This is a genomic window from Geodermatophilus sp. SYSU D00742 (genome assembly GCF_054049935.1).
The window spans coordinates 229,547-270,912 of record NZ_JBJGYJ010000002.1 but is presented as its reverse complement, the minus strand read 5'-3'; the positions used below and the strand labels follow the sequence as shown (position 1 = coordinate 270,912).

General features: G+C 69.9%; 35 protein-coding genes (1 of these 35 cut by a window edge). 19 read left to right on the top strand and 16 right to left on the bottom strand.

The genetic code is table 11. From position 1 onward, the window contains the following. Nucleotides 1-1,439 precede the first annotated feature (1,439 nt). Both ACI78V_RS02595 and ACI78V_RS02590 read left to right on the top strand, forming a co-directional pair. Complete coding sequence (locus tag ACI78V_RS02595; protein ID WP_456848619.1) at nucleotides 1,440-1,610, top strand: hypothetical protein; 171 nt, start codon at nucleotides 1,440-1,442, stop codon at nucleotides 1,608-1,610. A gap of 368 nt (nucleotides 1,611-1,978) precedes the next feature. Next, nucleotides 1,979-3,580 (top strand): sugar transferase, encoded by a 1,602-nt coding sequence (locus tag ACI78V_RS02590; protein ID WP_456848617.1) that lies wholly within the window; start codon nucleotides 1,979-1,981, stop codon nucleotides 3,578-3,580. A 47-nt stretch (nucleotides 3,581-3,627) separates the two neighbouring features. Here the strand turns inward: ACI78V_RS02590 and ACI78V_RS02585 are convergent, their stop codons facing one another. The 5 genes from ACI78V_RS02585 to ACI78V_RS02565 form a co-directional block, all read right to left on the bottom strand. Continuing rightward, nucleotides 3,628-5,109 carry a galactokinase gene (locus ACI78V_RS02585; protein ID WP_456848615.1) on the bottom strand — a complete coding sequence of 494 codons (1,482 nt, stop codon included), beginning with the start codon at nucleotides 5,107-5,109 and terminating at the stop codon, nucleotides 3,628-3,630. After that, on the bottom strand, nucleotides 5,106-6,164 hold the full coding sequence (gene galT / locus ACI78V_RS02580; protein WP_456848613.1) for a galactose-1-phosphate uridylyltransferase: 1,059 nt from the start codon (nucleotides 6,162-6,164) through the stop codon (nucleotides 5,106-5,108). Before galT ends, ACI78V_RS02585 begins: the two co-directional genes overlap by 4 nt. Before the next feature lie 239 nt (nucleotides 6,165-6,403). Continuing rightward, nucleotides 6,404-7,204 carry a hypothetical protein gene (locus tag ACI78V_RS02575; protein ID WP_456848611.1) on the bottom strand — a complete coding sequence of 267 codons (801 nt, stop codon included), beginning with the start codon at nucleotides 7,202-7,204 and terminating at the stop codon, nucleotides 6,404-6,406. Then, nucleotides 7,191-7,967, bottom strand: coding sequence for a hypothetical protein (locus ACI78V_RS02570; RefSeq protein ID WP_456848609.1), 777 nt, complete (start codon nucleotides 7,965-7,967; stop codon nucleotides 7,191-7,193). The genes ACI78V_RS02575 and ACI78V_RS02570 overlap by 14 nt, the downstream gene beginning before the upstream one ends. Continuing rightward, the gene (locus tag ACI78V_RS02565) at nucleotides 7,964-8,506 is read right to left on the bottom strand and encodes an NUDIX hydrolase (protein WP_456848607.1); all 543 of its coding nucleotides are present in this window, start codon (nucleotides 8,504-8,506) and stop codon (nucleotides 7,964-7,966) included. The genes ACI78V_RS02570 and ACI78V_RS02565 overlap by 4 nt, the downstream gene beginning before the upstream one ends. A gap of 88 nt (nucleotides 8,507-8,594) precedes the next feature. Between ACI78V_RS02565 and galE the strand changes: the two genes are divergently transcribed. The 3 genes from galE to ACI78V_RS02550 all read left to right on the top strand — a co-directional run bounded on the left by galE (nucleotide 8,595) and on the right by ACI78V_RS02550 (nucleotide 11,158). After that, nucleotides 8,595-9,587: a UDP-glucose 4-epimerase GalE gene (gene galE / locus ACI78V_RS02560; protein ID WP_456848605.1), complete on the top strand. Its 993-nt coding sequence runs from the start codon at nucleotides 8,595-8,597 to the stop codon at nucleotides 9,585-9,587. 177 nt (nucleotides 9,588-9,764) lie between these two features. Continuing rightward, nucleotides 9,765-9,959 (top strand): hypothetical protein, encoded by a 195-nt coding sequence (locus tag ACI78V_RS02555; protein ID WP_456848603.1) that lies wholly within the window; start codon nucleotides 9,765-9,767, stop codon nucleotides 9,957-9,959. Between the two features lie 125 nt (nucleotides 9,960-10,084). Then, nucleotides 10,085-11,158, top strand: a complete 1,074-nt coding sequence (locus tag ACI78V_RS02550) for an LCP family protein (RefSeq protein WP_456848601.1) — start codon at nucleotides 10,085-10,087, stop codon at nucleotides 11,156-11,158. A gap of 76 nt (nucleotides 11,159-11,234) precedes the next feature. On the opposite strand, the gene ACI78V_RS02545 is transcribed toward ACI78V_RS02550, so the two are convergent. After that, complete coding sequence (locus tag ACI78V_RS02545; protein WP_456848599.1) at nucleotides 11,235-11,963, bottom strand: PP2C family protein-serine/threonine phosphatase; 729 nt, start codon at nucleotides 11,961-11,963, stop codon at nucleotides 11,235-11,237. A 150-nt stretch (nucleotides 11,964-12,113) separates the two neighbouring features. Between ACI78V_RS02545 and ACI78V_RS02540 the strand changes: the two genes are divergently transcribed. From ACI78V_RS02540 to ACI78V_RS02530, 3 genes are all read left to right on the top strand, one after another. Next, entirely contained in the window at nucleotides 12,114-13,313 is a 1,200-nt protein-coding gene (locus ACI78V_RS02540) for a glycoside hydrolase family 3 N-terminal domain-containing protein (protein ID WP_456848597.1), read from the top strand. A 339-nt stretch (nucleotides 13,314-13,652) separates the two neighbouring features. Then, complete coding sequence (locus tag ACI78V_RS02535) at nucleotides 13,653-13,907, top strand: hypothetical protein (RefSeq protein WP_456848595.1); 255 nt, start codon at nucleotides 13,653-13,655, stop codon at nucleotides 13,905-13,907. A gap of 345 nt (nucleotides 13,908-14,252) precedes the next feature. Continuing rightward, nucleotides 14,253-14,858 carry an arsenate reductase/protein-tyrosine-phosphatase family protein gene (locus ACI78V_RS02530; protein WP_456848593.1) on the top strand — a complete coding sequence of 202 codons (606 nt, stop codon included), beginning with the start codon at nucleotides 14,253-14,255 and terminating at the stop codon, nucleotides 14,856-14,858. A gap of 66 nt (nucleotides 14,859-14,924) precedes the next feature. Here ACI78V_RS02530 and rfbG read toward each other — a convergent pair whose 3' ends face one another. Next, nucleotides 14,925-16,061, bottom strand: coding sequence for a CDP-glucose 4,6-dehydratase (rfbG, locus tag ACI78V_RS02525; RefSeq protein WP_456848591.1), 1,137 nt, complete (start codon nucleotides 16,059-16,061; stop codon nucleotides 14,925-14,927). Nucleotides 16,062-16,085: 24 nt separating this feature from the next. On the opposite strand from rfbG, the gene ACI78V_RS02520 reads away from it, so the two are divergent. Continuing rightward, nucleotides 16,086-17,318, top strand: coding sequence for a methyltransferase domain-containing protein (locus ACI78V_RS02520; RefSeq protein WP_456848589.1), 1,233 nt, complete (start codon nucleotides 16,086-16,088; stop codon nucleotides 17,316-17,318). Continuing rightward, nucleotides 17,315-18,271 (top strand): TIGR03621 family F420-dependent LLM class oxidoreductase, encoded by a 957-nt coding sequence (locus ACI78V_RS02515; RefSeq protein WP_456848587.1) that lies wholly within the window; start codon nucleotides 17,315-17,317, stop codon nucleotides 18,269-18,271. Before ACI78V_RS02520 ends, ACI78V_RS02515 begins: the two co-directional genes overlap by 4 nt. Nucleotides 18,272-18,274: 3 nt before the next feature. Here ACI78V_RS02515 and ACI78V_RS02510 read toward each other — a convergent pair whose 3' ends face one another. From ACI78V_RS02510 to ACI78V_RS02480, 7 genes are all read right to left on the bottom strand, one after another. Next, nucleotides 18,275-19,609 carry a protoporphyrinogen/coproporphyrinogen oxidase gene (locus ACI78V_RS02510; RefSeq protein WP_456848585.1) on the bottom strand — a complete coding sequence of 445 codons (1,335 nt, stop codon included), beginning with the start codon at nucleotides 19,607-19,609 and terminating at the stop codon, nucleotides 18,275-18,277. A 23-nt stretch (nucleotides 19,610-19,632) separates the two neighbouring features. Then, a complete protein-coding gene (locus ACI78V_RS02505) occupies nucleotides 19,633-20,655 on the bottom strand; it encodes a hypothetical protein (RefSeq protein ID WP_456848583.1) in 1,023 nt (340 codons plus the stop codon). After that, nucleotides 20,652-21,320: a PIG-L deacetylase family protein gene (locus ACI78V_RS02500; protein WP_456848581.1), complete on the bottom strand. Its 669-nt coding sequence runs from the start codon at nucleotides 21,318-21,320 to the stop codon at nucleotides 20,652-20,654. Before ACI78V_RS02500 ends, ACI78V_RS02505 begins: the two co-directional genes overlap by 4 nt. Before the next feature lie 3 nt (nucleotides 21,321-21,323). Then, entirely contained in the window at nucleotides 21,324-22,205 is an 882-nt protein-coding gene (locus tag ACI78V_RS02495; RefSeq protein WP_456848579.1) for a sugar phosphate nucleotidyltransferase, read from the bottom strand. 9 nt (nucleotides 22,206-22,214) lie between these two features. After that, a complete protein-coding gene (locus ACI78V_RS02490; protein WP_456848577.1) occupies nucleotides 22,215-23,519 on the bottom strand; it encodes a methyltransferase domain-containing protein in 1,305 nt (434 codons plus the stop codon). Next, the gene (locus ACI78V_RS02485) at nucleotides 23,516-24,532 is read right to left on the bottom strand and encodes a glycosyltransferase family 2 protein (protein WP_456848575.1); all 1,017 of its coding nucleotides are present in this window, start codon (nucleotides 24,530-24,532) and stop codon (nucleotides 23,516-23,518) included. Before ACI78V_RS02485 ends, ACI78V_RS02490 begins: the two co-directional genes overlap by 4 nt. Before the next feature lie 862 nt (nucleotides 24,533-25,394). Beyond that, nucleotides 25,395-26,807, bottom strand: coding sequence for a polysaccharide biosynthesis tyrosine autokinase (locus ACI78V_RS02480; protein ID WP_456848573.1), 1,413 nt, complete (start codon nucleotides 26,805-26,807; stop codon nucleotides 25,395-25,397). Between the two features lie 293 nt (nucleotides 26,808-27,100). Between ACI78V_RS02480 and ACI78V_RS02475 the strand changes: the two genes are divergently transcribed. Continuing rightward, nucleotides 27,101-28,240: a glycosyltransferase family 4 protein gene (locus ACI78V_RS02475; protein ID WP_456848571.1), complete on the top strand. Its 1,140-nt coding sequence runs from the start codon at nucleotides 27,101-27,103 to the stop codon at nucleotides 28,238-28,240. A 10-nt stretch (nucleotides 28,241-28,250) separates the two neighbouring features. After that, nucleotides 28,251-29,534, top strand: a complete 1,284-nt coding sequence (locus tag ACI78V_RS02470; protein WP_456848569.1) for a lipopolysaccharide biosynthesis protein — start codon at nucleotides 28,251-28,253, stop codon at nucleotides 29,532-29,534. Between the two features lie 80 nt (nucleotides 29,535-29,614). Here the strand turns inward: ACI78V_RS02470 and ACI78V_RS02465 are convergent, their stop codons facing one another. Then, a complete protein-coding gene (locus tag ACI78V_RS02465) occupies nucleotides 29,615-30,676 on the bottom strand; it encodes a glycosyltransferase (RefSeq protein WP_456848567.1) in 1,062 nt (353 codons plus the stop codon). A 318-nt stretch (nucleotides 30,677-30,994) separates the two neighbouring features. On the opposite strand from ACI78V_RS02465, the gene ACI78V_RS02460 reads away from it, so the two are divergent. After that, entirely contained in the window at nucleotides 30,995-32,410 is a 1,416-nt protein-coding gene (locus tag ACI78V_RS02460; protein ID WP_456848565.1) for an O-antigen ligase family protein, read from the top strand. 7 nt (nucleotides 32,411-32,417) lie between these two features. Here ACI78V_RS02460 and ACI78V_RS02455 read toward each other — a convergent pair whose 3' ends face one another. Beyond that, nucleotides 32,418-33,524 (bottom strand): glycosyltransferase family 4 protein, encoded by a 1,107-nt coding sequence (locus tag ACI78V_RS02455; RefSeq protein ID WP_456848563.1) that lies wholly within the window; start codon nucleotides 33,522-33,524, stop codon nucleotides 32,418-32,420. Nucleotides 33,525-34,478: 954 nt separating this feature from the next. Between ACI78V_RS02455 and ACI78V_RS02450 the strand changes: the two genes are divergently transcribed. The 6 genes from ACI78V_RS02450 to ACI78V_RS02425 all read left to right on the top strand — a co-directional run. Continuing rightward, complete coding sequence (locus tag ACI78V_RS02450) at nucleotides 34,479-35,702, top strand: hypothetical protein (protein ID WP_456848561.1); 1,224 nt, start codon at nucleotides 34,479-34,481, stop codon at nucleotides 35,700-35,702. Between the two features lie 517 nt (nucleotides 35,703-36,219). Further along, nucleotides 36,220-37,395, top strand: a complete 1,176-nt coding sequence (locus ACI78V_RS02445) for a CDP-glycerol glycerophosphotransferase family protein (RefSeq protein WP_456848559.1) — start codon at nucleotides 36,220-36,222, stop codon at nucleotides 37,393-37,395. A gap of 106 nt (nucleotides 37,396-37,501) precedes the next feature. After that, nucleotides 37,502-38,251 carry an IspD/TarI family cytidylyltransferase gene (locus tag ACI78V_RS02440; protein WP_456848558.1) on the top strand — a complete coding sequence of 250 codons (750 nt, stop codon included), beginning with the start codon at nucleotides 37,502-37,504 and terminating at the stop codon, nucleotides 38,249-38,251. Continuing rightward, a complete protein-coding gene (locus ACI78V_RS02435; RefSeq protein ID WP_456848556.1) occupies nucleotides 38,248-39,321 on the top strand; it encodes an NAD-dependent epimerase/dehydratase family protein in 1,074 nt (357 codons plus the stop codon). The genes ACI78V_RS02440 and ACI78V_RS02435 overlap by 4 nt, the downstream gene beginning before the upstream one ends. Before the next feature lie 919 nt (nucleotides 39,322-40,240). Further along, nucleotides 40,241-40,627, top strand: a complete 387-nt coding sequence (locus tag ACI78V_RS02430) for a hypothetical protein (protein ID WP_456848554.1) — start codon at nucleotides 40,241-40,243, stop codon at nucleotides 40,625-40,627. Beyond that, nucleotides 40,624-41,366 carry the 5' portion of an aminoglycoside phosphotransferase family protein gene (locus ACI78V_RS02425; RefSeq protein ID WP_456848552.1) on the top strand. The gene runs 322 nt beyond the window's last position, so only the first 743 of its 1,065 coding nucleotides appear in the window; the start codon lies at nucleotides 40,624-40,626; the stop codon falls past the right edge of the window. Before ACI78V_RS02430 ends, ACI78V_RS02425 begins: the two co-directional genes overlap by 4 nt.

The following is a 41,366-nucleotide window of genomic DNA, read 5'->3' as shown; positions in this document are numbered from 1 at the left end:
ACCCCGCCCCCGCCGAGGACGACACCCGCGACCGCGGCGACAGCGGCGACCGCGGGCAGTCGCGCAACACAGACCCCGCCCCCGCCGAGGACGACACCCGCGACCGCGGCGACAGCGGCGACCGCGGGCAGTCGCGCAACACAGACCCCGCCCCCGCCGAGGACGACACCCGCGACCGCGGCGACAGCGGCGACCGCGGACAGCCACGCACCCCCGAGCCGCAGCCCGCGCCCGCGCCCGCCGAGGACGACACCCCCGCCGACACCGGCGACCGCGGACAGCCACGCCCCCCCGACCCCGTCCGGAGCGAGATCCCGGTCGAGGAGGTCCCGAACCGCCCCTCACCACCGACGCCCCCCCGAGTCCCCGTGGTGTCAGGGGAGGGTGGTCCGTCCGATGGGACCGCAGCCGTCACTCCCGGGGCCGACTCCGACGGCGCCACGGGTCCTGTTCCAGGGGCGCCGATCCCAGAGAGCACCGCTCTCCCGCCCGGCGATCAGGCGGACGTCCCCGGTTCGGCAGAGCAGAGCACCCCGCCGGGTCGAGGCACCTCCCCGGAACCCAGCACCGGCGACGGCAACGAACCGGCCGGCACCCCGCCCGTCCCCGAGCCGTCGACTCCCCCTCCCCTGACGGCTCCCCGGACACCGGTGCCCTCGCCGGAGGAGGCCGGCGACTCGTCGGCCACGCCGGCGCAGCCGACGGAACGAGAGGCGCCCAGCACCGAGCCCGAGGACAGCGAGCAGACGGCGCCGGACGACACGGCGGCACCCACCGGCGAGTCCTCCGGGCAAGCCACCGCCGGGTCCGACCGGGCCCCGGTGGCCTCCCCCGCCGCTGCAGACGACTCGGGGAGCCGCTCGACGGACGAACCTGCCACGGACAGCTGGACGACCGACTCCGGCCGCCCCAACGACCCCGCACGTACGGGCGCTGATGACACGGGGCAGCACTACGGACCGGCCACTCCGCTCCCGGGCTCCGGGAGCAGCGATGAGGCAGCGACGCCCCCGGCGTCCGTGATCCCGGAACAGTCATCTGCCGCAGGTGGCCCCTGGAGGCCGGAGGCGGAGGACACCCCCAGCCCTGCGGGACCGTCGCAGGCGCCCGCCCTCCGCCCGGAGTCGGCGACCGCCACAGTGCGCGTCGTGTCCGAGGTGCCGTCCACGACGGCCTGGACGTCAGGAACGGCAGCCCTGCAGGCCAAGCACATCCCGACCCGCGCCGTCGTCCTCCCGTGCGCCACCGAGAGCCGGGAGAGACCGGCCCAGGTGGCGTCGACCGGTGCCCCCACCGGCAGGCGGACGACCTCGAACAGCACGGCCGGCGCCGTCGTGCCTCCCGGCAATGACGTGCCGCCTGCTGCTCCCGTGCCCCCGCTGCCGCATCCGCCCCTTGCTCCCCCGCCTGCTCCCGTGACGCACACCGGAGGCGCGTCCGTGAGCGGTGGCACAGGCGGAGGCGGACAGGACGACGAGGCCGACAACGACCTCACGATCGTCGACGCCGATCTGGCCACCACCCGCGCCCACGCGGCTGCCCGTGTCGCCTTCGACACCGCCAACCGAGTGCTCGGGTGCGCCGGCGATCCCAGTAGCCGCCCCGGCTGAGGTCACGGAGCGCCGTCGGGTGCGTCGCTCGCACCCGCTCCCGTCCGCACCACGCCCGGCACGGCTACGTCCCGCAGCCCCGCCGGGGATCCCTCCCAGACCACCCTTGTTCGTCACCCCGCGCTCCACAGCAGAGCCGCGGTCTCAGGCCGAGGACATGGCCCGATGAGACACGACACACGCACCGACCCCACACACGTCGCCAGCCCCTCCCTCACCGAGCACGTACCCGTGCGCGTACAGCCGACCGGCCACGTCACACGCGGCCAGTCGCCCCCCTGCGGACCGCCCCGCGGCCGCACCCCCTCTCGGGCGCCGTCCCCCCGCTGGGGTGGCTCCTGGTCGTGCGCTGCGCGGGGAGGGACGAGATGAGCGACGCCTTCAAGGAACGGCTGGACAGCGTCCTCATCACGAACGGCGACTGCGCCCCCTCGCAGATCCCGGTCGGCGATCCCGACGTACGCCCCCTTGTCGAACGACGCCCCGTCCCGCCGATGGCGAGGACGCACCGGGTCGGCGCCACGCCGGCCCCTGTCCCGGCACGCCCTGTGTACGACCCCTTCCGGGCGCGGCGCCGACCATCCCCGGAGTGGCTGGTCAGCTACACCGCCGCTCTGGTCACGGCTGACGTCGTCGCCGCCGTCGCGGCGGCCTGTGTGGCGGTCGCCCTCACCGGGCCCGTCTCGGCACGGGGACTGGGGCTGGCCACTGCGGGGGCACTCGCCTGGCCCGTGCTGCTGATGCTGCTCGGGACCTACGCGGAGAGGCGGCACGGGAGCGGCGCCGCCGAGTACAAGCGGGTGGCGACCGGAGGTGTCATCGCCATCTCGGTGGCCGGCTACGCCGCTCATGTCCCCGCTCTGGGGAGTCTGAACGGGCTGCTGCTCATCGGTGTCCCTCTGGCCACCGTGCTCACCCTCGTGAGCCGTGCGCTCTGCCGGTGGCACCTGCACGCGGCCAGGCGGCGCGGGTTGATGACGAAGCAGGTCGTCCTGGTCGGTCGCGACATCGCCGTCCTCGACCTCGCCCGGCGCCTGCGTCGGGACCCGACGGCGGGCCTGCGGGTGGTCGGCGTCTGTGTGCCCAGCACGGCCCAATGCAAGAGCCTCGAGCAGCGTGGCATCGCGGTCCTCGGCCATCTCGACGACGTCGTGCGCGTTGTCGACGAGGTCGGTGCCGACGCGGTCGTCGTCGCCTCGGCCAGCGAGACCGCCGCGCAGTACCTGCGGGAGTTGTCCTGGCGTCTCGAGGGCACCAACATCGACGTGCTCGCGAGCCCCGGGCTCGTCGAGGTGGCACCTCATCGGCTGCAGATCCGGCCGACGACGAGCGTTCCCCTGATCCAGGTCCGCGAGCCGGAGTTCCGCGGCCACCGGCGGGTGATCAAGGCGGTCCTCGACCGGACCGCTGCCGCCGTCCTGCTGGTCCTGGGCGGACCTGTCCTCCTGGTGATCACGATCGCGATCCGTCTCACCAGCCCAGGTCCCGCCCTCTACCGCCAGCGCCGCGTCGGCAAGCGCGGACAGCGGTTCGACATGCTCAAGTTCCGGAGCATGGTCGTCGACGCCGACCAGGCACTGAGCTCACTCCTCGACCGCAACGAGGGCAACGGCGTGCTGTTCAAGTTGCGGCGCGATCCTCGCGTCACTCGAGTGGGGCGCTTCCTGCGCCGGTACTCGCTGGACGAACTGCCCCAGTTGGTCAACGTCCTGAAGGGCGAGATGTCCTTCGTCGGCCCCCGGCCGGCCCTCGAGCGCGAGGTCGCGCAGTACGGACCGGACATGCACCGACGCCTGCTGGTGAAGCCGGGCATCACCGGCCTCTGGCAGGTCAGTGGCCGATCGGACCTCAGCTGGGACGAGGCAGTCGAGCTGGACATCCGCTACGTCGAGAACTGGTCGCTGGGACTCGACCTGGCCATCCTCCTGCGGACGGTCCGTGCCGTCCTGAAGACCTGCGGCGCCTACTGACGGTCGGAGCGGGCCACGAGGAGCATGTCCGCGGCCGAGGGGAGGGGTCAGGGGGCGCCCGGGTCCAGCCGCACCACGCCGAACGACATCGCACCGGACGACGACCCGCCGAGGACCCGGGCCGCCCGGCCGGTCTCCGCCGCGTAGGCCCGGGCGATCTCGTCGACGCTGTCGCGGGCACCGGCGCGCGCCAGCACGGCCACCACCCCGCCGCTGCCACCGCCGGTGATCTTCGCCCCGTACAGGCCCGCCGCGGGTCCCGCGGAGCGCACGAGGTCCACCAGCCGGTCGGTGCCGCTCGAGCCGAGCCCGCAGGCGGAGTAGCTCGCGTGCGACTGGTACATCAGCTCGCCGAGCAGCGCGCGCACCTCCTCCGTCAGGTGCGGGGCGTCGAGCAGGGCGCGGAACAGCCGCACCCGCGCGTGCTCGTGGACCGGGTGCGCGGTCGGCTGGCGGACCGCGTAGCTGGCACCGGGGTCGACCCGGGTGACCGCGTCCGTGGTGCCGCCGTACCGGGCCAGGAACGTCGCACCGTCCATCTTCTCCGGCACCCGGTCGCGCAGCTCGGACTCCCACACCGACGGCGGCACGTTGGCGAGGTACCCGTGCCACTCCGGGTCCTCCACGGCGACCCTGCCCTCGGACACCTCCCGGACGTCGAAGCCCATGAGGTCGGCCACGACGCGGTACCCCATGAACGCCCCGACCCGGACGGCGCCGTAGTCGGACCCGCCCACCTCGTGCCGCACCCCGGAGTCGATCCCCCAGACCTCGACCCCCTCGGGCAGGGGCGCGTGGCCCCGCAGCTCCGCCGGCTGGCAGAGCAGGGCGAGCAGCTCGTCCTCCCGGCCGCAGGCGGCGGTCATCTGGTCCATGACGCCGCACGGGGCGCCGACCACGAGGTTCTCGACCCGCTGGCACAGCAGGGCCAGCTCGCGCCCCTCCAACGGCGTGTCCAGCACGTCGGCCACGGCGCGCATCGTGGCCACCTCCAGCGCCGCCGAGGAGCTGACGCCCTTCCCCGTCGGGACGCTGGACTCCACGAGCACCCGCAGTCCCCGGTCGAGGGGCACGCCCTTCTCGCGGGCGAGGACGATGAGGGTCCCGACGACGTAGGCGCCCCAGCGCCGCCGCTCGGACCCCGCGAGCAGCGCGCGTGCCGTGTCGTAGTCGGGAACCGCACCGCCGGGGGCGAGCACGTCCAGGGGCACCGTGACCTCGGCGTCCCCGCCGAACTCGGCGGCCGCCGGACTGCGCACGGTGATCGCGGCGTCGTCGGCCTCCTGCACGGCGACCAGCGTCGCCGCGGCCAGCGGCAGCTCGAGGACCATCGCTCCCGAGTAGTCCGCGATCCCGCCCATGACGTCGAGCCGGCCCGGCGCCCGGCCGACGTGGACCGGTCGCGCGCGGGCGAAGAAGTCCCCGCTCGCGGCGACGGCCTCGGCGCAGCGTCGCAGGTCGGCGCCGTGGACGTCACCGTCGTCCCGCCCGGGCACCGGGGCCGCGCCGACGGGGTGGGTTCGGCTCATGTGTCCTCCGCATCGAGGTAGTGCACGGTCGGCTGCGCGCGGAGCTCCGCCGCCTTCTCCTCGGGCGCCGTGTCGCTGAGGAAGTTGCCACCGCCGCTCTCCGGGCCCCCGAGGAACTTCAGCAAGTTGGGCTGCCGCAGCGGCGGCAGGAAGCCGACGTGGAAGTGGTGGTCGCGGTGGTCGCCACCGTCCGTGGGCGCCTGGTGCAGCGGCATCACGTAGGGGAACGGCTGCCGCCAGAGGTTGTCGAAGCGCACCGTGAGGTCCTTGAGGCCACGGGCGAGCGACTCGGCCTCGTCGTCGGTGAGCGCGGACACGTGCGGCACGCTGCGCTTGGGGGCCACGTAGACCTCGTAGGCGTAGCGGGCGAAGTAGGGCACGAACGAGATGACGTGCTCGTCCTCCCAGAGCACCCGCCGCCCGTCGGCCTGCTCGGCGGCGATGACGTCGGCGATCAGGCCGCGCCCGGTCTCCCGAGCGTGCCGGCGCTGGGCCTCCAGCTCGCCGTCGAAGGTCTTCCAGGTGAAGTTGGTGGCGTAGACCTGCCCGTGCGGGTGCGGGTTGGAGACACCGACGGCCTCCCCCCGGTTCTCGAACACCAGGACCTGCCGCACCTCGGGGCGGGCGCCCAGGTCGCGGGTCTCCCGCCGCCACGCGTCGACGACGGTGGCGATCGCCGGCAGCTGCATCCGGGCGAGCGTCAGGTCGTGCCGGGGGTCGTAGCAGATGACCCGCGACACCCCGGTCGCCGGCCGCACCCGGTAGGGCGCCGGGGGGACCTCGAGGTCGGTGGGTGCGTCCGGGCCGATGGCGGGGTGGTCGTTGTCGAAGACGTGCACGCCCCGGTAGTCGGGGTTGCCGGCGCCCGAGACGCGGGTGTTGCCCGGGCACAGGTAGCAGTCGGCGACGTACTCCGGCACGCGGTCGTGCTGGGCGGCGGTCGTCTGCCCTCGCCACGGCCGGCCCTGGCGGTGCGCGGCGACGATGACCCACTCCTCCCGGAGAGGGTGCCACCGCTGCTCCCAGACGGGACGACGGCCTGCCGACGAGTTCATGCGGACCGCTCCCGCGGGCTCGCCGGGCCCCTCGTCGTCCTCGTCACGCCCGCGCTCACCCTCCTCCGCACACCGTCCGGTCACCGCCCACCGCGGCGACGGGACCGGGCGGGTGCGGGCTCCACGGGGTGCTCGCACCGGGAAGCGGGGTCGACGGCGCCTCGGCGGCCAGACGATCATGGCCGAAGTCGCCGTCCGCCGCGCGTCGTCGCCTGATCAGGTGGACGACGTCGGAGGCACTACCGCACGATCTCCAGCCACGTCCGGTCGTCGAAGCTGATCTGCCCGGGCCCGGTCCCCTTGGTCGCGGGCGGGTCGGCGATCATGAGCGGGTCCTCCCGCAGCCGCCGGGCGAGCAGCTCCTCGGACTCCTCCAGCGTGCCGCCGAGCGTGGGGTAGCCGTCGCTGGCGAGCACCACGCGTCGCCAGTCGCCGGGCAGGGGGAGCACCGTGATGAGCCGGTCGGGCACGGGCCGGCCGTCGAGCCGGCCGAAGACCAGGGGGTCGTCCCGGTCGAGGTTGGTCAGCAGGTGCTCGCGGGACAGCAGGGGCAGGATCATGGCCCGACCGGGGTCGGTCTCCAGCAGCTCCGCGAGGGTCGCGCGCTCCAGCTCCGCCCGGAGCAGCGCGGCGCGGGCGCGGGCTCCGCGGCGCTCCACCTCGTGCCCGAAGCGGGTGGCCGAGCCGTCGCACGCCGCCCAGCCGTCGCCGACGACCCAGACCTCCTGCCGGTGGACCGAGAGCAGCTGCACGCTCGCCGAGGGCAGCTCGGCGAGGTGGGACGGCGTGCCGAGGGCGGCCAGCGCCCGGGTGAGGACGTCCACGGCCTCGCGGGCGCCGGCTGTCGGCGCCAGGCCCCGGATCGCCCCGGCGACCGCCTGCGACGCCCGCCGTCCCGGCGACTCCCCTCCGGTGTGCGGGTGCTTCGCCGTCGCGCCGTCGACCACGGCGAAGAAGTGCTCGGTGACGACGTGGGTGTCCTCGTTGCGCGCCGGGTCGTCGAACTTCCCGCGCGTGAACGCGACCTCAGCCCTGGGCATGGTCGAGGGACCGGTGGACCACGGGCGTGCGGATGCCGTACGCAGGGCTCCCCATCAGGCGGGCCTTGATGACGTACGCGGCGGGCCGGTCCTTGGGCGCCTTCGCGAGCAGCTTCTGGTTCGCCGCGACCCACTCGGCAGCCGCCTGGGTGCCGTAGGTGGAGGTGCCGGCGATCATCCACAGCCGCCCGGGCTGCTCGTCGACGAGCAGGTTCCTGTGCCGGAGGACCATCCCGTAGGCCCACTCCCCCTCGTCGGCCGTGTCCAGGACCTCCGGCTGCCGGCCGGGGGGCGCCCAGTGGATGCGACTGTCCACCGGTCCGCTGCCGTCGGCCCGGGGCGCGTCGCACATGTACACCGGCAACCCCGGCACGGCGCACAGCTTGGCCGCGACGCTGTTGGTGCGCGGACCGCCGAGGAGGACGAGGTCGCCCTGTTCGTCCTCGGGCCGGGCGTTCGCGGACAGCATCACCATGTCAGGACGCAGGGCCGACCGGTACCCGCGCATCAGGGACGGCGTGAGGAGCGACACCGCCCGGAGCTGACCGACCCCGGTGCCCAACCTCGTCGTCCCGCTGACCTGTCGTGGGACCTCACTGGTGGACACGATGATCGCCAGGTGCGACGGGTCCTCCAACCGCCACATCCGGCACGCCCGGCTCCGCTCCTGGGCCCGCAGTCTGCCCACGGTGATCGCGCTCCCGGCGTAGCCGGCCACCAGCCCGGTGACGACGTCGAGGCTGAAGTCGCCGAGGAAGCTCACGCCCGGAGCCCCGACTGCCGGGCCGCGAGCAGCAGCCCGATGATCGACTTCGCGTCCTGCACGTCCCCGCGGGCGATCAGGCCGTCGACGTCGGCGAGGTCCACGTACTCCACGCGCGAGGTCGACTCCTCGTCGGCGTCGAGTCCGCGCTCACCGTCGGTGAGGTCCTCGGCGAGGAACAGCAAGGTGCGCTGGCTGCAGTGGCCGGGCGAGTTCAGGAAGCTGCCGAGTGGCCGGACGAGGGCCGCCCGCACCCCGACCTCCTCCTCCAGCTCCCGGGCCGCCGCGACGTCGGGGGAGGGATCGGTGGCGTCGATGCGCCCACCCGGCAGCTCCAGGTTCTCCCCGTCGATGGAGACGCGGTACTGGCGGATCAGCGGCACGCGCCGGTCCGCGGTCACCGCCACCGTCGCCACGGTCGGTTCGTGCCGGGCCCAGGACCGGGAGAAGGTCACGTCGCCCGGCCCGGCGACCGCCGAGTCGACCACGTCGAAGGCGAACCGCTCACAGACCACCCGGGTGGAGACGCGCTCGTACACCCTGCCGGACTCTAGGGCGGCCGGACGGTGACGACGGGTCGCCCCTCCGTGAGGGCCGCACACCCGCCCCACCGTTAACCTCCGGCACATGGCGGGAACGACCTGGTTGGTCACCGGCGGTGCCGGCTACATCGGTGCACACGTCGTCCGCGCGCTCCTGGCCTCGGGCCGGGACGCCGTGGTCGTCGACGACCTCTCCACCGGGCTGACCTGCCGAGTCCCCGACGGGGTGGAGCTGGCCGAGGGGTCGGTGCTCGACGGGGCCTTCCTCCGCGACGTCATCGGCCGGACCGCGCCCGCGGGGGTGATCCACGCGGCGGGCAAGAAGTTCCCCACGGAGTCCGTCGCCGACCCCCTGCTGTACGCCCGGGTCAACTCCGGCGGGGTGATCAGCCTGCTGGAGGCGATGCGCGACACCGGCCTCGACCGCGTGGTCTTCTCCTCGAGCTGCTCGGTGTACGGGACGCCGTCGGTCGAGGACGTCGACGAGGACGCGCCCGTGCAGCCGGAGAGCCCCTACGGGGAGTCGAAGCTCTACGGGGAGCGCGTGCTGGACGCCGCCGGTGCCGCGTACGGGATGGGCGTGGTGAACCTGCGCTACTTCAACGTCGTCGGCGCGGCCGCACCGGAGCTGCAGGACACCGGTGCCTACAACCTGGTGCCGCTGGTCCTCCAGGCGCTGCGCCGGGGGACGCCGGTCAAGGTCTACGGAGGGGACTACCCGACGCCCGACGGCACCTGCATCCGTGACTACACCGACGTCCAGGACGTGGCCGAGGCGCACGTCCGCGCCGCGGAGGCGCTGGAGGAGCGGCCGCGGGTGGCGACCTACAACGTGGGCCGCGGGGTGGGCAGCAGCGTGCTCGAGGTGCTGGAGGCGGTCTCGACCGTCATCGGCCGTCCGGTGCCGCACGAGGTGGTGACGCGCCGACCGGGCGACCCCGGCCACGTCGTCAGCCGCGTCGACCGCATCGCCGCCGAGCTCGGCTGGACCGCCGAGCGGGACCTCATGGACATGGTGCGCAGCGCCTGGGCCGCCGAGCAGGGTGCACCGGGGCTGATGGACGCGTCGCCGGCCTGAGCGGTCGCCGCATCCGGACGGCGGGCCACGAGCAGGAGCAGCTCCAGCACGTCGCCCTCCCCGACGTTGGGGGCGGACAAGTGACCACTCCTCCGCTCTACTCAGAGCCAGAGGACGATCCCCCCTCGCACGGGGGCGCGCCTCCACGAGGCAGGTACAGCGTCGTCAGGGGGACACATGCACTGGGTGGTGATCGTCGGGGTCGGGTGGCTGCTCCTGGCCGTCACCGGAGCCGTGGTGGTCGGTCGGTCGATCCGCATCGCCGAGCACCACGAGGCCGGGTCCGCTGTGGCCGGCGCCCGCCGCCGGCCCAGGGCCTGCCTCGCGCCGGTCGACCGGGCACCGGCCTCGTGGGAGAGCGAGACCACCTGACCCGGGCAGCCTCCACGCCCGGTACGACTGCACCGACGCCTCACCCCCAGGGGTGATGGGGCATCCCCTCCAGCTCCGGCCGCTCATAGCGTCGCCCGCGTTGCCTGTCTGACGGGGGTCCATGCATGAGCGCTGACACGACGGCGGCGCCGGAACAGCGCAGCGACGAGCACGCCGAGCCGGCAGCCCCGCGGCGTCGCACGCTGCGCCGGGCACTGATCAGCCTCGGCGTCCTCGGCCTCGTGCTCGCCCTGGTCGTCGGCGGCGGCCTGTGGTACCTGACCGAGCGCTACGCGGGCAACGTCGACCGGGTCGCCGACGTCTTCGCCGGCCTCGACGAGGAGGCACGCCCGGCGCCGGCGACGCCGGCCCGGAAGGCCTCAGCCGAGCCGGTGACCTTCCTGCTGGTGGGTTCCGACACCCGCGCAACGGCCGAGCAGGGTGTCGCGGCCGGGGGGCGATCGGACGCGATCATGATCGCCCGCTTCGCGGCCGACCGGCAGCACGCGCAGCTGATCTCGATCCCCCGCGACTCGTGGGTCGACATCCCCGGCCACGGCAAGAACAAGATCAACGCCGCGTACGCGTTCGGCGGCCCGTCGCTGCTCATCCGGACCGTCGAGCAGCTGACCGAGGTCCGGATCGACCACTACGTGGCCATCGACTTCCAGGGCCTCATCCAGGTGACCGACGACCTGGGCGGGGTGGACGTCGTCGTCGCGGAGACGACGAGCAACGGGCCGTACACCTTCCCCGCCGGCGTGAACCACCTGAACGGCGACCAGGCCCGCTGGTACCTCGGCCAGCGCTACGGCCTCCCCGGTGGCGACTTCGACCGGGTGCGGCGCCAGCAGCAGTACCTGCAGTCGATGTTCGGCAAGCTGTTCAGCTCCGACTCGTTCACCGACCCCGGCCGGCTGGACGGCGCGCTGCTGGCCGTGACCAGCGCCGTGGCGGTGGACGACGAACTCGGCAACGCCGACGTGCTGGCGCTGGCCTACTCGCTGCGTGGGTTGTCGCCGGACGACGTCGAGTTCTTCACCGCGCCGGTGCTGGGCACGGGCACGGAGGGTCCGGCGAGCGTCGTGTACCTCGACGCCGTGGCCGGTGACCGGATGTGGACCTACCTGCGAACCGACTCGCTGGGCGCCAACGCCGCCGAGTTCGGCGACGAGGCGCTGCCCGACGTCCCCCGCTGACCCGCCCCCGGGCGGACGGCGCGGTCGGGTCCGGCAGCCCCCTCGCCCCCGGTGAGCGCCCGGCGTGGCGGGGCGCTCAGGGACGCCGCGGCTCCACCGCCATCAGGACGACCGTCGAGTTGTCGCGGGCTCCGGCCTCGTCCGCTGCAGCGACGAGGACCTCGGCCAGGTCAGCCGGTCCCCCTCCCCCGGCCATCAGCTGCGCGATGCGCTCGTCGCCGAGTTCCCCCGTCAGCCCGTCGGAGCAGGCCAGGAAGCGGTCACCGGGCACGATCGGCAGCAGGGTGATGTCCGGCTCGTTGCGGGCGCTGACCCCGAGGGCGCGGGTGATGATGTGCCGTTGCGGGTGGTTCACCGCCCCCTCGTCGGAGATGTAGCCCGCGTCGATGAGCTCCTGCACCACCGAGTGGTCGGTCGTGAGCAGCTCCAGCCGCCCTGCATGCCAGCGGTACACCCGGGAGTCACCCACGTGGAACACCGCCCACTGCGGCCCGGCTCCCTCGTCGACGAGGGCGAGGCCGGCGACGGTCGTCCCGGCGCCCTCCTTGTCCGGCCCGCTGAACGCGCGGATCTCGCCGTCCGCGCGCTGCAGCGCCAGCCGGATCCGCCCCACGGTCGTCGTCTCGCCACCGGTCAGGGAGCGGAGAGCCCCGATGACCGCCTCGGCGGCTGCCGCGCCGCCGGCGTGACCCCCCATGCCGTCGGCGACCGCGAAGACCGGCGGCTCGGCGAGGTACCTGTCCTGGTTGTCCTCGCGCTGCCCCACGGCGGTCGCCGCGCCCCACGTCAGCTCGACCGGCGGCATCCGCACTCCACAACACGCATCGACGACAGGACGACCCGCGGGGAAGGCAGGTGCGCCGAGCGTAGAAGGTCGTGAGCGGACCGGCAGTTCGCCGTGCGGGACGCGCACCGCGTCCGGCGACCGCCGGGCCCCGGACGGAGAATGGCCGGGATGCGGTCGCCGGCTTCCCCCCTGCACCTGCTCGCCAGCCTCGGCACCCTGCTGTGCGTGGCGCTCACCGCCTGCTCCGGGTCGGTCCCGGGCGACGGCCCGGCCAGCAGTCCGCCGATCGGACGCACCACGAGCACAGCTCCGACGACCGCGGTGGACCCCGTGCAGCAGCAGGTGGACGCCGCACTCGCCGGCCTCGACGACCGCCGGCAGGTCGCCCAGCTCATCGTCGTCGGCGTCCCGTTGTCCGATCTCTCCCCCGCCGGGACGCTCGTGCGCGACACCGGCGTGGGTGGCGTCTTCCTCCAGGGCCGGAGCACCGCCTCGGCCGACGAGCTCGCCGCCACGACGGCCCAGTGGACCGGGGCCGTGACCGGTCCGGAGCCATGGGTCGCTGCCGACCAGGAGGGCGGCGCGGTGCAGACCCTCTCCGGCCCCGGCTTCGCCGACCTGCCGCCCGCCGTCGACCAGGGTCGGCTCCCGGCGAGCGAGCTCGCTGCGCTGGCGGACGGGATGGGATCGTCCCTGGCCGCCGCGGGCGTGACGCTCAACCTGGCCCCGGTCGTGGACGTCGTGCCCGAGGGCACCGCGGCCGGCAACGCCCCCATCGGCGCCTTCGGCCGCCAGTACGGCACCACCGCGTCCGCCGTCACCGCCGCAGCCGGCCTGGTCGTCGACGGTCTCGCCGCCCACGGCGTCACCGCCACCCTCAAGCACTTCCCGGGCCTGGGGAAGGTGCAGGAGAACACCGACGTGAGCGCCGGCGTCACCGACACCGTCACCACGCGGGACGACGAGCAGGTGTCCGCGTTCGCCGAGCTGGCCACCGACGAGGCCGCGCCGTTCGTCATGACGTCGTCGGCCACCTACACCCGCATCGACCCCACCGCGCCGGCCGCCTTCTCCCCCGTCGTCGTCGACGGCCTGCTCCGGGAGCAGCTCGGCTTCGACGGGGTCGTCATCTCCGACGACCTGGGCGCCGCGGAGGCGGTGCGGGACGTGCCCGTCGGGGAGCGCGCCGTCCGCTTCCTCGCCGCCGGCGGCACCCTCGTCCTCACTGTGGACGCCACCACCGTGCCCGAGATGATCGACGCCGTCCTGGCCCGCGCCGAGACCGATCCGGCCTTCGCCGAGCAGGTCGACACCGCGGTCCGCACCGCGCTGACCGCCAAGGCTCGTGCCGGCCTCCTGCCCTCGTGACCAGGCACCGTGGTCGACCGACGCCTGATGGACGGCTGGCGTTCCCGCGCAGGTCATCCACCGGAGTGCCGCGCCGTCCACGATCAGCGGCGTGATCGTGTTGACAGCGGTGACGTGGGCGGCGCTGGCCCTCCTGACCACCATCTTCTTCGCAGCCACGCTCCGCGGCGGCCTGCTCGAGGACAGGGCCCTCGGCTACCTGGTCGACGCGACCGGGGTGCCGCCGACCGCCGACCCCACCGGGGGAGTCGCCCCGGGCAGCCGGGACGCCCGTCCCCGACCCCGGTCCGACGACCTCGGCTGCGTACCGGCACCCCGACGGACGGCTACCGTCACACCGTGCTCCGCTGGCTGTTCGCCCTCGTCGTGGCCGGCACCCTGTCGGTGTTCGCCTTCCTCCTGGTCACCGGCGAGTACATGAACGACGGCGCCGTGCTGCTCCGGCTCAGCGAGCACCACGGCATCCACCGGGGCGACGTCTTCGTGGTGACGGGGTGGGCAGCCGCTCTGCTCTCCGAGGCGGGGCTCCTCCTCGGCGGTCCACGCAGACGTACTGAGAACAGTCACTCGTCGGCACCGAGTTCCGGTCGGTGAGCGGAATCCGCTCTCCGCCGAGGCCCGCGGGAGCCCGCGCTCCGTCGCCAGCAGCGCCCGCCCGGTCAGCCAGCCGGCCACCTCCGGATCGTCCCGCCGCCCGATCGGCCGTGAGTTGGCGACGACGACGGGCCCAGTGGTCGGAACTTCGGCCCCCGAACTCCGGCTCACGCTGCTGGACGTGCACAGCGGTGTCGGGCGCCGGGTGAGCAGCATGACCTCGACGCCAGTGACCCTCGTCGTCCAGGTCTCCGTACTCCGCGGCGGGCGCCAGTGAGTCCCCCCACGGAGTGACTGACAGGGGAGGAAACTACGTTCTGTATGGGAGGTCCGTACCTTGTGTGCGTGCACCTCCTCTTCGTATGCACCGGCAATGTCTGCCGCTCGCCGATGGCGGAGCGGCTGGCCACCACGTGGCTGAGCGAGGCCACCGGGTGTCTCCCTCACGGTGACGAGGTGCGCATCACCAGCGCGGGCCTGAGGGCGGCAGATGGTGACCCGATGGACCCCCGGTCAGCCGCCGCTCTGGCCGAACTCGGCGTTGATCCGCGTGACTTTCGTTCACAGCGTTTGACCCCTGAGCTGGCGGCCTCGGCCGACATGGTCCTCACCATGACCCGGCAACACCGCCGGTCGACACTGGAGCTGACGCCGCGCGGCCTTCGGCGGACATTCACCGTGAGAGAGGCGGCCGATCTCCTGAGGAGCGCCGACCTGAGCGGACTGGACCGGATGCCTCTTGAGGCGCGGACTCGCGAGCTGGGGATCCGCCTCGATGCCCAGCGCAGGTGGCGTGTCTCGTCCGGCAACGACGACATCGAGGACCCGATCGGTCGCCGCCTACCGGTGCACCAGCAGGTGGCGAACACGATCGCCGCGGCCCTGCGCCCGCTGACCGACGCCCTCTTGGACTGCGCTCACCCCAGACCGAACGTGCTGGCAAGGGACTGACCGGGAGAGCACCGCCTGTCCGCACAGCGCACGGGCACGCCACTACCCCCCATCCCGCCGGCTCCCTCAGCGGTCGCCGTGTTGCCGGCTGTACGACCGGATGTCCGTCAGGCAGCTGGCACGGGCGCTGTCCGGGTCGGATTCGTAGGCGCTGTACCATCGGGCTGTCCGCGCGACCGCCTCGTCGAGGCGCCACCGCGGCCGCCAGCCCAGGTCCGTGGCTGCTCTGCCGATGCCGAGCCTGAGCACACCGGCCTCCGGCGCATGCTCTGTGCTGACCTCACTGCGCCAGCGCCACTGACGCGGGGACTCGGGATCCCAGGCACTCAGGAGTCTGTCGACGAGCTGTCCCACCGTGGCGTCGTCGGCCGGGTCGGGGCCGAAGTTGTACGCCGAGCCGACATCGTCGCCGGCCGGACCAGCGAGGTGAGCGGCCAACGTGAGATAGCCCGACAGCGGCTCGAGCACGTGCTGCCATGGGCGAACAGCAGAGGGATGACGCAGCACGGTCGGCTCACGCCGAGCTCGTGCCCTCGCCAGATCGGCGACCAAGCCGTCAGCGGTCCAGTCCCCACCTCCGATGACGTTGCCCGCGCGTCCAGTCGCCAAGCGACGTACCGGCCCCCCTTCATCCCGAGCGGCGCGGTCGAAGAACGAGAACCGGTAGGACTGGGCGACCAGTTCCTGCGCCGCCTTGCTGGCACTGTAGGGATCGCATCCTCCGAGCCGATCGTCCTCGATGAACGGGCGACCTGACTCATCGTTCGCATAGCACTTGTCGCTCGTCACTACGACGACTGCGCAGTCCCGGTCCAGGGTCCTGACGGCGTCCAACAGCGCCGTCGTGCCATCGACGTTCACCCCGAACGTCTCAGCGGGACGCACGTACCCCTCGCGAACGACCGTCCTGGCGGCGAGGTGCAGCACGACGTCCGGGGCAGCCTGGTGAAGGGCGTCAGCGACCGCTTCACGGTCTCGGATGTCGCCCACCACGTGTCGCTCGAGGTCCCTGATCACGTCAGCCACCTCGAACAGGGAGGGCTCGGTCTCCGGGGACAGCGCATAGCCGGTGACGCGGGCGCCCATGTCTGCCAACCACAGCGACAGCCACGACCCCTTGAAGCCGGTGTGGCCAGTGACGAACACCGATCGGCCGGCGAACGCGGCAGCCAGGTCCTCCGTCCTGGTCCCTGCCTGCCCCATGCTGCCACGATAGAGCCGCAGGGGATGAGGTGGCTGATGAGGAACTCGCGGTCGAGCGGTTGCCGGGCTTGTGGGACCGCCTCCGTGGTCACGGTGCTCGACCTCGGGACCCAACCCGTCGCCGACACCCTGTTCGACGACGCCGGTCAGGCTGCAGAGGCGCCGCGACACCGGTTGGCTCTCGGGTGTTGCCAGGAGTGCGGCCTCGTCCAACTGGATGCCTCGACACCCGTGCTCGCCAACGCCGCGCACGGACACGGGAGCGTGTACTCAGGAACCGTCCTGGAGCACGAGCGGGCGTGGGGCGCAGAGCTACTGGAGGTGTCATCCCTACGTGACGGAGGATCCGTCCTCGATGTGAGCAGCGGAGCCGGAGGTCTGTTGCGTGTGTTCGCGGACGCCGGCCACGTGGTGAGGGGGTGGGAGCGGGACGCCGGACTCGCCGGACAGGCCTCAGCGGCGGGCCTGCCGACCGACCACGACGACGACATGATCCTGGAGCCGGGTGAGACGTTCGACCTCGTGGTGGTCAACCACAGCCTCAGTCACGCCGACGACCTGGATACGGCGGTGGAGCGATGTGTGGGCGCCGTCGCGCCCTCGGGCACCTTGGCCGTCGAGTTCCACTCGGTGTCGGGCGTCCTCGGCGGCGGACAGTTCGACGTCATCTGTCACGCCCACCGCAGCTATCTGTCACTGAGTGTGCTGGCCGGCGTGCTCGCCCGCCATGGCATGACCATCACCGACGCCCGGTCCCTACCCCTGCACGGCGGGGTGGTGCGCCTGCAGGCGCGTCACACGACACCCGGTCTCACCCCCGGTCCTGGCGCAGTCGAGATCATGGCCGCTGAAGCCACCGAGGGGAGCCACCGACCGGAAGCCTGGGCTCCGACCGCGATACACGCCGATCGGGTGCGGAGCCGACTCCGCACCTTCATCACTGCGTGCCGTTCGGCCGGTCACACCGTGGCTGCCTACGGCGCGCCGAGCCGGGGAGTCACCCTGCTCAACTTCTGTGGTCTGCGGGCCGACCAGATACCTTGGACGGCTGACCGCGCACCGGCCAAACAGGGCCGTTTCCTGCCAGGGGTCGCAACTGCGGTGATCGAACCAGAGGAGCTCCTGACGCGACAGCCGGACGTCGTCGTCGTGCTGGTGTGGCCGCTGCGCTCCGAGGTGCTCGCTCAGCTCGACGAGCTCCGCCGAGCCGGGACACGGTTCGTGTTCCCGCTGCCGGAGCCAGAGGTGGTGGCGTGACCCGGCCCTTCCGCTTCATCGCCCCTGCACCTCGGCTCACCGGTGACCCGGCTCGCTGGAGAGCCGAGGTGCGCCGCATCGAGGATCTCGGCTTCTCCACGATGTCGATCGGGGACCACGTGAGCCAGGGCTGGACCCTCGAACCGGTCACCGCGATGACCGTGGCCGCCGAGGCCACGAGCCGGCTCCGGGTGCTGTCGCTGGCCCTGGCGAACGACTACCGCCACCCGGTGATCCTCCACAAGGCCCTCGCCACCCTGGATGTGTTCAGCAGCGGGCGAGTCGAATTGGGCATCGGCGCTGGATGGATGCAGTCCGACTACGACTCTGCGGGCATCCCGATGGACCCGGCTGGGACGAGGATCGAGCGGCTCGAGGAGTCCCTGGGCATCCTGACCGGGCTGTTCGGCCCCGCACCAGTGAACGTCACCGGCCGGTACTACCGGATCCGTGACCTCGACGGACTCCCGAAACCGGTGCAACGACCTCGGCCTCCCCTGCTGGTCGGCGGAGGTGGCCAACGGATGCTGTCGCTGGCGGCCCGGGTGGCTGACATCGTCGGTGTCCACTGCAGCCTGCCCTCTGGCGTGCAGGACGCAGCGGCCGTGGCCGACCTGGCTGCCGATCGCATCGCCGAGAAGGTGCGGTGGGTACAGGAGGCGGCGGAGGCGGTAGGACGCCGCGTCTCCGATCTCGAGTTGCAGTTCAGCGTCTACCACTGTCTCGTCACGCGGCCCGGATACATCAGTGCGCCCAACCGCTCGAGCTTCGCCGCCTTGATCGCCGCCGTGCCGGAGTTGCTCGCGGACTCACCGGCGGTTCTCGTTGGTGACGTGGAGAGGTGCGTCGACACGCTCATCGAGCGACGGGAGCGTTACGGCTTCAGCTACCTCAACCTGGGAGGCGACGTGGAGTCCGTGGCGCCGATCGTCGCACGCCTCGCCGGCACGTGATCATCACACTCCCGCGACCAGTGCCTCCGCCGCCGTCCCCAGACGGGTTCCGGCCAGGACGTGTCGTCCGGCGCGCTCGCCACTGAGGAAGGCCTCGTCCGTCCACGCGTGGTCCCAGTCGCCGTAGCGGCCGCACCAGACCACACCCACACTCGCCAGGAAACTGTGCACCATGTCGACGGCATCAGCTCGCTGATGGTCCCAGATCACGTTGGCGTAGCGGATCGGACGCGCCTCCGCGACGAGTAACCGATCGTCGGTCCGCAGCACACCGCACCGGCGGAGGTCGGTGAGTACTCGCTCGACGAGCTCTGTCGAGGTCATCCCCAGCGGTCGGTAGCGATCCGAATGGTAGACCTCGGCCTGGATGGACCCCGCACCGGCCGGTGTCACGTGCGGGGTGAACATGTGCGGGAAGTTCAAGCGGGCGAAGATGACGTCCGGATCGTAGTAGTAGGTGATGTGTGCCGGCGACAGGTCATCCCGCTCGACGCCGATGTTCACCACCGTGGCGGAGCTGTAGGACAACGCTCGTGCCGCGGCCAACACGTCGGGGGGCGCTCCCTCGATGATGGGTACGAGGTCCGGGAGCGGTATCGAGGAGATGACAGCTTCCGCCTGCGTCTCTCTGCCATCGGCGAAGCGCAGGAGCCGGCGCTGCGGGTCCAACCGCACCACCCGGCGACCCACCTGCACGTCGAGACCACGTCTCAGACCGACCAGATAGGCACCGAAGCCACCTCGCTCGGGGTAGCGGAACTCCGTCACGTAGTGCTTGTGCTGGCGAGTGGCATCCAGCGCCCCTCTCAACACCTCCTCGAGGTCCGGGCGGTACATGCGAGGGCCGAGCCATTCGGTCGTCAGGTTCTCCGGCTCGGTGGTGTGGTACTTCCGGCCATACACCATGGGGAAGGCCTCAGCGAACGTGCGGCCGTAGGCAGCGACGAGCCAGTCGGCGTAGTTGTTCACCGCTCGTGGCGGTGCAGACGTCTCCGCAACGAAATCGGCGATAACCGACACCGCCAGGTCCTTCGGGAGACCGTGCAGGTTCAACTGCACCGGGTGCCGGACACGGTGGCCCTGCCACACGTTGTCGATGACCGCCTCCACCGTCCGGTAATGGCCGTCGACGGCGTCGGCGAGGAGAGCCGCGATGCGCTCGTCCTTGGTGAACGAGACATGCGGTCCGTCGTCGAACAGGAAGCCGCTGCCGACCTCGAACGTCGTCGTGTGGCCACCAGCCTGGTCCTGCGCCTCGAAGCACACGGCTGGCACGCCGGCGTCACGCAGCACGTGGGCCGCGCCCATCGCCGCCATACCGGACCCCAGAACAGCCACCGGCAGTGGCCCTCCTGTCACCGTCATCCGTCGGCCTCCGCCTCGTCGACCCGAGCCCCGTCACGGGAGAGCCACGCCTCACGCCAGTAGGTCTCGGTCTGGCGAGTGCAGAGGCCGTGATACAGGCCACGGCACACCGCTCCCTCGAGCACGAGACAATCAGCGCCCATCGTCAGCATGCGACCGGTCACGTCATCGATGATCTTGTGGATCCGCCGGTCAACCCGCCGACTCGTCCCGCAGTAGGGCAGCATCTCCGGGTCGAAGGACAGGCCACGGTTGTAGCCGCGGCGATCCAGAGTGGCTCGGATCTCCCTCCGGGTGCGTACCCGGACCCGCTCCCCCGGCTGGAGGTCCAGGGTGACCTTGGGCGTCCGATCCAGCTTGCCGTGGACCCAGGGGAAGGGCGCCCCCCCGTGGATCCGGAGCCGCGAAGGCAGGCGACGACTGTGCCCCTGGTACGTGTTGAAGAGGTAAGGGAGGATGTGGCGCAACACGGTTCGCCAGCCGAGGTTTCCGTTGCGGACGTCTCGAGCGAAGTGCCGCAGGTCCCAGTGATGGACCTTGCTCGTTGCGGCGACGACCTCCGTGGCCTGACACGACCAGCGCTCCTCGCCGTCCTCGGCCGCCGGCGCGTGCGTAGCACGCAGGAGATCCTCAGAGGAGGCCCCTTCCCGCTGTCTCGGTGGAGTCGTCCGGACGACCGCTCCATCGCTCGACTCATCGACTGGCCTCAGCCACTCCTCCTTCCAGAAGATCAGACAGCCGGCCTGACAACCCCCATGAGCAGAGCCGTCACAGCGAACCCCGTCCAGGTGGACGCTGTCCTCGAGCTTGCGCAGGCCCCCCCAGAAACAGGTGGTGTCGGCGCGACTGGCCACGGTGAACCGGGAGCCGCAGGACGCCAGCATCTCTGGCATGAATGGCATCCGGTCGAGCGTGCCGTCTCTCTCGAGAGTGGCGAGCACTTCCGCCTCGCTGCGCACCTCGACGACGTCCCCGGCACGGAGGCGTCGCAGCGGCGGAGCGGCGTTCGATCGGGTCATGTCGAACCTCCAGCCGTGAACGTCATGACGGACTTCGAGCAAGTGAACGCTTCGGCGTATCGGGCCCCACACTCGGCGCCGCGCAACCGGGCCAGTCCCAGGAAGACCTCGCGATCGAACCAGTGCCGTCCTCGCTGGGACGGGAAGTGGCGCATCAGCAGTTCGACCTTGCGGTCGGCCACCTCGTCGCTCATCGGGACGTAGAGGGTCCGCCGGATCAGATCCCCGTCCCACTTCGGGACCTCGTAGCAGAGGGTGAGGACGTCGCGGAACACGGTCGGCAGGATCTGAGCGACAACCCGGTGGTCCTGGTGCGACTCGTCCCGGCTAGGGCCGATCAGCAGATCCGGTACCGGGCTGGTCCGGGCGCGGCTCTCCAACAACTCCTTCACCTCAGCCCATGCGGCCGGGAGGCGTCCATCCGGGAGTCCATGGACGGAGACGGTGTGCTCGGCGCCAGACAGAAAGCCATCCGCGCTCGCCTGCGCCTCGTCCGCCCGCGTGGGTGTCCCGGTGAGCACCACGACGTCGACGCACAGGTCGGGTACCGACCGGACCAGTTCCAGCAATGCGCCCCCGGCCCCGATCTCCACGTCGTCCGGATGCGCACCGACGGCGAGCACGCGCAGCTGACGCGACGGAGCTCGGGGCACGAGGGGCAGCACGCCTCATCTCCGCCCGTGGCCAGCAGCCGCCGCCTCCAATCGGGGATTGGGAAGAGGACCCATCAGATCCTCCGCCGGTGCGAGCGCGGGGGCCGGTCCGAGGGCAGTGCTCGTCTCCCAGACCGCCCACGGACGGACACCGGATTGGTAGAGCTCCTCGAGTCGTACCCGTTCCTTGATGGTGTCGGCCGGCACCCAGAAACCGTCGTGCCGGTATGCGGCCAGCTTGCCCTTCTCCGCCAGCCGGACCAGAGCACCGTCGACCAGGTCCTCCCCTGGCAGCAGCACGTCGAAGATGTCCCAGCGGAAGACGAAGAACCCGCCGTTCTCCCAGATGGGGAACTGGCTGACCGGACGGATGCCGGAAACCCTCTCGCACTCGTCGATCTCGAGGACGTGGAAGGACGACTGAGGCGGGACGGCCGTCAGCGACGCGACAGCCCCACTGGCACGAAAGCGATCGATCACCTCGGGAAGTGGGATGTCGCTCAGCACGTCGGCATAGTTGGCCAAGAAGTAGTCCTCGCCCTCCAGATGCGGACGGACGCGACGGAGCCGTTCGCCGATGCTGCTGTGCAACCCGGTGTCGAGGAAGGTGATACGCCAGTCCGCGAGGTCGCTTCTCAGGAGGTCCACCTGCTGGCCTCCGCCGGTCAGCACAAAGTCGTTCGTGGCGGTCTCGTCGTAGTGCAGGAAGTAGTCCTTGATGTCCCTGGCGCCGTATCCCAGACAGAGGATGAAGTCGGTGTGGCCGTAGTGTGCGTAGTAACGCATGACGTGCCAGAGCAGAGGACGATCACCGATCATGACCATCGGCTTCGGCGCGGCGGACGAGCCATCCCGCATACGCATGCCGTGGCCTCCGCAGAAGAGGACGACCTTCATCTCTGCTCCTCAGTCGATGTCCAGTGAGGGGATGGGGACGACCAGACGGCAGCCCCACTCGCGGACGTAGTCCAGCTGGGTGGCGATCTCGCGCCTCAGGTTCCACGGCAGGAGGAGGACGTAATCCGGCCGGTCCCTGGCTATCGCCTCGGGCGCGAGAATCGGGATGTGCGTGCCAGGGAGGTACTTCCCCTGTTTGAACGGATTCCTGTCGACGGTGTAGGGCAGCAGGTCCGCGCGTATCCCGCAGTGGTTGAGCAGCGTGTTGCCCTTGCCCGGGGCTCCGTAGCCGACCACACGCTTGCCGTCGTTGGCTGCTGCGGCGAGAAAGGTGATCAGGTCACGCTTGACCCTCGAGACGGCCTCGGCGAAGCCGCGGTGTCCCGCGAGTGTGTGCAGCCCTCGGCGCGCTTCCTCTGCGAGAAGGTCGTCCACCGCCCTGGTCCGTGTCGTCGCGTGCCGGCCATGACGTGCCCAGATGCGCAGGGACCCGCCGTGCGAGGCCAACTCCTCGACGTCCACCACGTCCAGACCCGCAGTCGCCAGCACTCGCTGCGCGGTCAGCAACGTGTAGTACGAGAAGTGCTCGTGGTAGATCGTGTCGTACTGCGACCTCTCGATCAGGCGCATGAGGTGCGGGACCTCGATGCTCAACCAGCCGTCATCGGCGAGGAGCGCGGCGAGTCCACGGCTGAAGTCCTGGACGTCGGGTACGTGGGCGAAGACGTTGTTGGCGACGACGAGGCGAGCCGGCCCGTACCGTGAACGAAGGCGGCGCCCCTCATCCTCACCGAGGAAGGCGACGTGCGTCGGCACGCCTCTCTCCCGAGCGACGGTGGCGATGTTCGCTGCCGGTTCCACCCCGAGGACGGGGATCCCTCGCGCCACGAGGTGTTGGAGCAGGTAGCCGTCGTTGCTGGCGACCTCCACCACGAGGCTCGAGGCATCCAGGGCCAGCCGCTCGACCGCGTCATCGGTGAACACCCGCGCGTGTTCGACCCAGGACGACGAGTACGAGGAGAAGTAGGCGTAGTCGGAGAAGATGTCCTCGGCGGGGATGTGCGCAGGTAGCTGCACGAGGAGACAGTCGGCGCAGATCCAGACACGCAGGGGGTAGAAGATCTCGGGCGCTTCGAGTCGTTCCTGTGGGACGTAGCTCTCGCAGGGCGGAGACATCCCCAGGTCCACGAAGACATCCCTGAGCGAGCTCCCGCAGAGGCGGCACGGACCACCGCCCTGAGGTGCCAGCGCCAGACCGGCGCCGGATGGGAGCTGTCGCTCGCGGCCCTGTTGATCAGCCGCCCCGGTGCTCACGCGCCACCCCGGCACGACGAGCTCTTGAGTGAGCGCCGCCGCGCACGAGCTGCTCTGAGCCGGTTGATGCCCGAAGCGCGAGCCCGCGGGGGCAGCAGGGAGAGCGCCAGCCCGACGGAGGCGTTCAGGCGGGCGCCGTGCGTCAGCGCCCTCAACAGGTGACGCCGCGCCTCATCGGCACCCCCGTCAGCGAGGAGGCTCAGTCCGAGGCTTGCCCTGAACGGAGCGCTGGAGCGGAGGAGCTCCTCCCTGAGACCGCTCAGCCGGGGATCGGCGAGAATGCGGTCATAGGTGTAGACGTGCGCCCTCTCGAGTCGGCTGGACCGCGTGGCCGTCTCGTCGTGCAGCCGGTAGCGCATGAGGCGCTGTGGCACGTAGTAGGCGGCCCCCCCGTCACGACAGGCCAGATACGCCATCCACACCTCGTATGGTGGCGCCACTTCCGGGGGCACCTCGTCCCAGTCGATGAGCCCGTTGCGGAAGACCGTCGCGGCCACGAAGAACACGGCACGGTGCACCAGAGCGAGGCGGGTGAAGGGCTGGTATCGGCCTTCTGGAAGACCGGCTCTCCCCCGCTCCCGTGTGTTGGACTCGGTCCACTCGGGGAGGACGGCGCCGCCGACGTCCATGACCCAGTGATCGGCGAACGTGAGCACGATGCTCGGGTCAGCCATGAGCGGTTCGACCATCACCTCGAGGAATCGAGGTTCCCACTCGTCGTCGTCGTGCAGGGTCGCCACGAGATCGCCGCGTGCCTGTCGGTACATCGCGAGGGCGTTCTCGAGGCCGCTCGTCTCCCTCTCGTTGCGCCTGTACCGCAGCCGACGGTCGCCGTAGCCCTCCACCAAGGCCGCGACCTCGTCGGATCCCTCACTGTCGGATACGAGGATCTCCACATTCGTGTACGTCTGGGCGAGCGCGCTCTCGATGGCTGAGCGCAACATCTCCGGCCGGCGGTACGTGGGTATGGCGACCGTGACCAGCGGATGAGTCACCTCGTCGGGGAACTCCATTCCTCGACCACTCGTCACGAGAGCGCCGTCATCTCACCGAGGCATCCGGAGTGCGGCCGCCGACTGGGGCGGTCGGCGACCTGCGACTCGGCGGCCGACCACCTAACAGCCATCCCGCCACCTTCCCGCATGGGGTGCCTGGGCTAGGCACGGAGCCCGACGCACTTCTGAACTCCTGTCGGAGCAGACATTCAGCCGTGCTCGTTCCGGAGTAGTCAAGGCCTTCCCCGCGCGTTCGGACGGCTTGAGACTCAACAATGCGGAGTGTCGCCGGAATTGAGCGGACCGTACCCAACCGAAACGCCGAACCCCCGCTGTCCTCAAACACCCGCGGCCATCCGAGTTCCGACCTGGGGTGCCAGGCGTCGTCGAGGCCGCGCGTCAGGAGCTCATCACTCCGGGATTCCTCACTCACCTGCGATCTGTCCTCGTCCCGGTGGAGCGCTACGACAGCCACGACCACCGTGAGGGGGCATGCGCGATGGTGTCGCCGACCTACTGGCGGACCTCGAGGGGGCGCCCGATCGGGTCGGTGACGTCATCGCTCCCGCTCGCACGCCGGCGCCCACGCGACTCGACCAACTGCCTGACGAGTGCGCGGGTCCAGCGGACGAGCGTGTCCTCCGGGACGTCCAGCCCCGCCCCCCACCGTACGGACGACGCCCGCGGCCTTGCGCAGCGTGACAGTGCGCGACGAAGTGCGCGGCGCCGCCTGCAGCACGGCGCGCCGACGGGCACGGGCCATGCCGAACACCAGGTCCCCACGACGGGCCACGGCACGGTGGGCCACGGCCTGGAGAACGGCCCCGCGCGGAAGTCACCGCACGTGGCTTGCCCCGAGTGGAGCTCGAAGGCGAGCAGGTCACTCGGGGGCAGAGCCTGCTCTCACACGGCGCCAGCGATGTCTCGGGGCGCGCGGGGCGGAACTGAGGTCGTAGCGGTAGCCGTAGCCCAGGCTGACCTCGGCTCGGGGCGGCACGACGTTCAGGACCACGCCAAGGGTCCGTGCTCCGACCTGCTCGAGCGCAGCGGCGGTGCGCCGCACCAGGTCCTTCCGCGTGAAGCCGTAGCGCACGGACAGAAGGACCCCGTCGGTGAGCACCGCCAGACTCGTGGCGTCCGCGACGGGCAGGACCGGCGGGGCGTCGACGAGCACGAAGTCGTTCTTGGTGGCCAACTCCTCCATCAACGACTTCATCTGTGCCGACGAGAGCAGCTGGCTGGGGTTGGGCGGCAACGGGCCGGCAGCCAGGACGCTGAGAGACTCGTCGCCGTAACCCTGGAGCACCTCATTGAGCTCGGCCGTCCCGGCCAGGACGTTGGTGAGCCCGACGCCGCCCACCATGCCGAGGTATCGCGTGACTCGGGGACGGCGCAGGTCCGCCTCCACCACTGCCACCTGCCGGCCGGCCTCGGCGAGGGCGATGGCGAGGTTGAGGGTGAGCGTCGTCTTGCCCTCCCCCGGAATCGCACTGGAGATCATGATCGTCCGTGGTGGCTCGTCCACGTCGATGAACTGCAAGTTGGTCGTCAGGCGCCGGTAGCCCTCAGCAGCGGGACTGGTGGAGGTGCGGTCGAACACGTGCTGTTTGTCGAGGACCGGATCCTGCATGATCATGCCGATGACCGGAGCCCGTGCGAGGTCTCCCACGGTTTCCGGGTCTCGAACGGAGCGGTCGAGGCGAGTGCGTGCTACGACGAGGCCGAGCCCCAAGGGCAGACCCAGCGCCAGTCCGAGGGCGGTGTTGCGTCGCGTGTTGGGGAAGCTCGGCGCCGTGTGGAAGCTGGGCCCCTCCACGACCGTCACTCTGACAGGAGCCGACGCCCCCGGTGTGGTCTCGAGGACCCTGACCATCTCGATGAAATCGGAGCCGAGTTGGCCGGCGATGTCCCTGGCTCTGGACCCCGAGGTGTCCCTCACTTCCACGTCGATGAGCACCGTGCTGGGGACCGGGGTAGCCGTTATCTTGCCCGCCAGCACCGCCGGTTCCATGTCGAGGCCCAGGTTCGCACTGACTCGGCTGGCCAGTTCCTCGCCCATGAGGAGCTGGGCATAGGAGGCAACCCGCTCCTGGGAGAACTGCGATCCCTGGACGAAGTCCGTTGCCGTCCTGGCTTCGGTCGTGGAGACGAACAGCTGCATGTTCGACGTGTACAACGGCGTCGATGCGGCACTGAACGCATAGCCCGACAGGCCACCGAGGAAGGTGGTGAGGATGGGGAGCCACCACAGCCTTCTCAGCGCGGCGAGGATGTCCCTGTACGGCACCGACACCATCCATCCGTAGCATCGCACCCAGTCCGGTAGGGCCAGGGGGATGCTAGCCCACGGCACGGCAGTACTGGCCGCAGTGAAGACGGCCCAGGCGCTCCCTTACCGGAGCGACCTCAGCGCCGCCTCGACATCGTCACGACGGGCTGCACGCGCGCAACACCCACCGCCCAGCCAGGCGCTGCGCAGGACCGCGAGGATGACAAGGTCGCCCGAGACCTCTCGCGGTCGACGGGACGCGGCTACGCTCGCGCGCCGACCCTGCACCATTCTGGAGATGTGAGGCCACCCCGAGCATGGCTACTCGGATCACCGCCGTCATCCCGGCCAACACGTTCGGCGGCGCCCACAACCAGATCATGCAATTGCAGGAGCACCTCCATGCACTGGGGTACGAGACCACCGTGGTCCTGCCCCGGGAACCGGGAAACGCAGAGCGTCGGCTCTCGTCGGCCGGCGTGCGGACGGTTCTGCTCCCTCTTCGCCGACCGCGAGCAGGTGCGCCGGCATCGTGGTTCAGGTACCTGTGGGGCTTCCCCCACCAGGTCCGGCGACTGGCCCGTCTCTTCCGCGCCCAGGCGAGCGACTTGGTCCAAGCTCACGGACTACTGCAACTCGATGTCGCTCTGGCCGCGCGCATCACAGGCAAGCCTCTGGTCTGGCAACTGCTCGACACGCGCCCTCCTGTGGCCCTCCGCGCCGCCCTGGTCCCTCTGATGTATCTGCTCTCATCCGTCGTGATGACGACCGGGACAACAACCGCACGGTCCTACGGGCTGTCACAGAAGCCGCGCTCCATGCGGCCGGTGATCCCCTTCTTCCCTCCTGTTCCCACCTCCGCGCTCGACCAGTTGCCACAGCCCCCGGTAGGCCGTGTGACCTTTGGATGCCTGGCGAACATGAACCCACAGAAGGGGCTACCGCTGCTGATCCAGGCGTTCGAGAAGTCCGGCGTGACGCATGACGCGCGCCTTCTGTTGCAGGGACCTGTGCCCCCGGGGCACGAGAGCATCCCCGGACAACTCGAGGAACTGCGCTCCGGCCTCGCCGTAGAGAACGTCGAGATTCGCACGCACCAGGCAGACGTCGTGGAGTTCCTGTCGGAGACGCACGTCCTCGTCATGGGGTCAGAGCCGCGATCCGAAGGAACGCCGACGGTGATCCTCGAGGCGATGTGGGCAGGAAGACCGGTGATCGCGACGCGGGTCGGCGGGATCCCCGAACTGGTGCAGCACGGCACGACGGGCTTCCTGGTCGACCCGGGCGATGCCGCTTCGATGGGCCGTTACATGGCGCAACTGGTTGACCAGCACACGCGCCGCGAGGGCATGGGCGCGGCAGCCCGTCGGGAGGCGCGGCTTCGCTTCTCTACAGAAGCCACCTTGGCGGCCTACGCAGATGCGTACCAGGCGGCCCTCCGGAGAGCGCACACCTGACGTGCGACGCATGAACCTGCCGCAGTCATTGAGGCATCTCGCGGCAGGCGCAGCCGCTAGCGCCGCATATCCGCTCGTGTCCCTTGCCACAGGCCCCATCCTCGCTCGCGGTCTGGGACCGGAAGGCCGCGGTGAGCTCGCGGCGTTGCTCACCCCCCTGACTGTGGCGGATGCGTTCGCGGCAGTCGGCACCCCCCTGGCTGCGGCCTTCTACGTCCGCGCGGGGGCAGACTTGCGTAAGGTTCGGCGAATCGGCCTCTTGATAGTAGGCGTGTCCGGCACGCTCACAGCCGCGACACTCATCATCCTGGCCGACTTCATCCTCAGTTCCTACGCCGACCTCGTCCCACTGTTTCGATGGCTGTGCATCGGCGTCGCCCTGGGTGCGGTCATCGAGTTCTACAGGGGAGTCCGAGCCGGTCAAGAAGCCTACGGACGCTTGAACCTCAATTTGTGGCTCGGAGCACTTGGTCGACTCGTCGGGGTGGTGACACTGGCCTACATGGGTGAGTTGACCCCTGGGCGCGTCGCTTTCCTGTCCATAGCAACTGGCTTGCTTGCTGCACTCGCACTGTTCAAACGCAAGCCGCCGGGGGCCGCCCCGCCCAACCGGTCCGTCAACCTCGGCGAGATGACGAAATTCTCGCTACGGACATGGTTCGGCGTCCTCGCCAGCAGCTTCGCCGCACGATTGGACCAATTCCTACTCATAACCATCGTGACCCGGGACGAGTTGGGGTATTACGCGGTCGCGGTGACTGCGGCCCAGGTCCCCATGGCGGTGTTCCCGGTACTGCAGAGACAACTGCTCAACCGAGCAGTCACGGTGTCAGACCCCCGCGAGTTGGCGTTGAGCAGTCGCCTCGCCGTCGCACTAGCCCTCGGCCTGTGCATCCCGTGTGCCCTGCTCATGCCGATACTCGTCCCCCTTCTGTTCGGTGATGCGTTCACACAGTCAGTCCGCTTGGCACAGATTCTGATCATCGCCGCGGCGCTGTGGGGAGTCGGCCAGTCCTTGACGGGTCTACTGGTCGGCTCGGAGCGGCCTGGTCGCGCGTCATGGGGAGATGGACTGGGTGTCACTGCACTCCTCGTCCTGATCCTCCCCTTGGCACATCGGTTCGGGCCGGTCGGAGCCGCTTGGGCCGTCGTTGCGAGCAATGCTCTCTCCGTGATGTTCAAAGCGTCCCAGTTGCGCCGGGGGATACCGGGAGGGAGGCTCCTCGACATCGTCATCCCCCGGATGAGAGACATGGGAGAAGTCCGGCGGCGCATACGGCCCGGCCGGCCATAACGTGCGTCTACGGCTTCGAGATGCCAGCCGACCCAGAACTCGCCAAGTCATCTCGTAGCCGCGCCCACGCCGACAGCAGCTCAGAGATAGGGACTCAGCCGGCGCAGGAAGACGTCCGGCTGGTGACGTGCTGAAGATGCTGCCACGCAGTCCCGCGGGAGCCGCTCAGCTCGGTCTAAGGACGCGAGCAGGCTACGGGGTTGCAAGTCGTCGAAGTAGACGCCGTTGACGCCTTCCCGGACGGTCTCGAGGAACCCACCGGCTCGGATCGTCACCGCGGGGGTGCCGAATTGGTTCGCCTCTATCGGCGTGAGTCCGAAGTCCTCCTTGGAGGCGCTGACCAGAGCACTGGCGTGGGTGTAGAGCCAACGGAGTTGGGCGTCCGAGACCCGGCCGAGGAACGTGACGTTCGGCGGCGCAGCGGGCTGCCCCGGAGACTCGTCACCGATCACCATCAACCTGCGGGATGGCGCGTGGCGGAAGGCCTCGACGACAGCGCTGACACGCTTGTACCCCCGGTTCCGGGCGATCGTGAGCACGAAGCCCGGCTCGGCCCCCTCGATCGGATGGACGTCGCCGTCGATCGTCAACCCGACCGGAGGAGGGACGACGGGTGCGTCGATGCCGTACACGTCTCGTATCCGATCGCGGACGACCCCTGAGTTGGCGATGTACTGGTCAGCAGTCTGGGCCTGGCGAAGGTCCCAGGACTTGAGGGACCGGGACATGAGCCGCAGTGCGGTTCGACCGGCCCGGCCCAGCCCCCGCTTGTAGTCATCCGGTTGCCACAGCCACCGTGGGGGGTTGTGGCAGTAGACGACCTTTCGGGTCGCTGCGCGACGACTGAGCCCGTGACTCCACCCTGAACTGCTGCAGAGGAGGACATCTGCCGAAGGGGGCTCGAGAGTGGACCAGACCGGCGCAAGGAGGGGGAAGGCGCGGCGGGGGTCGCGCCGGAAGGCTGCGACGCACTGTAGTACTGACGTCTGCACCTCGTGGTGTGCGAAGCCCGGGAATGTCGTATCGGCGTTGTACACGCTGGTGACCAGACGATCGGGTCGCAGGCCATCCAGCATCTGGAGCGCCACCCTCTCCGCTCCACCCCTCTGTGTGACGTAATCGTGCGCCACCACCAGAGACATCTGCCCACCCCTTCCGGGCAACCCCTCGGGTCACTGCACGAGTACTCACCCGCGCGCCGGCCGAAACCCTCACACCACCCTGGGGGCGCCTGCCGATGCCACCGCCCGCGTGGTAGCCAACCGACCGGCCGAGTGAGCAGGAGGTGGACCCCGATCACCTCCGGGGACCGCAGTCTCCACGTCGGCCGCCACGGTCACCGTCGCGTCGCACGCAGCGACGTTCTGGATCGCCCGCCATCCGAGCGAGTGTCCGCGGTCCTCGCAATCGGTGCATGGAGGTCCTTAGGATCTGCTACCAGCCCCGCTCGAGGAGTCACCTTGACGCTCAGCACCGAAGCGCTCCCCGGCGTCCGGCGTCTCCGTGGCCTGGTGGGGGATGCGCCGCTCCTGACGCTGACTGTGGCCTTTCTTCCGTTCGCCTTCATCCCTCACGAGATCATGCCCTCGGGACCACAGACCCCGAAACTCCTGCTGTGCTTGATATTCGCCTGTGGATGGCTGTACAGAGCACGATCGCATCACGCCCGGCTGACATCCGTGGAATGGTGGACATTAGGCCTTGCCGCATGGGTGGCGTGCCGCCTGATATGGGTGGAGTACTTCGAGGCTGGGCTCTCGGTGTCCCTAGCGCAAGCGGAGCTGGCCCCGCTCGTGGGCGGACTGGTGCTCCTCAGGCTCGCAACCCAACACCGCCTCCGGGCCAGTATCCGCCTCGGGTTGACGTACTCACTGATACTCATGTGCACAGTAGAAGCCTGGCAATTGGTTGCAGGATTACCGGAACTGCTCGCGCTGGGTTACACAACTCCGCCGTTCTCTTACAACACTGCAACGGGTGAGTACAGGCCCTTCGGCACTGCGTACAGCCCCGTCACGTTCGGAATCCACCTGTCACTGGTCCTCCTGGCGGTCGTCCTGACGAACAGACGCCGCACGGCTGCGGCAATGGCGTGCCTGGGTGGGACCTTCCTCCTGCTGACCTACACGCGTAGCGCCTGGCTCGGCGTCATCGTGAGCGCCGGCGTGATCCTCCTGAACAGCCCGCTGTGGCGTCGGCGCTTCCTCCACGGGTTGGTGTTCGCGACACTCCTCGCACCGACGCTCGTGCTGATCCTGCCGGGGGGACTCGGCGTCTGGGAACGTCTCACCACGTTGACCGACCGCAATTACTCGAGCAATACGATCCGCATCGACCTCTGGGCGGGGACACTTCGTACCGTCTCTGACAACTGGCTCATCGGATTCGGGGGCGAGCCCTTCAGTCAAGCCACAGCCCGCCACCTCGGCGCTCTGGGCGACTTCGCGCACCCCCACAACAACTACCTCCAGATGCTCTTCCAGTACGGCCTCATCGGACTTTTCTTGTTCGGCGGCCTCCTGTGGGCCGCTGGTGCGGCCATGTGGCGGCGTCGCGCCACTGACGAGGCCTGGCGGCTGGCCGGACTCGCCGGCCTCGTGGCGTTCGCGTGGACTTCGCTCTTCGAGACCACCTGGGGCAGCTTCAACCTGCTGGTGACGTTGTTCCTCATCTTCGGCCTCGGCATGCCGCCTGGACAACAGAGGACGACCGCGGGCCCGGGCGTGCTACGAGCACTCGGCGGCCATCCGCCTTCTGCGGCTCCTACTCGGCACCACGCCCAAGGGGTGATGTCCGGGCGGACACGAACACAACGGTCGGGAACAGACCCCGGTGTCGAGGCGACTCCGAGTGATCACGGCGCCGCCTCGGCCTGAGGTAGGACTACGAGTCGGTCACGACACGCCTGAATTGCTGCAACTGGTGCCGCCAACTCAGTTCTCGGGCCCGCTTGAGGGCCATGCCCGCGTAACGGCGACGCTCTTGGTCATCACTGATCAGGTGTTCGAGGTGATCGGCCAGCTCTCGTTCGTTCCCTGGCTCGTGCAACAGGGCCGACCCCGAGGCCACCTCCGGCAGGCCTCCCGCTCGGGAGGCCAGACATGCGAGACCGCTCGCCGCGCCCTCGGCGAGGGTGAGCGAGCACGGCTCGGGCCAGACGGATGGGACGACGATGACGTGATGACGCCGGAGCATCGCCGGTACGCGTGAACGCTCGACTCTGCCGTGGAAGGAGACTCGGTCCTCCATACCGTTACAGGCCACCAATCGCCTGAGCTGGCGCTCGTATCGCGTGAGTTCTCGACCAGGCTTCGAGCCACCCATGATGACCACCTGGAAATCGAGGTGGCCGAGGAGGGCTGCTGCACGAATCAAGACGTGGACGCCCTTCTCACGTATGACTCGACCGACATACACGATGCTCGGTCGATCGACCTGCCGGCCCGGGGTGAACTCGTCAGTGTCCACGCCATTGAGCAAGGGGAACACCCTCGTCTGCGACTCGGACCGGGGAATCCGGTCCGCCAGGTACTCACTGACTGCGATGACCGCTTCGCAGCGTCTGAGGATGCGTTCCGTTTCCCGCCGTCCATACGTCCCGAATACGTCGTTGTGGCAGTACAGGAACCGACGTTCAGCAGGCAAGGGGGCCAGGAGCGCGCCAGGCCGGTTGTGGACGATCAGTCGGTCGATCGGCGGTACGGGCGCAAGGGACTCATAGACGTGCGCGGTGACCAAGCGCCGACCCAGTACTCGTCCCGTGGCCACATCCGCGCTTCGGGCAGGCAGGCTCACAATTCGACCGCCACGGAGGCAAGGGACCACGGTGAGCGGGAGATCGTGACGCGTGCCCACGCCAGTGAGGATGGCCTGTGAGCCGTCGGCGTCGCCGGCGGCCGTCATGAGACCCCGGATGACGGTCATCACGGCGCTGCCGTTGTCGATGGCCGGCGGGTCTTCGGGATACGGCAGGTGAGCCAACCTGAACATGCGTCCCCTCTGGGCATCCGGCCGACACGACGAACAAGATGATGCTTGCTGGCAAGAGGCCACTGTGCAGGACGGGACGCCTGCTCCTTGACGACGCCGGAGATCGAGGGCGCTCCTGACGCCGACGCAGGACTCCAGCCTGCTCGTTCTCGGGTATCGACTGCCGGACGTCGAACAACCCGGCTTCACCGTCGGCAGGGGCACACTCCGCCGGCGAGGGGTGGCCGGATCAGCGCGCTGCCCCCGACCGGGGCGCTGTGATTCGAACCGCTCAAGACGATCCATGCCTACGTTGTCGCGGTAACAGCGACGTCGAGACTCGCCAACCACCACCCGGCCACCTCGCGGCGCCTCCATAGGAAACGGAGACGTGCCCGTGCCCCTGGCTCACCAGCCGCCGCCATGGGGAACCGCCATGACCTCGGGGCTGTCCGCCGGTCTGGACCTCCGGGATCACCTGGCCGCCGACGTCCTCGGCGACACCACAGAGGCGGTCGGTCCGTGGCCGCCTCTCGACAGGCAGCACCCGTCGGCGCCTGTGACACCTGGGACCGGCCCGGCCACCTCGGCCCGCCGGTCTGCCATGCCGCTCCACGCGACGACCTCCACCCCCGCTCGTCCGATCGCGGGGGGCCTGTCCTCGACCAATGTCGCGCCGAAGGCCCACCGCATGCATGGGACCGGGTCCAGCACCGGTGCCTGGTCGGTGGAGGCGTGACCATCACCCGGCGCCGGTTCCTCACCGCCACCGGGGTGGTACTCGTGGGACTGGTCTGCTGCAGTCCTCCGGTGAGACACACAGCGACACCGCCACGCGAATGGCTGCCTGCCGGCCGCTGGACCCCCACCGACCCGTGGGGACCCCACGACTGAGGAGACCACGACATGGCCTGGCCTCCTGCCACCCATCAAGACGTAGAGGACGCAGTCACCGCACTCCGCGCAGGGTTGACGGTGGCACCAGCGCCGAGCGGCAGCGATGACTACGCCACCATCCGGGCGGCTTACGATGCGGCGCCGAACGGCGGCACCCTCGTGTTGCGGTCGGGGACGTACCAGTTGTCGCGGACCCTTGATCTCGACCGCAACATCCACCTCCAAGGCTCCTGGAGTCGCGACAAGGACGCCAACGCGAAGTACGGGACCGTCATCCGACCAATGACGTCTGCCACCCAGGAGTCGATGACCGCCCTCATCAAGGTGTCCGCGAGTTACGTCGGCGTTCGAGGGCTGGCCCTGTACGGACACAGCACCGCAAGCGGCATCGGCGTGTTGTTCGGAGCCGCCCCCGGTGCTTCAGGCGGTCCGAACACACATCAGTCGTTCGCCGAGGACCTCTACGCGGAGGGGTTCGCCAGCGGGTCCTGCTTCGGTGTCGACGCTGACCACGTCTCGTTCACACGCTGCACCTTCAGCGGGAACTATGACGGATTGGTCATCGCCAGGGGAAACAAGAACGACCTGTCTCTGTTGGACTGCGCGCTGGACGGAAACGCCCGCTCCTCCGTCTTCCTGGAGGCAGATGGGGGAACGACGAACTGCAGCATGATCCGCACGCATCTCGGCTTTTCCCGGTACGGCATCCTCCAGGACCCCGCCACGAGCCTGAACGTCGGGTTCAACCAGTTGACGATGATCGCTTCACCCATCGAGTACGTCACGGAGCAGATGCTCGCGCTGAAGTCCTGCGGCGGCATACGGATCCTCGGCGGGTACTGGGCGTGGGCCACCTGGGCGCAGGGTCCGGACCTGGGACCGGTCGCCGCGTTGCCGGCCGCGACGATCGGCCCTGTGACCCTGGGCCCTGTGGAGATCTCGAGCGAGTTCGTTGCCGTGGCACCGAATCCGAACAGCCCGGCCCTCGTTCAGGTCACCGGCTTCACGAACCACCCCATCAAGGTCACCCAACCCCTGAACGGTTTTTGTCAGACGTGCTTCTCCGGCAACTGGGTCCAAGACATCCCGGCTCCAGCCGTTCCCGCCTCGGCGACCGCCCTGACCAACGCGTTCAGTTCTCCGGTGCAGGTCTTCGTCAATGGCGGCATCGTGAGCGCCATCCACTTGAACGGCATAGCGACAGGGATCACGGGTGGCACCTTTCGTGTCCCACCCGGGGGGACGATCAGCATCACGTACACCGCGGCTCCCTCCTGGGTGTGGGTCGCTGATGTCTCGTAGGTGAGCCACGCCGTGGCGGCCGCTATCCGTCGTCGCGCCTACCCGTGCGACCCCACGGTGTCCAGGTCCGTGGGGTCGAGGGGCGCTCGTCGGCCCGTGGTGGTGCGGACAACCGGTGCGTCCGGGTCGCCCGCGTCACGTGGATCCCACCACTCGACCGCCTTGCCGGGCACCTCGCTCCGCCGCCTGGCTGAACCGCCCGACGCCCCTCTGTGCCGAATGGCGGTCAGTTCCCCGGTCGGGCGTGATGAGACTTCGAGTCGCCGGGGGCGGCCTGTTCCCACAGCGGTAACCAGCAACAACAGCGCCCTGTCGTCATATCCTCCGGAACCGACAAACCCCGCTCGAGTCATCACAGGCCCGCTGACCGGAAGGCTCGTGAGGTGACCGGACGGGTCTCGCCCCGAGCAAGGCAGGTTCCCAGGATGGGCGCGTGCGCGGTAGTGCATCCCAAGTGTCCCCACCCCGCCAGTCATCAACACTTTCTCACCGTGGGACAGCGCCTGTGAGGACGCAGGTGGTGCGCTGGCTGTTGAGAGAACTGCATCGCCTCCTCGGCTCCTGCCTGGCGCCGAGCGAGACTGCTTGTGTCTATGGCTGGCCGGACCACGAGGAGAACAGCCTCTTCGCCGCGGTCGAACTGGCAGACAGGACGCCGCTGCGCGTGACACTTCTGGCCGGGAACCCCCGGGCGGCGGCGAGGTACCTGGCCGTCGCCGACCCCCGCGGAGCCCCGGTTGAGATCGTCGGCAAGAACTCTGCCCGCGGGATCTTGCGAGCCAGCAGAGCGGGCGTGTTGCTGTTCACCCACGGGCTCTACGGTTCGCCGGACTTGACACGGCGCAAGCTCGTCGTCAACCTGTGGCACGGTTTTGGTCCGAAGGCGAACGACAACGTCGCCTTCTCCGCCAGCATCCCCTTCAGCTTGATGACCTGCGATACGCCCCTGTGGGCCCACGCAGCGGCGATCTCCCTCGGCGTCCCCCACGCCCGCCTCGTACAGACCGGCAATCCCCGGCAGGTCGCTCTGCGGACGCCCCCTCCTCCAGCCACCCTGGGGCGCCTTGGGCTGACCTCGCCCTTCGTCCTGTGGATGCCGACGTATCGGTCCTCCAACGGCAGGTCAGGGCCGGTCTGGCAGGACGCTCCGGCACTGTCCGACCAGGCTCAGAACGGCCGTGACGCCGTGTCCACCCTCGCAGAACTCGCCGCGGCCGCCGGGGTACATCTGGTGGTGAAGCCACACCCGCTGGATGCGGACCGATACGAGGCCCGTGGCCTCCGAGTCATCACCACCGACGACGTCTTCGCCGCCGGAATGACGCTCTACCAGTTCATCGGCGCGAGCAGTGCCATGATCAGCGACTACTCCAGCGTCTGGGTGGAGTACCTCGAGCTCGATCGACCTCTGCTGTTGTTCTGCCCCGACATCGCCGACTACGTCGACGGGCGGGGGCTGAGCGAGCCGTACATGACGGACATCGCCGCCGATCTGATCGTGGAGCAGCCAGACGACATCCTGCCCTTCCTGGAGGCCGTCCGACGAGGCTCCGACTGGCGCCCGGAGAGTCGAGCCGGCGTCCGCAAAGCCCTGCAACTGGAGTCGGGGGGCGAGCACCATCGCGCGCTCGCTGAAGTTGTCATGGACGAGCTTCGGGAGGTTCGCGCGAGCAGGGGAGGGTGGACCCGTTAGGACGGCGGTAGCACTCCCTGTCGAATCAGGGTGGTAGATCACTTCCTCGGATACCCTGCGCGGACCACTGCAGCGGACCGCCGGCTGTGACGAGGAGGTACCTCACGTGGGAGCCAAGGACGCCGTTGCCGTCATCTTCGCGGGCGGACTGGGGTCGAGGATGGTCAAGGCGGAGTTGCCCAAACAGTTCATCCCCATTCGGGACAAGCCTGTTCTGGTGCACACGCTGGAGCACTTCCAGTCCCATCCCGAGGTCGGCGCGATCTACCTGTCCTGCCTCACCGGCTACATCGAGCACGCGTGGGACCTGGTGAGGGATTTCGGTGTCACGAAGGTGCGTGCGATCGTTGCTGGCGGCGTCACCGCACAGAACTCGATCCTCAACGCCCTGCAAGCCGCCCTGGCCGACAACGTGCCCGAGGACGCCGTAGCCCTCGTGCACGACGGCGTGCGCCCGGTGATCAACGCCGATCTCATCTCTCGCAACATCGCCACCGCACGGGAGCACGGCAGCGCGATCACGGCGATCCCCTGCTTCGAGACCATCGCCATGTCTCTCGACGAGGCGCAGACGGTGGAGTCAGTCACCCAGCGCGACCTCATGTACGTCCTCCAAGCACCGCAGACGTTCCCGCTCGGCGAGGCGTTCCAGGTCAACACCCGCTCGCTTGATGATGGGCTGCTGGGCAAGTTCGTCGACCAGGCACACCTCATGCGGCATTACGGTGCCGAGCTGCACCTCGTCCCGGGTCTGCGGGGCAACGTGAAGCTGACGACCGACTTCGACCTGCTCCAATTCCGGCTGCTCGTCGAGGCGGGAGCGCTCTCGAGCGTCGTGGGAACAGAGCTGTCGTGACCACGGGGGTGATGCGGGAGGACATCGCGGCCGTCCTGTCCTCGCCCGTGGACTGGTCCCGGCTTGCGGGTGCAACGGTCCTCGTGACCGGGGCGACCGGGATGATCGGGCAGTACGTCGTGCACACGCTCGCCGAGCTGGGGAGAAGGGACGGGTCTACTCGAGTCCTGGCGCTCAGCCGACGGGCAGAACGTGGTCGAACACTGTTCGGCAGGTCGATCGACGCCGGTGTCGTCGACCTCCTCGTCGAAGACGTGACAACACCGATCGAGGTCTCCGTCCCCGTCGACATCGTCGTCCACGCGGCGAGCCCGGCTGACCCGGTGGCCTACCGGACCGATCCTGTGGGCGTCATCCGGGCGAACGTGACCGGCAGCGACAACGTCCTCTCCCTCGCGGCCGAGCACGGCGCCACGGTCTGCCTCCTGTCGACCATGGAGGTGTACGGCCAGCTGCCGCAGACAGGGATCGGCTCCCCCATCCGGCTCACCGAGGACGCACTCGGCGCCATGGACAGCCTCGATCTGCGGAGCGCCTACCCGCTGAGCAAGCGCATGGCCGAGAACCTGTGCGTCGCGTACCGAGCGCAGCACGGCGTGCCCTATCGCGTCGCCCGCCTGTCGCACACGTACGGCCCCGGCATGGAACTCGATGACCCGCGGGTGCAGGCCTACTTCCTGCGGCAGGCGCTGGACGGGGCCGACATCGTCCTCAACTCTGACGGCACCCTCCGACGTACGTACACCTACGTCAGTGACGCGGTGAGTGCGCTGTTCCACCTGCTGTGTGCGGATGACGACCTCACCTGCAACGTCGCCGACGAGTCGGCGCAGGTGTCGATCCGGGAGCTGGCCGAGCTCGTGCTGCGGCACGGTGACTCCTCCGGGCGTGCCACGGTCCGGGTTGCTCGGGGTGACGCAGCACCGCCGTCCCCAGCCAGCGGTGTCGTCCTCGACTGTGCTCGTCTGCGAGCCCTGGGCTGGACGGCCTGCGTGGATCTGTCAACCGGCATCGCCCGCACGGTGGCTCATCATCGATCGGCGAGGAAAGCGCCGACGGCGGGAGCGTGACGTGCGCGAGCTGAGCTCTGTGTCGCAGGTGGCGCACGCGATCGACGACGTGTTGGACGCCCCTGTCCTCGTCACCGGGTCGCCGCCGCCACACGGCCGTGACCTCGACCTCCTGGCCCGGCGCGCGCAGTCGGAGCTCGTGCGCTCGTTCCTGGAGCAGCATGCGTTCCTCGCATGGCACACGACCTGGGCGAGGTTCGACGGGCACGGCGCCCTCACGGTGGAACTCGTGCTGGGCGACGACTGGGCGTCGGCCCGGGGCCACGACGGCGCGGAGTTGATGGTTGGAGCCGTTCCACTGCCCGGCTTCCGCCACCTGTCCCGACCGGCTCCGCATGTACAGCTGGTGCTGGCGGCGCAGAGTCTGCTGCTCCGCCGAGGCAGGCTCACGCCGGGTGGGCGGCGCCGGGCAACCGACGCCGCCGCGTCCGGTTCCCGCGTGTGGGACGACGCTGCCGACCTGGCGCGGCGGCTGGGCCTCACGGCTCCCGTGGAGATGCTCAGGCGGAGTCTGGCGACACCTGAGGCCTGGGGGCCCCCGCGGCGGATGGCCGAACTACTGCTCGCGGTGGGCTCCGGTCCGCGCGGGGTGCGAAGCGCCAGGGCCCGCAACCTGGTCCCGCGTCGATGGCTCCCGACGCTCGTGTCCCTGTCCGGTCCTGACGGTAGTGGGAAGTCGACGCAGCATGCCCGGCTGCGGAAGTCGCTCGAGGAGGCCGGCGTCCCCACGGCAGGAGCCTGGGTGCGGACCACGGAGCGCCCTCCTCTGCCGGGGCCTCTCCGGGCGTTCGCCGACCGGTGGCGACGTCCGGTCATGACGGATGGAGCCACGCCGGAGCCGGCCTCGGCTCTTCCCAGTGGCTCGCGTCGTCCAGTTCCCGTCCACGTCCGGCTGGCCGAGCGCGTGTGGATCACGTCTGTGGTCTTGAGCAACGCGACGCTCGTCTGGCGCGGGGTCTGGCAGGGACGGACGGCGCGCGTACTCGTGCTGGATCGTTTCGTCCTCGACGCCGAGGTGAAGCTCGTCTACTGGTACGCACTCCGCCGGGGTGCGGACATCACGCTCGAGCGACGCCTGTTCCGGGCCATCTGCCCCGAGCCCGACGTCGCCGTCCTGCTCGCGGTCGCCCCGGAGACCAACAGCGCCCGTCGTGCCGACGAATGGCAGCTGCACGATTTCCGCCACTTCCGCCGGCTGTACACCGCTGCCGCGGACGAACTCGGTGCCGTGGTCGTCGACGGTGAGCGGCCGCCGGAGGTCGTGGCGCGCGAGGTCGCCGAGGTCGTGTGGAGCCGGCTGCCGTGACCGCTGCACACCCCGACCCGTTGCTGGAGAAGGTCCTCGAGTCCTTGACCCGGGAGCTGCACGGGACAGAACGCACAGGCCCACGGTTGACCCTCCTGTCGGAGCCGATGCGCACTGCTCGGTCCACGCTCTACACCGTGCAGGCGTCCCCTTCGGGGACGACCTATGTCATCAAGGTGCCCGCTCCCGGCGACGACGCCGTCGACACCGAGCCCCCGCTGGACGCGGAGACCCAGTTCGCGGCGCTCCGACGAGCGCACGCCTGGTACCGCGACGATGGCGCCGCACCCGTCTCGCGTCCGGTGGCACTGCTCGAGGACGTCGGTGCCGTTGTGATGGAGCACGTGCCCGGCCCCACCGTGGGACAGGCCGTCCACCGGGCCCCGCTGCACCCGTGGGCTGCGGCCCGGGCGGTCGCAGCCGCCGGCCGGTTCTTACGGGAGTTCCACCGGCACGCTCAGCCCGGGGCGACGGTGTCCTTGAGCAGCCTCGCGCAGGACGTGGTGACAGCGGACCGCGCGCTCCTGAGTCCGGTAGGCGTACGGCTACCGGCGGCGGTCCGCAGAACACTGCTGGAGATGCCGGACGTCGCCGTACCAGCGGGGCGGGTGCTCCTGCACGGCGACTACGTACCGAACAACCTCATCATCACAGGTCGGGACAGTGTCACCATGCTGGATCCCCTCCTGGTGCGCCTGGGACTGCCGGAGGACGACGCCGCGCGCTTCCTCGCAATCGT

Excerpts from the sequence above, each read along its gene's own strand:
- ACI78V_RS02550 (WP_456848601.1), top strand. The coding sequence starts at position 10,085 with ATGAGCGCTGACACGACGGCGGCGCCGGAACAGCGCAGCGACGAGCAC.
- ACI78V_RS02540 (WP_456848597.1), top strand. The coding sequence starts at position 12,114 with ATGCGGTCGCCGGCTTCCCCCCTGCACCTGCTCGCCAGCCTCGGCACC.
- ACI78V_RS02590 (WP_456848617.1), top strand. The coding sequence starts at position 1,979 with ATGAGCGACGCCTTCAAGGAACGGCTGGACAGCGTCCTCATCACGAAC.
- galE (WP_456848605.1), top strand. The coding sequence starts at position 8,595 with ATGGCGGGAACGACCTGGTTGGTCACCGGCGGTGCCGGCTACATCGGT.
- ACI78V_RS02545 (WP_456848599.1), bottom strand. The coding sequence starts at position 11,963 with ATGCCGCCGGTCGAGCTGACGTGGGGCGCGGCGACCGCCGTGGGGCAG.
- ACI78V_RS02575 (WP_456848611.1), bottom strand. The coding sequence starts at position 7,204 with ATGCCCAGGGCTGAGGTCGCGTTCACGCGCGGGAAGTTCGACGACCCG.
- ACI78V_RS02520 (WP_456848589.1), top strand. The coding sequence starts at position 16,086 with ATGAGGTGGCTGATGAGGAACTCGCGGTCGAGCGGTTGCCGGGCTTGT.
- ACI78V_RS02470 (WP_456848569.1), top strand. The coding sequence starts at position 28,251 with ATGAACCTGCCGCAGTCATTGAGGCATCTCGCGGCAGGCGCAGCCGCT.
- ACI78V_RS02485 (WP_456848575.1), bottom strand. The coding sequence starts at position 24,532 with ATGGAGTTCCCCGACGAGGTGACTCATCCGCTGGTCACGGTCGCCATA.
- ACI78V_RS02475 (WP_456848571.1), top strand. The coding sequence starts at position 27,101 with ATGGCTACTCGGATCACCGCCGTCATCCCGGCCAACACGTTCGGCGGC.
- rfbG (WP_456848591.1), bottom strand. The coding sequence starts at position 16,061 with ATGGGGCAGGCAGGGACCAGGACGGAGGACCTGGCTGCCGCGTTCGCC.
- ACI78V_RS02585 (WP_456848615.1), bottom strand. The coding sequence starts at position 5,109 with ATGAGCCGAACCCACCCCGTCGGCGCGGCCCCGGTGCCCGGGCGGGAC.
- ACI78V_RS02455 (WP_456848563.1), bottom strand. The coding sequence starts at position 33,524 with ATGTTCAGGTTGGCTCACCTGCCGTATCCCGAAGACCCGCCGGCCATC.
- ACI78V_RS02465 (WP_456848567.1), bottom strand. The coding sequence starts at position 30,676 with ATGTCTCTGGTGGTGGCGCACGATTACGTCACACAGAGGGGTGGAGCG.
- ACI78V_RS02555 (WP_456848603.1), top strand. The coding sequence starts at position 9,765 with ATGCACTGGGTGGTGATCGTCGGGGTCGGGTGGCTGCTCCTGGCCGTC.
- ACI78V_RS02495 (WP_456848579.1), bottom strand. The coding sequence starts at position 22,205 with ATGAAGGTCGTCCTCTTCTGCGGAGGCCACGGCATGCGTATGCGGGAT.
- ACI78V_RS02505 (WP_456848583.1), bottom strand. The coding sequence starts at position 20,655 with ATGACCCGATCGAACGCCGCTCCGCCGCTGCGACGCCTCCGTGCCGGG.
- galT (WP_456848613.1), bottom strand. The coding sequence starts at position 6,164 with ATGAACTCGTCGGCAGGCCGTCGTCCCGTCTGGGAGCAGCGGTGGCAC.